This is a genomic window from Alcaligenes faecalis, from assembly GCF_005311025.1.
GTDB classification, from domain to species: domain Bacteria; phylum Pseudomonadota; class Gammaproteobacteria; order Burkholderiales; family Burkholderiaceae_B; genus Alcaligenes; species Alcaligenes phenolicus.
In genome coordinates this window covers 1,148,096-1,205,766 of record NZ_CP031747.1, presented here as the reverse complement: position 1 = coordinate 1,205,766, position 57,671 = coordinate 1,148,096, and the positions used below count along the sequence as shown (strand labels likewise).

37 protein-coding genes and 1 tRNA gene (2 of these 38 running past the window's edge) are annotated in these 57,671 nt (G+C 54.6%); 17 read left to right on the top strand and 21 right to left on the bottom strand.

Going from position 1 to position 57,671, the window contains the following annotated elements:
- Positions 1-1,054, top strand: the 3' portion of a protein-coding gene (gene selB / locus D0C27_RS05500) for a selenocysteine-specific translation elongation factor (protein ID WP_137430583.1). Its footprint begins 866 nt before the window's first position; only the last 1,054 of its 1,920 coding nucleotides appear in the window; its start codon lies beyond the left edge, outside the window; it ends in the stop codon at positions 1,052-1,054.
- Between the two features lie 87 nt (positions 1,055-1,141).
- Positions 1,142-1,237 (top strand) — tRNA-Sec (locus D0C27_RS05495).
- A gap of 60 nt (positions 1,238-1,297) precedes the next feature.
- Here D0C27_RS05495 and D0C27_RS05490 read toward each other — a convergent pair.
- On the bottom strand, positions 1,298-2,080 hold the full coding sequence (locus D0C27_RS05490) for an aldolase (RefSeq protein WP_137430582.1): 783 nt from the start codon (positions 2,078-2,080) through the stop codon (positions 1,298-1,300).
- 276 nt (positions 2,081-2,356) lie between these two features.
- Between D0C27_RS05490 and D0C27_RS05485 the strand changes: the two genes are divergently transcribed.
- The 12 genes from D0C27_RS05485 to pgi all read left to right on the top strand — a co-directional run bounded on the left by D0C27_RS05485 (position 2,357) and on the right by pgi (position 18,798).
- Complete coding sequence (locus tag D0C27_RS05485) at positions 2,357-4,615, top strand: FepA family TonB-dependent siderophore receptor (protein ID WP_060185420.1); 2,259 nt, start codon at positions 2,357-2,359, stop codon at positions 4,613-4,615.
- A gap of 206 nt (positions 4,616-4,821) precedes the next feature.
- Positions 4,822-5,910 (top strand): hypothetical protein, encoded by a 1,089-nt coding sequence (locus D0C27_RS05480; RefSeq protein ID WP_137430581.1) that lies wholly within the window; start codon positions 4,822-4,824, stop codon positions 5,908-5,910.
- Positions 5,911-5,979: 69 nt separating this feature from the next.
- On the top strand, positions 5,980-7,014 hold the full coding sequence (gene selD / locus D0C27_RS05475) for a selenide, water dikinase SelD (RefSeq protein ID WP_060185422.1): 1,035 nt from the start codon (positions 5,980-5,982) through the stop codon (positions 7,012-7,014).
- The gene (gene mnmH, locus D0C27_RS05470) at positions 7,014-8,108 is read left to right on the top strand and encodes a tRNA 2-selenouridine(34) synthase MnmH (RefSeq protein WP_137430580.1); all 1,095 of its coding nucleotides are present in this window, start codon (positions 7,014-7,016) and stop codon (positions 8,106-8,108) included. Before selD ends, mnmH begins: the two co-directional genes overlap by 1 nt.
- Before the next feature lie 171 nt (positions 8,109-8,279).
- On the top strand, positions 8,280-10,541 hold the full coding sequence (locus tag D0C27_RS05465; protein ID WP_137430579.1) for a NosR/NirI family protein: 2,262 nt from the start codon (positions 8,280-8,282) through the stop codon (positions 10,539-10,541).
- Between the two features lie 62 nt (positions 10,542-10,603).
- Positions 10,604-12,508, top strand: a complete 1,905-nt coding sequence (gene nosZ / locus D0C27_RS05460; RefSeq protein WP_137430578.1) for a TAT-dependent nitrous-oxide reductase — start codon at positions 10,604-10,606, stop codon at positions 12,506-12,508.
- A 7-nt stretch (positions 12,509-12,515) separates the two neighbouring features.
- Complete coding sequence (locus D0C27_RS05455; protein ID WP_240688319.1) at positions 12,516-13,856, top strand: nitrous oxide reductase family maturation protein NosD; 1,341 nt, start codon at positions 12,516-12,518, stop codon at positions 13,854-13,856.
- Positions 13,840-14,751: an ABC transporter ATP-binding protein gene (locus D0C27_RS05450; RefSeq protein ID WP_137430577.1), complete on the top strand. Its 912-nt coding sequence runs from the start codon at positions 13,840-13,842 to the stop codon at positions 14,749-14,751. Before D0C27_RS05455 ends, D0C27_RS05450 begins: the two co-directional genes overlap by 17 nt.
- Positions 14,752-14,754: 3 nt before the next feature.
- Positions 14,755-15,585, top strand: coding sequence for an ABC transporter permease (locus D0C27_RS05445; protein ID WP_137430576.1), 831 nt, complete (start codon positions 14,755-14,757; stop codon positions 15,583-15,585).
- On the top strand, positions 15,582-16,097 hold the full coding sequence (locus tag D0C27_RS05440) for a nitrous oxide reductase accessory protein NosL (RefSeq protein ID WP_137430575.1): 516 nt from the start codon (positions 15,582-15,584) through the stop codon (positions 16,095-16,097). The genes D0C27_RS05445 and D0C27_RS05440 overlap by 4 nt, the downstream gene beginning before the upstream one ends.
- Positions 16,098-16,129: 32 nt before the next feature.
- Positions 16,130-17,137 (top strand): FAD:protein FMN transferase, encoded by a 1,008-nt coding sequence (locus D0C27_RS05435; protein ID WP_060185427.1) that lies wholly within the window; start codon positions 16,130-16,132, stop codon positions 17,135-17,137.
- An 89-nt stretch (positions 17,138-17,226) separates the two neighbouring features.
- Positions 17,227-18,798: a glucose-6-phosphate isomerase gene (gene pgi, locus D0C27_RS05430; RefSeq protein ID WP_137430574.1), complete on the top strand. Its 1,572-nt coding sequence runs from the start codon at positions 17,227-17,229 to the stop codon at positions 18,796-18,798.
- Positions 18,799-18,946: 148 nt separating this feature from the next.
- On the opposite strand, the gene D0C27_RS05425 is transcribed toward pgi, so the two are convergent.
- From D0C27_RS05425 to D0C27_RS05335, 19 genes are all read right to left on the bottom strand, one after another.
- Positions 18,947-20,179 (bottom strand): hypothetical protein, encoded by a 1,233-nt coding sequence (locus D0C27_RS05425; RefSeq protein WP_137430573.1) that lies wholly within the window; start codon positions 20,177-20,179, stop codon positions 18,947-18,949.
- A gap of 118 nt (positions 20,180-20,297) precedes the next feature.
- Positions 20,298-21,845: an LTA synthase family protein gene (locus D0C27_RS05420; protein ID WP_137430572.1), complete on the bottom strand. Its 1,548-nt coding sequence runs from the start codon at positions 21,843-21,845 to the stop codon at positions 20,298-20,300.
- Positions 21,835-22,608: an SDR family NAD(P)-dependent oxidoreductase gene (locus D0C27_RS05415; protein ID WP_137430571.1), complete on the bottom strand. Its 774-nt coding sequence runs from the start codon at positions 22,606-22,608 to the stop codon at positions 21,835-21,837. Before D0C27_RS05415 ends, D0C27_RS05420 begins: the two co-directional genes overlap by 11 nt.
- The gene (locus D0C27_RS05410) at positions 22,595-24,073 is read right to left on the bottom strand and encodes a glycosyltransferase (protein ID WP_137430570.1); all 1,479 of its coding nucleotides are present in this window, start codon (positions 24,071-24,073) and stop codon (positions 22,595-22,597) included. The genes D0C27_RS05415 and D0C27_RS05410 overlap by 14 nt, the downstream gene beginning before the upstream one ends.
- 15 nt (positions 24,074-24,088) lie before the next feature.
- A complete protein-coding gene (locus D0C27_RS05405; protein ID WP_021447224.1) occupies positions 24,089-25,174 on the bottom strand; it encodes a CgeB family protein in 1,086 nt (361 codons plus the stop codon).
- Positions 25,171-26,487, bottom strand: coding sequence for a glycosyltransferase (locus tag D0C27_RS05400; RefSeq protein ID WP_137430569.1), 1,317 nt, complete (start codon positions 26,485-26,487; stop codon positions 25,171-25,173). Before D0C27_RS05400 ends, D0C27_RS05405 begins: the two co-directional genes overlap by 4 nt.
- Positions 26,488-26,492: 5 nt before the next feature.
- The gene (locus D0C27_RS05395) at positions 26,493-27,455 is read right to left on the bottom strand and encodes a polysaccharide deacetylase (protein WP_240688318.1); all 963 of its coding nucleotides are present in this window, start codon (positions 27,453-27,455) and stop codon (positions 26,493-26,495) included.
- A 14-nt stretch (positions 27,456-27,469) separates the two neighbouring features.
- The gene (locus D0C27_RS05390; RefSeq protein WP_240688317.1) at positions 27,470-28,366 is read right to left on the bottom strand and encodes a polysaccharide deacetylase; all 897 of its coding nucleotides are present in this window, start codon (positions 28,364-28,366) and stop codon (positions 27,470-27,472) included.
- Between the two features lie 404 nt (positions 28,367-28,770).
- Entirely contained in the window at positions 28,771-30,336 is a 1,566-nt protein-coding gene (locus D0C27_RS05385) for a heparinase II/III domain-containing protein (RefSeq protein ID WP_137430568.1), read from the bottom strand.
- Positions 30,337-30,466: 130 nt separating this feature from the next.
- Entirely contained in the window at positions 30,467-33,841 is a 3,375-nt protein-coding gene (locus tag D0C27_RS05380) for a glycosyltransferase (protein WP_137430567.1), read from the bottom strand.
- Positions 33,842-33,867: 26 nt separating this feature from the next.
- Positions 33,868-35,133 (bottom strand): UDP-N-acetyl-D-mannosamine dehydrogenase, encoded by a 1,266-nt coding sequence (gene wecC, locus D0C27_RS05375; RefSeq protein ID WP_137430566.1) that lies wholly within the window; start codon positions 35,131-35,133, stop codon positions 33,868-33,870.
- Between the two features lie 14 nt (positions 35,134-35,147).
- Positions 35,148-36,269 carry a non-hydrolyzing UDP-N-acetylglucosamine 2-epimerase gene (gene wecB, locus D0C27_RS05370; protein WP_137430565.1) on the bottom strand — a complete coding sequence of 374 codons (1,122 nt, stop codon included), beginning with the start codon at positions 36,267-36,269 and terminating at the stop codon, positions 35,148-35,150.
- A 4-nt stretch (positions 36,270-36,273) separates the two neighbouring features.
- The gene (locus D0C27_RS05365; protein WP_137430564.1) at positions 36,274-38,991 is read right to left on the bottom strand and encodes a hypothetical protein; all 2,718 of its coding nucleotides are present in this window, start codon (positions 38,989-38,991) and stop codon (positions 36,274-36,276) included.
- A 24-nt stretch (positions 38,992-39,015) separates the two neighbouring features.
- The gene (locus D0C27_RS05360; protein ID WP_137430563.1) at positions 39,016-40,206 is read right to left on the bottom strand and encodes a chain-length determining protein; all 1,191 of its coding nucleotides are present in this window, start codon (positions 40,204-40,206) and stop codon (positions 39,016-39,018) included.
- Positions 40,203-40,865, bottom strand: a complete 663-nt coding sequence (locus tag D0C27_RS05355; protein WP_137430562.1) for an ABC transporter ATP-binding protein — start codon at positions 40,863-40,865, stop codon at positions 40,203-40,205. Before D0C27_RS05355 ends, D0C27_RS05360 begins: the two co-directional genes overlap by 4 nt.
- A complete protein-coding gene (locus tag D0C27_RS05350) occupies positions 40,862-41,626 on the bottom strand; it encodes an ABC transporter permease (protein ID WP_240688316.1) in 765 nt (254 codons plus the stop codon). Before D0C27_RS05350 ends, D0C27_RS05355 begins: the two co-directional genes overlap by 4 nt.
- Positions 41,627-41,692: 66 nt before the next feature.
- A complete protein-coding gene (locus D0C27_RS05345) occupies positions 41,693-42,892 on the bottom strand; it encodes a polysaccharide biosynthesis/export family protein (RefSeq protein WP_240688315.1) in 1,200 nt (399 codons plus the stop codon).
- 2 nt (positions 42,893-42,894) lie between these two features.
- Positions 42,895-44,235 carry an aminotransferase class I/II-fold pyridoxal phosphate-dependent enzyme gene (locus D0C27_RS05340; protein WP_137430560.1) on the bottom strand — a complete coding sequence of 447 codons (1,341 nt, stop codon included), beginning with the start codon at positions 44,233-44,235 and terminating at the stop codon, positions 42,895-42,897.
- Positions 44,228-51,802 carry a type I polyketide synthase gene (locus D0C27_RS05335; RefSeq protein ID WP_240688314.1) on the bottom strand — a complete coding sequence of 2,525 codons (7,575 nt, stop codon included), beginning with the start codon at positions 51,800-51,802 and terminating at the stop codon, positions 44,228-44,230. Before D0C27_RS05335 ends, D0C27_RS05340 begins: the two co-directional genes overlap by 8 nt.
- A gap of 1,002 nt (positions 51,803-52,804) precedes the next feature.
- Here D0C27_RS05335 and D0C27_RS05330 point away from each other — a divergent pair.
- Positions 52,805-54,295 carry a nucleobase:cation symporter-2 family protein gene (locus D0C27_RS05330; RefSeq protein ID WP_035270114.1) on the top strand — a complete coding sequence of 497 codons (1,491 nt, stop codon included), beginning with the start codon at positions 52,805-52,807 and terminating at the stop codon, positions 54,293-54,295.
- A 78-nt stretch (positions 54,296-54,373) separates the two neighbouring features.
- Here D0C27_RS05330 and D0C27_RS05325 read toward each other — a convergent pair whose 3' ends face one another.
- Entirely contained in the window at positions 54,374-55,237 is an 864-nt protein-coding gene (locus tag D0C27_RS05325; protein ID WP_083055064.1) for a DMT family transporter, read from the bottom strand.
- Between the two features lie 128 nt (positions 55,238-55,365).
- Between D0C27_RS05325 and D0C27_RS05320 the strand changes: the two genes are divergently transcribed.
- Together D0C27_RS05320 and D0C27_RS05315 are read left to right on the top strand one after the other, a co-directional pair.
- Positions 55,366-56,757, top strand: a complete 1,392-nt coding sequence (locus D0C27_RS05320; RefSeq protein ID WP_137430559.1) for a PLP-dependent aminotransferase family protein — start codon at positions 55,366-55,368, stop codon at positions 56,755-56,757.
- Positions 56,758-56,841: 84 nt separating this feature from the next.
- On the top strand, positions 56,842-57,671 hold the 5' portion of the coding sequence (locus D0C27_RS05315; protein WP_083054887.1) for a DMT family transporter. Its footprint extends 85 nt past the window's final position; only the first 830 of its 915 coding nucleotides appear in the window; it begins with the start codon at positions 56,842-56,844; its stop codon lies beyond the right edge, outside the window.

The following is a 57,671-nucleotide window of genomic DNA, read 5'->3' as shown; positions in this document are numbered from 1 at the left end:
TACCTGGTCGCCCTGGCATGTCCACATGGGGGCTGCTCACCTGACGGCCCATGCCGTGCCTTTGGATGGCGAGTCCTTGCAGCCCGGCCAGACCGGCAAGGTCCAGTTGGTCTTTGACCGCCCGATCTGCACCATGACGGGCGAGCGCTTTATCTTGCGCAACGCCCAGGCCAGCGAGACCGTCGGCGGCGGGATTGTGCTGGACCCAAATGCGCCGGACCGCAAACGACGCTCTACGACACGTCTGGCCTGGCTGGACGCCTTGGCGCAATGGACACGCGGCGGACCGTTGGAGGGCCTGCTGGCCCAAGCGCCTTACGGTCTGGACGAAGCAACGCTGCTGCGTCTGTCAGGAGGATCTCAACAAGGCTTGAGCGCCCCCGCCAATGCCCGCTGGCACACCGGATCTCGCCCACAAAGTCAGCCCATCTTGCTCAGCGATGCGCGCCTGGAAGCGCTGTGTCAGCACATAGAAAGCGTGATGCTGCAGTTTCACGAGCGCAATCCGGACGAGCCTGGCCTGTCCAACAGCCGCTTGCGACGCATGGCCGCCCCCACCATGCCCGACGCAATCTGGCAGCTCCTGACCGAATATCTGCTGGCAGAACAGCGCCTGGCCCGACAAGGAGTCTGGCTGCATACACCAGGCCACCGCGTCACTCTGAGCGCCGAAGACCAAGCTTTAGCCACCGCCCTGCTGCCCCTGATCGAGGCAGGCCGCTTCGACCCTCCATGGACACGCGATCTGGCCAAAGAAACCGAAGCCCCGGAAGACCAGACCCGCAACGTACTGCGCCGACTGGTACGCCAGGGCGAGCTGTTTCAGATCGTGCATGATCTGTTCTATCACCGCCGCCAGATCGCGGTGCTAGCCAATATCGTCAAGGAGCTGCACAGCGGCCAAGGCGTCAGCGCCGCGCAGTTCCGAGACGCGACAGGGCTGGGCCGCAAACGGGCCATTCAGATTCTGGAGTTCTTTGATCGCGTCGGCTATACACGACGTGTGCGTGATCGCCATGTATTACGAGGTGAAGCCTGGGCAGCGGCGGACTGAGCCCCGAGCTTCATGCGGGAACCAGAGCAGGCAAGGCCCTGATCGTTGAAGCGTCATCGGCCCTAACGTATGATAGGGCCTCTTGAAGGAAAGCATCCGTGCCCGGTGGCACGGCCGGGCTTCAAACCCGGTTGGGGGCGTCAGACGTTCCCAGGTAGGTTCGACTCCTGCTGCTTTCCGCCACCGACCTCTGGGCCAAAGCACTGCTCCAAGCTGACTCGCCCCCAAACAGCCCCCATCTTTTTACTCGAGCGCATCGACATGATGCTTCAACGCCTTGCGCACGTAATATTCAAACCCGATCTCGGACCGGCGAGGGCGCAAAATCCAGTCGTGTGCCTCGCGCCCCAACTCCGGCAATATGGGTTTGATCTTTCCGGCTGACATGGCCAGCAACTGCATCCGCGCGGCACGCTCGAACTGCAGGGCAAGCACACAGGCCTCCTCAACAGAGCTGGCCGCAATCAACAGGCCATGATGCGCCAGCAAGATCGCCCGCTTATCACCCAGGGCCCGGGAAATAATCTGCCCTTCCTCATTGCCTACAGGCACACCAGGCCAGTCCTTCAGAAAAGCGCAATCCTCGTACAGCGTGCAGTTATCCATATGGGACACCTCCAGGGGCACGCCCAGCATGGATAAGGACGCGACATGCAGAGGATGGGTATGAATAATGCAATTGACATCAGGACGCGCACGATACACCCAGGAATGAAAACGGTTGGCAGGGTTGGGCATGCCCTGACCTTCCAGAACCGTCAGATCTTCATCCACCAGCAAGATATTGGACACGCTGATTTCATCAAACCCTAGCCCTAACTGCTGGGTGAAATACGTGCCTTCCTGCTCGCCCCGCGCCGTAATCTGCCCCGCCAAGCCCGAATCATGACCACCATCAAACAGGATGCGACAGGTCAGAGCCAGCTTTTCTCTAACACTACGTTTCGGAACCTGAAACTGAGCCTGCATCTGCTCCTGGGCGCGGGCGATCAAAGTGGGCTTGGAGAGGTTTAGAGTACTTGTCACAAGAATTCCTTTAAATGCGTGTGATCTTTTATCAAGCAACAGCCTCAAAACGCGCTGTCTGGGGACCACACCGACCAGGACATGGAAATGCCAAAAAACACCCATGTTTTCTTGGCAGGAAGCTAAGTGTCAATTCAGAAAAATAATTCCCCTTTACTTTGACCGTGTTTTACACACCACAAACCCGTCAGCTTTCTCGACAGCCGTCACATTTTTAAACACAATCCTGATCGCGAACAATTCTCATTCTGTTTATCGTTTACTAGGAAAGTGATTATGAATTTATTGGCGCCTCCGGCTCGCCGCCCGATCTTTGCATTGGGCCTGCTCGCCACGGCTTTGGCAGCCAGTTTCAGTGCTCAGGCACAAACTTCCAACGTCCGTGGTGGGGTCACCTCGCTGGAAGAAATTCGTGTCTTGCCTTCGGCAGAAGAAGCCGTCAAACAGGCTCCTGGCGTGTCCACAATTACTGCCAAGGATATTGAAAAACGCCCTCCCGCCAACGACCTGTCCGAACTGATCCGCACCATGCCCGGCGTGAACCTGACCGGTAACAGCCCATCCGGTTCCTACGGCAATAGCCGCCAGATCGACTTGCGCGGCATGGGCCCTGAAAACACCCTGATCCTGATTGACGGCAAACCTGTTAGCTCGCGCGACTCCATTCGCATGGGGCGCGACGGTGAACGTAATACCCGTGGTGACAGCAACTGGGTGCCCGTCAACGCCATCGAACGCATTGAAGTGCTGCGTGGCCCGGCTGCTGCTCGCTATGGCTCTGGTGCTGCCGGTGGTGTCGTGAACATCATCACAAAAGCGCCTACCGATACTTTCTCCGGCTCGGTAACCGCCTACGGTCTGATTCCTGAAGACAGCGACTACGGCTCCACACGCCGTACCGGCTTTAACTTGTCCGGCCCCATTGCCGACAAGCTGTCTTTCCGCGTCTACGGCAATATCGCCAAGACAGATGCCGACAAACCCGCGTTGAACGCCCAGGCTTCCGGCATGGAGGTGAACGAAACCACCGTGCCACCCGCGGGCCGCGAGGGGGTACGCAATAAAGACGTTAACGGCTTGCTGCGCCTGGATATCAACCGGGACCACCGTCTGGAGCTGGAAGGCTCATTCAGCCGCCAAGGCAATATCTACTCAGGAGAGCGCCTATTTAGCCGCAGCACGCAAACCATTGCATCACTTGCCGAAGATGGGGCTGAAACGAACATCATGTATCGTCGCGCCGGCTCGCTCAGCCACTATGGTGACTACGGCCAGGGCCGCCGCTCCCGCCTGACCTTTGCATATGAAGGCACGACCAACTCACGTTTGAATGAGGGCCTGGCCGGTGCCGTTGAGGGCAGCATCTCCAACCCCGGTGCCGGCTCGGTTTCCGAACTGCGTTCACTGAACATCTCGGGCGAATACAACACACCCCTGCAGATCGCTAGCAAGCACGTCTTGATGACGGTCGGGTTCGAGCACCGCGATCAAAGCCTGGATGATGACTACGCCACTCGCTCTGGCCAAACCATCAACAAAAACACGGATTCCAAAAGCAAGGCCCGTACAACAGCCGCCTATGTGGAAGGCAATATCGAGCTGACCGACGCCTTGACCGTGACACCAGGAGTGCGGTTCGACCATCACAGCAAGTTCGGTGACAACTGGAGCCCCAGCCTGAACGCCTCCTACTTCATCACCGACAGCATCACTCTGAAAGGCGGTATCGCCCGCGCTTTCAAAGCACCTAACCTGTATCAATCCAACCCCAACTACCTGTATCAGACACGCGGCAACGGTTGCCCGTACGACCCGGTAACTGGTCAACGCGTAAGCGGTCCTTGCTACATCTTCGGTAACGACAATCTGTCGCCCGAACGCAGTATCAACAAGGAAATCGGTCTGGCCTACGACAACGCAGGCTGGGCAGCAGGTCTGACTTACTTCCAGAACGACTACAGCAACAAGATTGTGGCCGATATGGGCGACCAGACCATTCCGGATGCGGTGTACATTGGCGGCTCCCTGGTCCGCCCATTCCAGTGGGTGAACTCCGGCAAGGCCGTGATCCGTGGTCTGGAAGGCAACCTGACTATCCCGATCCTGGGAGAGAACGGCGACACACTGAGCCTGAGCAACAACCTGACTTACATGATCACCAACAAGTCCAAGGAAACCAATCAGCCTTTGACTGTCATCCCCCGCTACACCCTGAACAGCACGCTGGACTGGCGCGTCAACGACAAGCTGTCCTTGCTGGCTACCGCCACGCTGTATGGAAAACAAAAGCCACGCTCGCACAACCTGTCCAATAACTCGGAAGTGAAAGGTGATGGTCTGCGTGAACGTGGTTCATATGCCATCTTCGGTCTGAGCGGCGCTTACCAGGTCACCAAGTCCACCAACATCCGTCTGGGCGTGAACAACCTGTTCGACAAACGCTTGTACCGTGAAGACTCGGGTAGCGGCCAAGGTGCCAACACCTATAACGAACCTGGTCGCCAATACTACGCAACGTTGACTGCCAGCTTCTAATACTCCACGCTTTACTTCGGACTCCAGCAGGAGTCCGGATGCTTGATCGCTATGCCCGCCCGTGCTGCCCCGTCTGGAGCAGCACGGGCGGTATCTTATCCCACCTCAATCCAAGAGAGCCCTCCCGACCTCACTCCAACAGCGCTAGACTAAAGCCTGGTTAGCCAGCTTTCTGGCTACAGAATCACCACATTCGGGAGCTGATCTTGTCGTCCACCGAGTCTGATCTCGCGATCTACGCCGGGCCTCGTGCTTATCGTCATATTCAAAGCAATGGCTTGCATGCCAAGGACATCAGCACGCTGATTGGCAGCGCGGGTGGGCCCAAGGCTTTGGCGCTAACCGGGCTGGATCAGTATTTGTTTGGCGACTGGCTCAACACACATGATGAGCCGCTATGGCTATTTGGCAGTTCCATCGCTTCCTGGCGCTTTGCCTGTGCGGCCCAGAGCGATCCGTACAAAGCCTTTGCGGACTTTGCGCAGCTTTATATACACAGCCCCTTTCTGCCCAAATCCACGGTAGCGGACATTACCCGGTCGACCCAGACCATGCTGAAAACCTTGCTGGGGGACGCCGACTCACAGGCTGCGATTCTGAACCATCCACGCTATCGCTTCGCCATTACCGTGGCACGCAGCAAGGGCTGGGCGGGTTCCCGCAATCCCAAACAGCTTGGCGCAGCCCTGCTCAGCTGCATGGTCGGCAATTATGTGCACCCTGCTATCCCGCACTGGTTCTTTGAGCGGGTCATCGTGCACGACACTCGTAGCCGCCTGCCCATTCACGGCAGACATCAAGACCTGGCTCGCTACGCCGCACTGGATCAGCACAATCTGTTCGAGACCCTGGCCGCCAGCACCGCTATTCCACTCGTGATTGACGGTGTGAATGCCGCCCATAACTGGCCTGCCGGTCTATACCGGGATGGAGGCCTAGTCGACTACAACTTCTGCGCTCTGGATCTGGATAGCCCAGGCTTGACCTTGTTTCCCCATTTCACTCAAAAGATCAGCGCCAGCTGGTTCGACAAATACCTGCCCCGTTGGCAAAAGGCTCGCCGCCGTCACAGCCTGGACAATCTGATTTTGCTGTGCCCGACCGAACGTTTCTATCGGCGTCTAAAAGACCGCAAAATCCCCGATCGTTCCGACTACAAGCGTCTGCCCGACGCAGACCGGCGTATTGCCTGGCAAAACTCCGTCGAACAAAGCCAGCGACTGGGCGAGCAATTTGCACAGTGGGTGGCCGCCGACCAACTGGCCCAGCGTGTTCGACCTCTGCCTTTTCCGTAGCAAAAGCCTGCAGGGCATAGGGGCAATTTAGTATCATTTCATCTTCAACCTCTTTCTTGGTACGCGCTCATGGATACTCCCATTCGTCTGACCCAATACAGTCATGGAGCCGGTTGCGGCTGCAAGATTTCCCCCAAAGTATTGGACATTATCCTGGCGGGAAGCGGAGCCCAGAACGTGGACCCGAACCTGTGGGTAGGCAATACATCACGTGATGATGCGGCTGTGTACGGCTTGAATGAGGAAACAGGCGTCGTCTCGACCACCGACTTTTTCATGCCCATCGTGGACGATCCGTATGACTTTGGGCGCATTGCTGCGACCAACGCCATCAGCGATATCTACGCCATGGGTGGTAAACCGATCATGGCCATCGCCATTTTGGGCTGGCCCATCAATGTCCTGTCCCCTGAAGTTGCCCGCGAGGTCGTGCGTGGTGGGCGTGCGGCTTGCGATGCCGCTGGCATCACCCTGGCCGGTGGTCACTCCATTGATGCCCCCGAGCCTATTTTTGGTCTGGCTGTAACTGGCGTAGTTGATAAAGGCCAGTTAAAACGCAACGACACCGCAACTGAAGGCTGCCAGCTCTATCTGACCAAGCCTTTGGGTATTGGCGTGCTGACCACGGCCGAAAAAAAAGCCAAGCTTCGTCCTGAAGATCAAAACCTGGCACGCGACTGGATGTGCACGCTCAACAAGCCCGGCAACCGCTTTGCACAACTGCCCGGTGTTAAAGCCATGACCGATGTGACTGGCTTTGGTCTGCTGGGCCACCTGATCGAAATGGCTGATGGCAGCGGCCTGACCGCCCGTCTGAATCTGGATCGTGTGCCCCTGTTGCCCGGCATTGAATACTACCTGCAAGAAGGCTGTGTGCCCGGCGGCACGCAACGCAACTTCGACAGCTACGGCCATCGCATCGCTCCTATCAGCCAGGATCAGATCAACATTCTGTGCGACCCACAAACCAGCGGCGGTTTGCTGATCGCCGTAGAGCCTGCTGCCACTGCCGAGTTTCTGGCAACAGCACAAGAACTGGGCCTGACCCTGGAAGCCATCGGGGAATTCATCCCCGCCAAAACCCACGCCGTCGAAATCGCTTGATGCGTCCTGATACCCACCACTACCGCGAGCTGTTCCTGAACGATGTGCCTTTGATGGACGCTCGCGCTCCCATCGAATTCAGTAAAGGCGCCTTTCCCGGCGCATTGAACCTGCCACTGATGAACGACGAGGAGCGTCACCTGGTGGGGATCTGCTACAAGCAACATGGCCAGGATGCCGCCATTGCCTTGGGTAACAAGCTGGTCAGTGGCCAGCTCAAGCAAGCTCGCCTGCAGGCCTGGGCACAATTTACGCAAGACCATCCCGACGGCTACCTGTATTGCTTTCGAGGCGGTCTGCGCAGCCAGATCACACAAACCTGGCTGCGCGAAGAGGCAGGCATTCCCTATCCCCGCGTAGTGGGCGGCTACAAGGCTATGCGTGGCTTTTTGCTGAATAATCTGGAACAAACCGTCGGCAGCGCCCGTTTTCAGGTTCTGGGCGGCATGACAGGCACGGGCAAAACCGATGTCCTGCAGCAGCTTGATAACAGTCTGGACCTGGAAGGATACGCACATCATCGTGGTTCCAGCTTTGGCAAACACGCCACCAGCCAACCCAGCCAGATCGACTTCGAGCACAGGCTATCGATCGCCATGCTCAAAAAAACGGCCCAAGGGCACCAGCGCTTCGTCCTGGAAGATGAAAGCCAAACCATAGGCCGTTGCAGCCTGCCACTGGGCCTGTACCGGGGGATGCAGCAGTGGTCCATCATCTGGCTGGAAGATAGCCTGGAAAACCGCATTACGCGCATCGTGCGCGATTATGTCCAGAACCTGCACGCGGAGTACATTGCCCAGCACGACCCGCAAACAGGCTTTGCCCTCTTTGCCGAACAACTGCGTCAAAGCCTGGCCCGCATTACCAAGCGCCTGGGCCATCAACGCTACCAGCAACTGGCCGCCATCATGGATGAGGCCTTGCAGGAGCAGGAGCGCAGCGGCGCGCTGGAGGGTCACCGGGACTGGATCGGTGGTTTGCTGACGCAATACTACGACCCCATGTACGCCTATCAACGCGAACAAAAAGCGGAACGGATCATTTTTCAGGGTGATGCCGACGCGGTCCTGAATTATTTGCGTCAACAAGACTGAACCTCATCTAAAGCCCGGCCAGCAAAGCCCGCCATCATTCCTCACAGATCAAGGACCGGCTGACGCCGACCCACATCCACTCTTGTCAGAATCTGTCCTTGCTCTGACACAAAGAATAAACAAAGGGTAACCCCTACCATCTCGCAAGAATCTTGTTGCAGGTGGTAAGAAATGACGTCCCTCAATCGCGTTGCCCGGCATGTTCAGTTCCGTATTATCTGGCTCCTGCTTTTTGTACTGGCAGCCTGTCTGAGCAGTCCTCCGGCACACTCCAGTTCACGCATTGCCCATTTCTTGCCGGACATTGCCCTTAACGAGATCTTTCCCACCGCCACCCACACCAGCGAGCCCGCAGGCACTTTGCCTGTTGCCAAGGTCTTTAAGGATCAGGAACAGCTAGGGTATGTGTATGTGACGACCGACATCGTCAACACCCGTGGTTACTCCAGCTTCCCCATCGACACCCTGGTCGCAATGAGCATGGATGGCAGCATCGTCGCTGCCAAACTGTTGGAACACCATGAACCCATCGTCTTGATCGGCATCCCCGAATCGCGGGTAGAAGCCTTCATTCAAGGCTATGTGGGTCAGAACTACATCAAGAACCGTCCCAAACCCGGCGCACCACCGCCTGTCGACATTATCAGTGGCGCTACCGTGACCTTGATGGTGGTCGGTGACAGCATCATGCGTTCCTCACAATTGGTGGCCCGGCAAGAAGGCATAGGCCAGCCTGCCGCCCCCGCCACGGCACCCGTCGCCGTCAAGCGCAGCATAGATACCAGCAACCACACCATTTCCAGCTGGGACGAACTGCTCCAAAGCGGTGCCATCCAACGCCTGCATGTCAGCGTGGCCGACATCAACCAGGCCTTTATTGATAATGGCCGTACAGAGGCCGCCGCCCATCCTCAGGAAGGCGATCCACAAGACACGTTTATCGACCTGTACGCCGCCCTGGTCAGCGTGCCCAGCATTGGACAAAGCCTGTTAGGCGAGGCCGATTACAACTACCTGCAACAAGAACTGAAACCCGGCCAGCAGGCCATGCTGGTCGTGGGCAATGGGCTGTATTCCTTCAAGGGATCGGGCTATGTGCGAGGCGGGATTTTTGACCGCATCGAAATCATCCAGGACCTGGACAGCTTTCACTTCACCGACCTGGATCACCAACGTCTGCCCGGCGTGAAAGCCGCAGGTGCTCCGGATTTCAAAGAAGCCGCCCTGTTCAAGATCCCTGCTACCGCCACCTTTGATCCTGTTTTGCCCTGGCGACTGCAACTGTTGGTACAGCGTGTGCTTAGCGTCAAAGACAAAGCCTTTGTCACGCTGAACCTGAATTACCAGCTTCCTGACTCCTATTTGACGGCGCCCCCTCCAGCAGCCGCTGCAGCAGCCCCCGAAGCCGCAGAGCACGATGACCTGGAAACCGCCAGCGAGCCTTTGTACAAGCAAATCTGGGCTGGCAAGAAGGTACAAATTGCCGTGCTGCTGGTGTCTTTGCTGACCTTGGGCGGAGTCTTCTTCTTCCAGGACACGCTGACAAAACACGAGGTGTTCTACCGACGCTTTCGTATTGGCTTTCTGCTGTTCTCCCTGGTCTGGATTGGCTGGTACGCCTCGGCCCAATTGTCCGTGGTGAATGTACTGACGTTCTCCCACGCCCTGCGCACCGATTTCCGCTGGGAATACTTCCTGATGGATCCACTGGTCTTCATTCTGTGGATTGCTACCGCCATTTCCCTGATTTTCTGGAACCGGGGCGCCTTCTGTGGCTGGCTCTGTCCTTTCGGAGCACTGCAAGAGCTGGCCAACAAGCTGGCCCGCTTCCTGCGCATTCCCCAGATCAAGGTGGCCTACAGCGCCCATAAACGGCTGGTAGCCATCAAGTACGTGATCTTCATTCTGCTGTTTGGCTTTGCCCTGTACGACATGGCCGTGGCCGAAAAGATGGCCGAAGTCGAACCCTTCAAGACCGCCATCATCCTGAAATTCATCCGCGACTGGCCCTTCACGATCTTTGCCGTACTGCTGCTGATTGCCAGCCTGTTCATCGAGCGTTTTTACTGCCGCTATCTCTGTGCCCTGGGCGCTGCCCTGGCCATCCCCGCCCGCCTGCGCATTTTTGACTGGCTGCGTCGCTACCCCATGTGTGGCAACCCCTGTCAGCGCTGTGCGACCGACTGTCCCGTACAAGCCATCGAACCCGAAGGCCCCATCAACCCCAACGAATGTATCCAGTGTCTGAATTGCCAGATGCTGTATCACCACGAGAAAAAATGCCCGCACCTGATTCAAAAGATCGCCAAGCGCAAGCGAGATAAACCGGCCCCCGTCGCCGTTGCCAGCTCGCTGCAAGACGATGCTGCTGCCCGCCCTACCGTGCGTCCGCGCAGCGTAGACAGTACCGATTCCACCCCCGCCACGCCGTGAGACGCCTGGGCGCGCCCCAGCGCCAAGTCGGTCACGTCATCACACACAAGGAAAATCACACCATGTCCGAGAACAAGCAGGATAAACAGGGTTTGAGCCGCCGCGCCTTTTTGGGCACTGCCGCCTTATCCGGCGCTGCTGTGGTCAGCGCCACCCACATTGGCAATGCCTTGGCCGATACCAAAAAGGCGCCGAACGGGCAAAACGCCCATATTGAGCCGGGCGAGCTGGACCAGTACTACGCCTTTAACTCCGGTGGTCAATCCGGCGAGATCCGCATCATGGGTCTGCCCTCCATGCGCGAACTGATGCGCATCCCGATCTTCAATATTTGTAGTGCCACCGGCTGGGGGATTACCAACGAAAGCCGCCAGATCATGCGCGCCAATCTGACGCCTGAAACCCTGGCGTTTGCAGACTCCCTGGGCGGCATTTTGCCCAATGGCGATGCTCACCACCCCCATATGTCCTTTACCGACGGGACCTATGACGGGCGCTTCATCTACATCAACGACAAGGCCAATAACCGCGTGGCTCGCGTGCGCTGCGATGTCATGAAGTGCGACAAGATCATTGAGATTCCCAATGCCGACGGTATCCACGGCCTGCGCCCGCAACGCTACCCACGCACCGGCTATGTGTTCTGCAACGGCGAGCACATCGTCCCCCTGCCCAATAACGGCACAATCTTTGGCAACCCCAAGGAAAACTATTTCTCGGTGTTTACCGCCATTGATGGCGACACCATGGAAATCGCCTGGCAGGTGATCGTGGACGGCAACCTGGACAATTGCGACGCCGACTACCAGGGCAAGTACGCGTTCTCCACCTGCTACAACTCCGAAAAGGGAATAGATGTAGGCGAGATGAGCGCCAACGAGCAGGACTGGGCCGTGGTGTTCAACCTGAAAGCCATTGAAGACGGCGTCAAGAAAGGCGACTTCAAAGAAATGCAGGGCGTCAAAGTGCTGGATGGCCGCAAAGGCTCGCGCTACACCCGCTACATCCCCGTACCCAACTCCCCCCACGGTTGCAATGCCTCCCCCGATGGCATCCACGTGGTCTTTAACGGCAAGCTCTCGCCCACCGTCACCATGATCGACGTGCGCCGCCTGGATGACTTGTTTGCCGACAAGATCAAACCACGCGACTGCGTAGTGGCAGAACCTCAACTGGGCCTAGGCCCACTGCACACGGCCTATGACGGCCGCGGTAATGCCTACACCACGCTGTTTATCGACAGCCAGATCGTGAAGTGGAACATTGCCAAGGCCATCGAGGCGTATCAGGGCAAGGACGTAGACCCCATCATCCAGAAACTGGACGTGCACTACCAGCCCGGCCACAACCACACCACCATGGGCGAGACCAAAGAGGCCGATGGCAAATGGCTGGTGTCGCTGAACAAGTTCTCCAAAGACCGCTTCCTGAACGTAGGCCCGCTCAAACCCGAGAACGATCAGTTGATCGACATTTCAGGCGATGTGATGAAGCTGGTCCACGATGGCCCAAGTTTTGCCGAACCGCACGACATGCTGCTGGTTGCCGCCGAAAAAGTACGACCCAAGCGCGTCTGGACTCGCGACGATCCATGGTGGGACAGCGCACGGAAGATGGCCGAGAAAGATGGCGTCACCCTGGAAGGTGCCTCCAAGGTGATCCGGGATGGCAACAAGGTTCGGGTCTACATGACTGCCGTGGCACCCGTGTTCTCCGTGCCCAGCTTTGAGGTCAATCAGGGCGATGAAGTCACCGTCGTAGTCACCAATATGGAAATGATCGAAGACTTGACCCACGGCTTCACCCTGTCTGGCTATGGCGTGGCCATGGAAATTGGACCGCAGCAAACCAGCTCGGTCACCTTCACGGCCTCTCGCCCCGGTGTGCATTGGTACTACTGCCAGTGGTTCTGCCACGCCTTGCACATGGAAATGTCCGGTCAGATGAATGTGAAACCCAAAGCCTGACGGTGACATGAAGCCTTTCCGCCTGCTCCCCGCCCGTGCACGATGCCTCAGCCCAACCCTGGTGCTGAGGCTGGCCTTCAAGCCGCTTACGATCCTGGCCCTTGCGGCCAGTGGTCTGGCTGCTCAAGCGGCCACCATTGAGGTGCCTGCCGATACCGCGCTGCAAGCCGTTATCGATGCCGCCCAAGCCGGCGACATCCTGATGCTGGCTCCCGGCACGTATCAGGGCAATATCATCGTGAACAAACCTTTGACGCTTCAAGGCCCCAGCAACCGGCAAGCCGTGTTGATGGGCGAACGTGAAGGTCGCACGGTGTGGGTCCAGGCGGAAGATGTGCAGATACGTCAGATCACCGTGCGCAATTCCGGCTTGAGCCTGCCGGATATGGATGCGGGCATCTTCCTGGACAAGCCCGCCCATAACGCCCTGATCGAAAACAACGACATCCTCGACAATCTGGTGGGGGTGTATGTCTGGGGGCCCCATAACGCGCTGGTGCAACACAACACCATAGTGGGCAATAAAGAGCTGCGTCTGAATGAGCGCGGCAATGGCGTGACCGTCTGGAACTCCCCCGGCTCACGCATCTTGTACAACGATATTTCCTGGGGTCGCGACGGGATTTTTTCCAATACCAGCCGCGACAATGTTTTCAGCCACAACCGCTTTACCCAGCTGCGCTATGCGGTGCACTACATGTACACCAATAACAGCGAGGTCAGCAGCAATGTTTCCATAGGCAATGACATTGCCTATGCCCTGATGTTTTCGCAGTTCCTGACAGTACGTGAAAACATCAGCATCAACAGCACGCATCAAGGCTTGATGCTCAATGCCGCTCAGCAATCGACCATTACTGACAATATCGTGGACGGTGCCGAAAAAGGCGTCTTTCTCTACAACGCCAACTTCAACACGATCTCCGGCAACCTGATTCAGAACACCCAGATCGGGGTGCACTACACCGCCGGTTCCGAGGGCAATGAAATCACGGAAAACGCCTTCATCCAGAACCAGAATCAGGTGAAGTATGTGGGTACCCGCTACCTGGAGTGGTCCAGCAAGGACCGGGGCAATTACTGGAGCGATCACAGCGCCTTTGACCTGAACGGTGACGGCATTGGTGACACCGCTTATCGCCCCAATGGCCTGATTGAACAACTGGTGTGGCGAGCCCCTTCGGCCCGCGTGCTCTTGAACAGCCCCGCCGTTTCCATTGTGCGCTGGGCGCAAACCCAATTTCCTGCCATTTTGCCCGGCGGCATCATCGATAGCGCACCGCTGATGCGTGCGCCCGACAATCCCGTCTGGGAGCGCTACAAGGCCAATCATGACTCCAAGCAATAACTGTACAGCCCCCGTGGCGCTGTCCAACGTCAGCAAACTGTATGGTCAGCAGCGTGCCGCCAACGCGGTGAACTTCGAACTTTACCCCGGCCAATGTACGGTGCTGGCTGGCCACAATGGCGCAGGCAAAAGTACTGTCATCAAGCTGATTCTGGGCCTGATCCGCGCCGACGAAGGCAAGGTCACGTTGCTGGATCATGACGCTGGTTCCTCCCAGGCTGCCCGACTACGGGCCCATATCGGTTACTTGCCCGAAACCGTCGCCCTGCACCCCGCCTTGACCGGCACCGAAACACTGGCCTTTTACGCTCGTCTGAAAGGGCTGCCGACCCGTGACAACCAGGCCTTGCTGGCACGTGTCGGCATTGCACAAGCGGCTCACAAGCGCGTGGGCACCTATTCCAAAGGCATGCGCCAACGCTTGGCACTGGCTCAAACCCTATTGGGCAAACCTCGTGTGCTGTTACTGGATGAGCCCACCACTGGACTGGACCCAGCCTCCCGTCTGCTGTTCTACGAAATCGTCCAAGAACTGCGCGATGCCGGGGCCACCATCCTGCTCAGTACCCACGCTCTGGCGGAGATGGAACGTCTGGCAGACCGCATCATCGTGATGCAACAAGGACGCAAGATTGCCGATGGCACCTTGTCCGAACTGCGACAACACGCTGGCTTGCCGGTACGTATTCGCCTGACCGTGGAACAAATCCCCGATTCTATTCCACAGCACTGGAATGCCATCGGTGCAAATCGCCTGGAACGTCATTGCACCGAAGCCGAAAAAATCCAGATTCTGCGCGAAGCGCATGCCATTCAAGGATTAACCGACCTGGAGCTGGAATCCCCCGGTCTGGACGAGTTATATGCGCATTTTTTGAAGCGCGAGGATTACTAAGCCATGAACCCTGTCCTGATCATCATCCAAAAGGAAGTGCGCGACGGATTGCGCAATCGTTGGGTACTGGCCGTCACCCTCTTGCTGGCCGCACTGGCTTTGTCCTTGGGTTTTCTGGGCAGCGCCCCCACCGGCAGCGTCAAGGTAGATCCTTTGACAGTCACGGTTGTCAGCCTGTCCAGCCTGTCTATTTTCCTGATCCCGCTCATAGCCATGCTGCTGTCCTACGACGCCATTGTGGGTGAAATAGAGCGCGGCACCATGTCCTTGCTGCTCAGTTACCCCGTCCATCGCTGGCAAGTTCTGGTTGGTAAGTTCCTGGGCCATGCCCTGATCCTGAGCTTATCTACCGTGGTGGGCTACGGCTTGGCAGGCGTTACCTTGCAAATGGCACATGGCGGCCTGGACTTCAGCGTCTGGACGCCCTTTCTGGCCATGATGGGTGCCAGCGTTCTGCTCGGCGCCAGCTTCCTGTCCATGGGCTATTTCATTAGCACCCTGGTCAGAGAGCGTGCCACTGCGGCCGGACTAGCCATCGGTATCTGGCTGTTTTTCGTGGTGATTTATGACATGGCTCTGCTGGGTATTCTGGTCGCTGACCAAGGTGCCATGATCACCGCTTCCTGGCTGAACATCATCCTGCTGTTCAACCCCACCGACGTGTACCGCCTGCTGAATCTGACCGGCTACGAGAATGTCGCCATGTTTGCTGGTATGGCCGGTTTAAGCGAACAGGCTCGTCTGCCCGCCAGTGTGTTGATGAGCGTTCTGCTGATGTGGATCGCCGTGCCTTTTGGTCTGGCAAGCCTGGTATTCAAAAGAAAAGCACTATGAAAAAACTGCGCACTTTTCTGTTGCTGTGCCTGGGTCTGATACTGGCTGCCTGCGGCCAACCAGAACAGGTGCAAGCCCCACCGCCTCCCGTCGTCCAGATCCCACAAACGGCTGTAGGCCACTACTGCGGCATGTACCTGTTCGAGCATCAAGGCCCCAAAGGGCAAATCCTTCTGCGCGAACGCGAAGCGCCGCTCTGGTTCACCACCATACGCGAGGTCTTTGCCTACACCATGCTGCCTGAAGAATCCAAGGCCATTGCCGCCACCTATGTGCAAGACATGGCCCAACGCAATCAGGACGGCCAGTTCCCCGAAAAAGCCTGGATACCGGCACAAGATGCCTGGTATCTGATCTACAGCCGCTACACCGGTGGCATGGGCACCATCGATGCCCTGCCCTTTAGCCAGGAGCAGGCCGCCAAGGACTTCCAGCAACAGCATGGCGGCCAAGTGGTTCGCTTTGCCGAGATGCCGGAGAACTACATCTTTGGTGCGGTCGCGCTGCCTTGAAACGCTTATCTTCCTGATCCCAGGTATTTGCCATGACTTCTACTCCTGTTTCCCGCCGTCGTTTTATCGGTATCGTGGCCGCGACCAGCGCCCTGACTTGCGTGCCCTGGGCCGTCAAAGCGATGCAAGCAGCCACTACCCCACTCAGCTCCTGGCAAGGGGTGGCTTTAGGTGCGGACGCACAACTGCATATTCACCATCCCGACCCGGTTTTCGCACAAACCCTGATCGATCAGGCCCTGTCCGAAGTGCGACGGCTGGAGCGAATATTCAGTCTGTATGAACAAGACAGCGCCTTGCGACGCCTGAATCGCGATGGCTATCTGAAGCAAGCCCCCGGCGATCTGACGCGGCTGCTGCTGGAATCACAGCGCCTGAGTGAATTAACGAACGGGGCCTTTGATCCAACCGTGCAGGTGCTCTGGGAGCTGTATAGCCAGGCAGCCCAACGCAGCGCTAAAGCTTCCATCCCTGATGCCGCCGAGATTAGCCAAACACTGCAGCAAGTCGGCTACCAGGCCATCCACATTCAAGGTGACACAGTCCTGCTACAACACCCCGGCATGGCCCTGACCCTGAACGGGATTGCTCAGGGCTACATCACCGATCGCATCACTGAACAGCTGAAACAGGCAGGCCTGGAGCACGCTTTGGTCGATATGGGCGAGATACGCAGCCTGGGCACGGCTCCGGGAAATCGTCCCTGGCGCGTCGGTCTGGCAGGCGATCAAGCAGAGCCAGCCAGCTTGTTGAATCTGGATGTACACAATCAGGCAGTCAGCACCTCGTCAGGAGCAGGCACAGCACTTAGCCGGGATGGCTCCGTCACCCATCTGTTCAACCCCGCCAATGGTCAGGCCCGTCCTTTGTATCGCAGTGTCTCTGTCGTGGCCGGAAATGCCACCATTGCCGACGCCCTGTCCACAGCCTTTTCCTGGATGTCGCCACCAGAGATAGCTCGGGTACTGGCTGGCGATCCTGGTTTGCAGGCATGGGTGCTGCCCTACGATGGTGATCAGCTAGTACGGATGCACTCGTAAACACCAAGACAAACCCGCTTACCGGCAGACGCTCAAGCCCGATAAAGCCTCGTACAATGGCGGTTTCGTCTACTGCAGGCCAAAACCCCATGCCCCTGAACGCTGAAACCCTTCCCTCTGCCGCCCCTTTACCCGGTCTGCCAGAATGGACCGGGTTTTGCGAGGCAGCTCACCAGTCTGATCGATACGCGTTGGACCTGCATTGCCTGAAAGCCGCAGGCTTGCAAGTGGACTTGAGTGGACAGCGGCATTCGCCGGAACTTCAAGCAGCCGGAGCCGCTCTTTTAGCAGCCCGCCATTTCGACACGGCACGCAAGCAGTTGCTAAACGGCGGCATCGTCAACGGCACCGAACAACGCGCCGCCTGGCACAGCGCCCTGCGCGCCCCCGCCCCCACGGCGGAAGTTGCCAAGGAACGCGAGCGTATGAACGAATTCGTACGCGTCGCCGACTCCGAGCGCCGCTGGCGCAACATAATCCATATTGGTATTGGTGGCAGCGACTGGGGCGTGCGCCTGTCCCTGGCGGCCTTTGGCTATCGCCACAGCTGGCGCAACGTACGCTTTCTGGCCAATATCGACGGCCATGCGCTGGAACATGCCTTGTCGGGCATGGACCCTCACGACACTCTGATCGTGATCGCCTCCAAATCCTTCACCACGACCGAAACTCTCAAGAACGGACAGCGGGCCCTGGAATGGTTGCAAGCCGCTGGTGTTGCCAACCCCTACGAACAAATCGTTGCGGTCACCGCGCGCCCTGAAACGGCCTCCAACTGGGGGATTCCACAAAAAAATGTCTTCCAGTTCTGGGATTGGGTAGGTGGCCGCTTCTCACTGTGGTCGGCAGTCAGCTTAACAACGGCTTTAGCGGTTAGCAGTGACGTGGTGGCCGGGATGTTGTCAGGCGCTGCAGCCATGGACCAGCATTTTCAGGAAGCCCCCATCGCCTCCAACGTGCCCGTGCAAATGGCACTGGCTGGCGTGGTCAACCGCAGTGTGCTGGGTTATGGCTCACTGAACATTTCCCCCTACGACTTCCGCCTGGGCAATCTGGTGCCCTACATTCAGCAACTGGATATGGAGTCGTTGGGCAAGTCCGTCACCACCAGCGGCGAACCGGTTGGAATCGCTACCGGCGCAGCCGTCTGGGGACTGGCCGGAACAGACGCACAACACACCTTCTATCAGTGGCTACACCAGGGCAGCGATGGCGCTCCTGTGGACTTTATTGTGTGCCAGCAGGCGGATCACAATCAGGTCGAGCACCATAACCTGCTGCTGGCGAACTGTCTGGCACAGCGCGAAGCCTTGATGCGCGGCAAAACCTACGAGCAGGCCCTGGCCGAGTGCGAACAACAAGGTCTGGGCGAGCAGGCTGCCGAACTGGCCCACCATCGCGTGCACTCGGGCGGCCGCCCTAACACCCTGATTGTGTTACCTCGCCTGAACCCCTTCTCGCTAGGCGCCCTGCTGGCCTTGTACGAGCACAAGATATTTGTGCAGGCCTTGATCTGGGGGATCAACCCCTTCGATCAATGGGGGGTGGAATACGGGAAAGTATTGGCGAACGGGATTTTGCAGGAACTGTCGGGAGAGAAAAAAGTCTCTGCTGAGCATGATGCGTCTACTCGGCATTGGATAAAGATATTCCAAGGCTAAGCGGGTACCAAAACTCGTCTATTAACTTGCCAGCATTAACACGCTAGCCCAATAATCCACACTAGGAAAACTGGGCTAGACTCTCCACCCTGAATCGTTAACGCAACTCAGGAAAACATCGTTCCCCAATCGCCCACTGTACCTGCACTTACAAAGGCTGGTCTTTAGTCGCCAGGTGATTTCTCTCGAGCTCCAAGGCCACATCCAAGGGGCCTTTCCCTGCAAGCAACAGAGTTAGTCCCGCCGCAATCATGTCTTTTGATGGGGGTACATGTCCATCGCCCCAATCACCTTCCCAATAAGCAACTTTTTGGTTGAATGACAGAACATCCTCTGATGCTTTCTCACCAACCCCAAATTTTTCCAAAAAGGGTTTGGCATGGGACTCTACATGCCAATCACTCTTATTCTGCAAATACAAAATAGAATGTTTATCAGCCATCACAGAGGCACGCGAGTCCAGATTATAAATTATTCCTGCCGAATCTAACGCGCTTTGTATATCATCAGAATCCGCAATCGACGGAAACGCCACGTCTAAATAGCGCCGTACAGGCTTAGGTAAATAACGTGCCAGCGAGGTTTGTGGATTCCACACAAAAGCTGATACTTTTGTAGTTCGAATTAAGCTTAATAAGAGCAAAGATGCGAACCCTCCCCCCGAGCCACCCATAAGTATCAGATGTGCGCCAGTACGCTCGACAAATGCATCCAGCAAGTTAGCAATGCGACTAGGAAGATTAACTAACCCTTCATGGCCCGCATACCAGCCTAAAAAGAGGCGATGTGATCGGGACAATGTAGGATCCGAAACTGATATCACTGGAGCACCAAGTTTTTTCGCAATTTCTACACCAGAGAAAAATGGAGCCGAAGTACCTTCTCGAGAGGTAAGAGCCCCACTGCAGCAAACCAGCACTGCCGGACTAGTTAAAAGCTTATCCATACCACTAAGAAGGAGATCGATATGACTCTCTCCTTCCGTGAAGTGATACAAGCCATCAACAAAGGCTTCCTCCCCCCAAGAAGCGCCTAAATCACGCTCAAACAACGGCCTTTGCCCCCAACGCCTTAGATCATAAGGGAGGCCGTTTTGGACGACTCGCTCTGAGTCCAAGGTCTTAGTTGAAGCGTCTGCACTTTCAGTAGCCGCCCTTTTAATAAACACTCGGGCCTGATAACGTCCTGCAACTCCATCGTTGACAAATTTCGCTGTCAGGCCCTTCTCATACCAGCGATGAGCAACCCGAACCCCGTTTCTAAGCAGATAAAAAGCGTAGGTCACGCCCTCGGTAGATCCTATAGATCCCTTAAATTGGGCAACCCAATTTTGACCATCCAAGGTTAAGCAGACCTCGGGGGTTTCGACAAACTCAACCATCAAATCCATCCTCTCTTATGTGGCATGCTCCATGCCAAGGCGTTAAGAAACTGACCACGAGATCACGTTTTCAGTCGTCTATGATGCCACTCAAACTCATAACATTTTTTTTACTGCATTAGCACAAAGGTACTCCACTGAGACACATCCACTCCCGTGCCAGATCATGAATCGCCGCATCCCGATGCGGCGTTCTTGTCTGCCCCTGAGTAGAGTTCCAGATAAAGTAATCCACATCCCCACAAGGAGTACCTAGCGCCGCGTAGACCGAAGGCATGATGGGAACGTGGTCGCCATACCAGCACAGGCTGGCAGGCCTGTCCGACGAGATCAAGGCTCCGCGCAGACGTGTAAGCATGGCATCGGCATTGCGAATATGGCGCAAGTAAATCGTCAAATCGTCGCAACCTGGTGGAGGTGGCTGATGGTACAAGGCCTCGATATCCCCCGCTGCAACCTTTTCCAGGTGCAAAGGCCCGTGATTCTCCATCGTAATCACATGAATGAATACCGGCCCTGTAGCCTGCTCCAGCACACTGGCGACTTTATCCACCACCGCCAGATCGCCAACATAAGGGCCTGTACGTTCCACATCCGCAAAGGCCTTGATGTCCAGAAACTCGTCAAACCCAAACAGCGGAAAAACACGGTTGCGCTGGTAAAAACTGGCGGGATAAGGGTGAATGCAAATCGTGTGGTAACCCTGCTGCTTCAACCAGGAAGCCAAAGTCGCCACAGACCATCCCGCACATACTGCACGATAGGGGTTGAAGCGGTGCACGCCCAAAGCGCTGTTTTCAATACCGCTTAAGAAGGAAAACTCCGAGCGCACGGTGTTCGCCCCCCAAGCCGGGACCTGCAAGTATCCGCTGGCAACTGCTTCGGCTTTGAAGCGGTCAAACTCCGCCAGAATCTCTGGCCGAATTCCATCAGAAATTCGCCGGGCATCAAAGAAGGACTCGCTTTGCACGGAAACCAGATGAGGCAGATCCCCGGAGGAATCCGCACCGGACAAAACAGACGCAGACGTTGGGGCAGCACTTTCAAAAGGGGAGGACAAGCTGGGGCGCTCCCGCCCTTGCTGCCAGTAACGCCAGAAGCTGGCTAACAGCCCCAAGGCCTGCACATCCTGCTCCGGTGCAATCTGCACCATCAAACGCGCACTATTGCCCCAAAGCAGCAAGCCCAGACTCAGCACAGCCAGCAGAGCCAAGGCTCCCCATTGCGCTGTCCAGGCAGCCCGCAAGGCAGGCACGGCCTCCAGCCACAAGCCAATCGTCAACGCGGCAATAAAACCCGCTGCTGCCAGAAAGAACTTCCCCCACCCCAGAAAAGGAATGTAGAGCCGAGGGTGACGAATCGCATCCGTGAAATACTCGTAGTCCTGAAATACAAAAGCTTCACGCAAAGCCTTGAACTTGGCATTGCTGACCACGACTAGCAACAGGAAAAAAGCGCACAGCAAGGCCGTGGCAAAGATAGGCCGTCCAAGCAAAAAAACCAGGGCGACATATGCCAAACCGTACAGGCCTATGTGCAAGGCCCAGGCCGCTGCAGGACGACGCAAGCTGGCTGCTGTTTGCAGGAAACGCTCCAGACCGACTGTCAGGGCCAGTCCCGACACGGCAGCCAGGATTGCAGTCCAGAATCCGGGCTCAAGCGTCATAGCCAATCTTGCTCAGAATAAAGACAGACACTCGGGCGGGCAGCACGGCGAGAAACCAGCAACCCAGGTTCAAAGGAAACGGAAAGCTGATACGCGCTTTGTTGGCTTTCAGGCCACGGGCAATACGCTTGGCTGCTCTTTGCGGGGTCCACAGAAACGGTTTGGGGCCCGGCATGGCATCGCACATGGGCGAGCTAACGTAGCCTGGCATCACCACATTAACCTTGATTCCTTCCGGAGCCAGCCAACCACGCAGACCTTCACCATAAGCTTTGACCGCCGCCTTGCTGGCGCTATAGGACGGCGTGGTGGGCAGACCAAAGTAAGCGGCCAAGGAGCTCATCAAGACGATCTGACCGCGCCCTTTCGCCCGCATGGCGGGCAGCACAGATTGCACGACTCGCAGTGAAGCCTTCACATTGATATCCAGCAGCAGCTCGGTATCTTCCCAGGCCTCGGGCTCGCCATTGGGACCTACATGGATATTCATACCCGCATTCACGATGACCAAATCAAAGGCTGCGCATTGCGACAACCAGTCATGCAAGGCATCCAGATCACGCAAATCCAGCTGATGAGTCTGTACCTGCGCACCCGCCTGTCGGCAGCGCTCGGCCAGAGGTTCCAGAATCGCAGCATTGCGACCATGCAAAGTCAGCTCTGTACCGGGCTTGGCGTAGTAAAGCGCCAGCTCGCCACCAATGGCACTGGTGGCACCGGTAATCAGAATCCGTTCCTGCTCTGCTGGTTCAGCTACGCCCACGCGCTCTCCTTTCTTGGAAGGACCAGTACAAAACCATGCCAAAGCCTACACAAACCGTCGCATTCAGAGGAATCAACAAATAGTTGCCCATGCGTATGGCCACATACAGGGCCAATGCCGAATACAGGAAAGTGAACACTTCACCAATCAGCAAATACAGATTGATGCGAGGCTGTCTTGCCACCTTCTCGCCCTCACCTTTTGGCGTACGGTTAAATTCCCCGTAGACCTTGAAGGCGGCTCGCACACCACCGACAAAATAATACCAAGCCATGGGCGGGAACATGGCGACATACAAGTAGGTATGCCACAAGGTGCCCAACACCCCCGGCCTGTCATCAAAACGTGCTCCCTTGCGGGCACCAAAAGCATTATTCAACGCCCAGACAGCGACCAGCAAAAAGAATAGCGGCGCGCCCCACTGCAAGACGACATGATCAAAATTCAGCAAATAATTCAGCGGCAGGCTTAGCAAGACCAGGGCATAAATCGACGCCAGCATGACCGATGAAAACATCATGGAAAACGCATGCATGCGCTTCATCAAGGGCATGTCCTGCTGCCACATCTGCCCCAGGTGCTTGAAGGCACTATGAATCAGACCCCGCCCCCAGCGCTCCCGCTGCACACGGAACGCACTGATGTTCTCGGGCAAAGTGGACATGGACACCACATCGCGCAAATAAGCGTATTTCCAGTCACCAAACTGAGCTCGATAGCCCAGGTCCACGTCCTCGGTAATGGTAGAGGCATTCCAGCCCCCCAGGGCTTCCACGCAAGCGCGTCGCCAGACACAGGAACTGCCACTTAGCGAGGCCATGTCCCCATCTTCACTCAGCCCCACCGTCACATACTGCTGGTGGCCCATTTCCATGGCCTGAAAACGGGTCAGAAAAGAATGGTCGCGGTTCTCATAGCCAATACCCGTTTGCAAAAACCCCAGCTTCTCGTCCTTGAAAGGAGGGATCGTTTTCTGCAGAAAATCGGCAGGCGGCAAGAAGTCCGCATCGAAGATCGCAAAAAACTCGCCCTGGGAATGCTGAATGCCATGCACCAGATTCCCGGCCTTGTAGCCTGCACGATCAGCACGCTGAATGCGGCGAATGGGCACACCTTGCCGAGCACACTGATCCACCTTGTTCTGGGCCAACAGCGCAGTCTTGTCTGTTGAGTCGTCCAGCACCAGAATTTCCAGCGCGGACACCGGATAATCCAGACGACAAGCCGCATCGATCAAACGCTCGACAACAGCGGCCTCGTTATAAATCGGTAATAAAACGCTGACCTTGGGATACCAATCCTGCTGCAAGGCGGCAGACGTCTGCACCAACTCGCTTAGCTTGCGACGCTCCACCCGTCGCGAGATCAGCAGTACCCGCAGTTCCAGAACCACGTATAGGGCAAAGGCCCCAACAACCAACAAGAACAGCGCCTGAATCAGGTACGCAAAAATGCTCACAATCATGGAAACAAGCGCACCCTAGAAGCCGACCACATCAGCCAGCTCCTGGAGGCGATGCTCCCAGGTGTGGAACTGACGCACATACGCCGCCCCCGCCGCCGCACGCTCGCAATCCTGCGCGGTGGGGCCCTGGCGCAGACGTGCAAACAACTCAGTGGCCTGCTCACGGGAATGCACCACGTGGCAGAAATCGCGGAAATAACGATCCACCGCACGACCGGGATTAGTCACCGCAATGCCCCCACTGGCCAGAATCTCCAGCAAGCGGCGCGAGCACATGGTGTCAGAATCCGTGACCGAGTTCACGTTCAGGCACATCACATGTTCTTTGTAGATACGCCCCGTCTCGCGGTGCGGAACCTGACCATGAACCTGCACATGCGTCGAGCGCGGAAAGCGGAATTCGATATGCCGGGACAATCTGTCATGATTTCTGTCGTAGGCATTAAGCTGCATCTGCGCATCCTCACAGGCCCCGAAAATCATGTCCAGAAAACGCCTACGTTCACTCAGGATGCGACGGTAATAACTGCCCGTAAAGCACCCTTCCTTGCGTGTGAAATCAAAGCCCGTGAAGTTATGAAACGCAGGCTGATACGGCATGCTCAGGGTGTTCACAGGCACATCAGGATTCAATCGAGCGCGATAGCGCGGCAGGCAATCACTGTCCGTGGTGAACACATAATCAAAGGCCTTGGCCACATCAATGAAGTGCTCGAAATACGCGCCATCGTCCTTGTTCCAGAACACCGTGGGCACACCCTGATCTTTAGCGAACTGCACCAGCTTGTAAATCGTGCGAGGCGTACGCAAACGGATCAGTCGCGACTGCTTGGCCAGCTCGTAGCGCCACGCGCCACCCAGCCCATGGAACACGGACTCCACAAAAAGCAGATCAGGCTTCCAAGAGGAGATGACCTCCTCGTAATTGCGCGGGTTCAGAATACGGATAGAGCATTCGGCTGACAGGCAGTCTGCCGTGAAATAGTCCGACACCAAGGCTACTTTCAATTGCCCAAACTGCCCCGCGGGCTTGCCGTCTTCACTGACGGTTGGGTGCGTGTAGATGCGCGCCCCTAAAGCCCGGATTGCACGACCGATCATGAGTTAGCCCCGGCCGGCAAAGCATGCACCACAAAGTCAGCCCAACTGCGACGCTGCGTGGCCTCTTCACGTGCCAAGGCACCATCCTGGGCCAACACCTCCGGACCAGCCTGAAACGTTTCCTCCAGCACACGAGCCAAGTCCTGCACATCCCCTGCTTTAAAAAAGCGCACCGAACGGCAGGGACCCACTTCATCCTGAAACACCGGCAAATCCGGCACCAGAACAGGCTTGCCCATCGCCATCGCCTCAACCAGCTTGATGGGGGGCACAATACGGCACACCTCAAAGGGACGGCGAGGAATACATACCAGCGCGGCCTTGGCCTGCAAGGCGCGAGCCTCCTCAGGCGAGACCCGACCAGCAAACAGCACGTGCTTTTCCATACCCAGACTTTGCACCTGAGCCTGCAACTGAGCGCGCGCCTCCCCATCTCCAATAATGGTCAGGGTCACATCCTTGCCACGGCCAGCCAGATCCGCCACGGCGTCGATCAAGACATCCAGCCCTTCATAAACAATCAGGGAGCCAGCATAAACAATCGTGTTGGGCTGCACATCCTGGGCAGCGCCAGGGGTAAAGCGCGAGGGGTCGACACAATTGGGCATCAGGCCCATGCGTGCAGGATCTACATTCCAGTGCTCGCGAGCGTACTGCCCCAACTGCTCGGAAATCACAAACAGCCGGTCTGCCTGACTGGCAACCAGACCTTCCAGCTCCAAACCCTGCTTGAAGCCCTGCGAGTCACGGAACTCCGGCATGCGGGAGGCTCGGCTCAGCTCCCACAAGCCACGCATTTCATATTGGAACGGAATACCTAACTGGCGCGCGGCGATCAAGGCAGGCAAGGCATTGACGTGGTTGGAGGCAGCATGAATGACAGCAACGCGCTGTTTGATGGCTTCCTGAGCAATGGAGGCGGCGGCTTCTATGGCGAACTGCATGACGGGGCGCTTGTTGGAAGGATTGCGAGCATGTGCGTAACGCACCCCATCCACCAAGGTTTCATCCTGCTCGGCCTCCACCAGTCTGTCTTTACGATCCCATGGATAGCCGGGACGGGTCAGCACGCAGATATCCCCGCCTGCCGCTTGCATGGCACGGATAATCTCATGGGTTCGGGTAGTGTAGCCACTGATGTGATACGGCAAGGCACTAGCCGGCACATACAGCAAACGTCCTGGCACGGGCTCGTAAGGTGTCTGGCGGTGCTGACCGCGTCGGGTTTGCCGACGCACAGTAAACAAGGTCAAACGCCGGCTCAAAGCCATCCAAGGCTCGCGCACCAGCCCACGCCATAACTTAAAGAACATGTTCCTCAGGCCTTTTTCTGAATTTTATTGTCCGGTTCTGCCTTCAGCTCTGCCAATGACAAGTCCACCGTATCAGGCACAACAATTTTCCCGCGAGCCTTCAAATCCAGAAACTCTGCCGTCGTAATCACGTCATAGTCCTTAGTCAGACGGGCCAGCAATTTGCGATACCCCTCCATACGGCTATCATCACGATACTCACCCAGACCATTCTCGTCCCAGAACAACAAGGACCAGGAATGCAGCAAGAAAACCGCAAATGAAGGGTTGCCGCTAAGCGTATTCAACAACAACTGCCCCCACCAGGGGCGGAAGCGGAAATAGCTGGACTCTGGGTAAGTAAGGCGAGCCCACCATTCAGGCTTGCCTACCTTACCTAAAATCCGCTTCTCGGTCGTAGGCACTTCGATCACGCCGTTAGACCAAACAAAAGGATTATTTGTGGGTTTGCTGTAAACGCACTGATTATTGTGGACAGCGCATACAGAGTTATTGAAGGACAGAGGAATGCCCACTGCCTTCAAAGCACGAATCGTATCCGCATTCCAGCGGAATGAACCCGCCCGATGAGCCAGAACCGGCTTGCCTGTTACCTCGGACATCACACCTGCAAAGTGCCTGAACACAAACTCTGCACGAGCCTGCTCGGTGTACTGGTTCATATACTGCGGACGGTTCGACAAACCATGCTCTTTCCAGAAGCTGTCGGGCAAGTACTCCGGGTGGGTATGCAGTTGTACATCTTGGCCTTGCTCATCCAGCCAACGCACCACTTCTTTCAGCTCGTCAAGGCGGGAGTAAGCCCCGCACAAGTCCGTAAAGAACACATGCTTGACGCCGAACTCGTCACCGATCTTGCACATTTCGGCCACCCCGGCCGTACCCTTTGGAAATCGCCCCCAGATCAGACGATTAACATGGTCGTCAGAGGCCCGCTTTGGCAGCGCCTCTGTGTCGACCGTAATCATTGCGTAGCGATCCCTCATACCTGTGTTTCTACCTGCTCTAAGTTAACTGTTCGCGAAAGACGGATTTTACCCCGCGCCTGCAGATCTAAAAAATCAGCTGTGGTGATCACGTCGTAATCCTTAACAACTCGTTGCAAGAACAGGCGGTAACCCTCCAGCAAGCGGTCATTCGTGTACTGGAAATGGCCGTTTTCATCCAAATCCAACAAGGACCAGGAGTGCATCAATACCACCGAGACCTTGGGCAAGGACCACAAGGGATCCTTCCAGAAAGTCGTAGGCCGCGAACCATATTGAAAATAAGAAGATTCCGGATAAGTCAGGCTGGACCAGCGATCTGGTTTGCCCCCCGGTTCACCGGGCTTAAAACGCTCTGTGACCGGAACTTCAATCGTTCCGTTCGACCAGGCATAAGGCAAACAATCAGGCTGGCCTGTTGGGCAACGCTTTAACAAGGCGGCCCGCATGGACTGGTTGAAGGACAAAGGAATACCGACGGCCTGCAAAGCACGGATCGTCAGGGCATTCCAGCGGAACGAGCCTGCGCGGTGGGCGAGGATGGGTTTGCCGGTAACGTCCGAGATCAGCTTGCCAAAGTGTCGAAAGACGAACTCGGCACGAGCTTGGTCCTTGTATTGGTTCATCAAACCGGGACTGGGAGGCAAACGATGTTTAGCCCAAAAAGACTTGGGTAAAGTTTCAGGATGGGCATGTAGTTGCACATCCTGACCTTGCTGATCCAACCAGCGAACCGCTTCCAACATCTGAGGCTGCTGCGCAATCGTGGCACACAGGTCTACAAAGAACACATGCTTGGCACCGAACTCGTCACCAATGGAGCTCATTTCACGGATACCAGCAGTTCCGGTGGGGTGCTCACCCCAGACCAGGCGTTGGATATGGCTATCCATAGCACGCCTGGGCAAAGCCTCAGTATCTACTGTCAATAGCGCGTAGCGCTTGGCCAAATCAAATTCTCCTGTATAAACCAAACCTGCTTTCTACGAGCTTGCAGGGCGGCCAACAGAATCGGCCCTCATATCCGTCAAACATACGCGCTATTTCATCCACATCTCTCTAAGCGATACACAATATCATTCTCCCCAAAACCAAAGTCCATCCTATGTCAATAAAATGTAACAGAACTCTTTAAGTCCAACTCGTAAGACATGTGACCTACAACCGGCCCTCTGTTTAAGGCCCTATACAAACCATGGGGAAAGCTATGGCGTGCAGGTCATAAAAGAACAAAATGCCTAAGAAAATCACTAATTCTTAACTTAAAATTACTGCGTCTCTTTAAGCTCACAAAGCATTATTTTACAAAAAATATATCGGTTTTCACTGAAGTAACTTTTGCCTCATACTCTATGACCAAAACATCAATTTTAAATTTTTTATTATAAACCTTGCTCGCCCATCCAAACCCTACCCCACCACCACGTCTTATAGAAATAGATTTATAACCAGGACCAGGCCTAAGTTTCGCCAAAAGGACATTATCCTTTTTCAAAGAAACAAAATCATCTTCAAAACTAGCACTAACACCTTGCCCAAAGTGAAACCTCATTTCAGAACAAGACCCAGACTGATTATCAATAAAATCCTCTAAAAACAAACCAAAATCAGGTTTATAAACTATCTTTCGACTAAACATGAAGTCATCGCTCTTCCTAACCGAGCCAGATAGCTCATAAAAATCTAAACCAACTTTAACTGGGTTTAAATGAGCAGATCCTAATTTCACATCTGAAGGCAGGAACGCCCTCCCTGACAAACCAATAACATTATGTGCCTTGTCAGATACAAAATAATCCCGCCATTCACCATATTCGTAAGTAAATTTACCTGGATCAGTAATGATTTCATGACCACTACGAAAAAAAATAAATGACAAATGATCTGAATGCGAGTGAATATAACTTTTGTTGGTTGCATGAAACAAAAGAGAAAAATTCCCTAATGTCGGAGCCCGAGGATGAGTACGAACAACAACATATCCTGACCGACTAAGATCCTTATGCACATGTTTAATCTTAGCGGCCACCTCATCAAATGGCCCTGCACTCTTAATCTCTTTACCCACACCCTCAGAATCGCCTACAGAATAATAATTACCATCAACTCCTGTAAGCCAACCAGAAATAGCTGAACCTTCCCTAAGAATCTTATTTATTTTTTCATCCAAGCTCGGGAATACACCGCACCTCATCCTTGAGAGCAAGTCAAGATTATATCCATGATAAAACGGCGAGTTCTCTGTATTCACGGAATAATCATCAAAACTAAGGCGTAAAAGACCTTCTAAAATTGAAGTGCAATATCCCTCAAGCTGAGGACCCTGCCCTGCGGAAATTGATAGTATCCTAAGCCCTATGACTTGATACAAAGCATGGTTTCCGCCAGTAATATTCCCCCTGTCCGAGAGATTTTTCAGATGATCATCGACGAGAGATTTTAATAATGAAAAATCATCTGCTGAAAGCGATACAATTTTTTGATTATGCAGATCAAAAAACAAACCCAAAATAATCGAACGAAGACCAACAGCCATGTCATACCAAACAAACTGGCTCTTTTTCCCTTCCGAATCTCTGTAACGCTTCCAGTCTTTGATATATTCAAAGGCCTCTTTTAAATAAACCTCATTAAAATCAGAAAAGAACTTCCCAAGAAATGAATTAATAAATCTCCACGAATGAAGATTAAACTCCACATTTCTGTCTGGGTGCCTCCAAGGGAAAGGCAATGATAGCTGGATAGGAGTGACGCCTGCACGAGGCGAAAAACCATTACTCTTTAATGCCTCATACCCCCCACCCAATACCAGTCGGTATTTCAACTTAGCATTTTTTACAAACTCTTCGTCAAAAACCATCATCTAAACCACCCCAAAAACCCAATTTTCTCTTTACATAATAAAGCTTTCTTGAAAAATAATGACTTAAAAATTACTCAACTAAAATAACGCACTTCAATTAAGCCACTTTCCAAATCACGCTATCAAACCTCTAATTTTCACTGCTCATATGTTTAACGAACAACGAAAGCTCCTGTTTCGCAATCAACTCTGCAGCACATTGTCCTCTTACTCGCCTTGCCGCCTCCATTGATTTCTCCAAAAACTCCTCCGGATTTTCATACATGCGAACGATTGCATCAGCCAATCCAGTTGCACTTTCAGGCTTCACGAGAAACCCACTGCGGTTATCAACGAACTCTGGAATAGCAGTTACTGCCGTCGTCACAGGAACTAAGCCCGACGCCATTGCCTCATCTCTAGATACGCCTTGGGAATCCATGCGAGTAGGCGTTAAGAACACCCCATACTCCTTATGTATCTGAGCAATTTCACGGTGCGTAATAAACTTACGCTCAATATCTACGTTAGAAAATTGACGAAGTGGCGCGACGGTTTCTTCGAACAAAACACCATCCCCAATCAACTTAAACTCAAGATCATTAAAGATTGGTTTCTTCGATAGTTCCAATATCGCCTGAACACTCAAATCATTTGCATATTTTTTTGAAGCATAGGGGCGAATAGAAAGAACCTTCTTCCTTTGCTCTACATTCTTTTCTTTATAATCAAATAACTCAGCATCAATTGGATTATGAACAATACTGTACTTCTCTTTTGGAAGCCTTACCTTCAAATCCTCAAATACCTCTTCAGCGAAATAAGAAGACACAAAAACCACGTGGAGATTTTCAGGCGGGTTACTGAACAACCTCTTCCAAAAACCAACCCTATTATCACTAAGCTTTTTCTGACGAGTTATTTCAGAATCATCCATTAACTCAAACTCAAACTCTCGCCGCCACCAAGCCTGAATTTCTGACCCATGCGCCCACACAGTAACTTGAATTTTATCTACGTACTTCTCTAAAGCCTTCCACATGTTCTGATCCATGATATGGACTAAAACATGTTTCACCTGTCCGGTAGCAAGTGTTGCCTCCAACAAACGCGCATCACCTGTTGCAACATCAACATTCGCGAACTCTCTGTATTCCGCCGGCCCGTTGTGAATCTTATACATATCCACCAACTGCCCTGCCTCTTTATAAGCACGGATACGGCTATGCACAAATCCATAACGATATAGATCGTCATATGCTGGGTACTGTTTAGCAAGCACTAAATAAGGTGATTTCGTAATGACTGCGGCAGGTCTTTCCGCTGTACTACCTAGCACCAACTTTTCTATTGTTATTTCACCAGGCCCCTCAATGCGAAGACCAAAGCGAACCTTTGTACAATGTGCAGGTATCGCAAGTGCATGTTTATCCCCTGCCGGATTCATTTGGTAGGAGATTTTTTTTCCTCGTTTGTCCTGAAACTCAAAGACGGTTTTTATATTTATTAATTGCTCACAATGTAGATGAAACTGGCTATTAAGCACCAAATTCAGGTCCTGACGAACTCGTGCATTTCTGGAGTACAGATAAAGGTGCTGACCGGGTTCAAGTGTAGACACTAACCGTATCTGTCCATCAACAATAGAAAGCGTCACGCCCTCCTTAGACGGGATCCACTCCAGTAGTTCTTTCGCACCCAACTGAGGCAGGCTACTGCTATCGTCTGCATCCTCCTGCGAAAATGCTGGCAACCCCTCCGCAACAGCAGCCAGATGATTGCAGAAAGACACACCTTGATCTAGTAGCATTAGATCCATGGCTACAGCCCTGCTTTGATCAGAAAGGGCTGACCCATGAGCGATGTAATTGAACTCGTCAATCGCCAGCATTCCAGGAACCTGGATATTGGCCTGCCCTGGATTCAGCCAGGAACGTGCCACTTGGTGATGTTTCCACGCTGAACCTCGCACCAGTGCAGCACGTAAAGGCAATATGTCTACTTCTCGGTACTGATGCGAATCCCCTAGCAGGACGGGGACACCATCACGGGCACAATAATGAGCTGATTTCCCGAAAGCCGAGGCTGTAGTATAGGTACTTGCCAAGGCTAAATCCGTCAGATAGTGCTCTCCATAATAGTCATCAGCATGCATTTCACCTATCAAATCATCTTTCGACAATGACATAGTGGCCTGGAAGGCATCCTCGAGAACGGAGTAACAAGTAACACCCTCAACATTCGCCACACCCTCTGGCGTAACGAGGTACAACTGCTTGTTCTTATAATTTTGGCGCTGAAAAGAGTCCAGAATCTGCTGCTGCTCCGGCCCATTTTTTACTTCAGCAAGTAGAACAACTAAAGGCTGATGAATAGCAAATTTTTTCCCCGTCAGTTTAGCTTGGATATAGGCTAAACGCTGAGCATAAGTATGCTCAGTCATCACCTTGCGTAAACCTAGAAGACGCAGCTTACGATAATACAACTCATCACTAATGATTGGCCGCATACGTTCAGCAATTTGCTCTTGATTATCTGAAGATACAACGAGATCCCCAAAAAGCAGGCGAGTGCCACGAGAGAAATTTGAAACAACAACAGTATTGGAAGCCAACAACTCAAATACCCGTCGAGCAAACATCGTCTGTGACTGCTTGATGGTATTCATGTTTATGCCATATCGGTAGCCTTTATACGCCCGATCAATCTCAGAAAATGGCAATTTACCCAAAATCATGGGCTTGTATTCGTCAGGGAAAGTGTAATGCGGGTGAGGGTTGTCAGCATTGCGATCATATATATCAACCGACCTCAAACCCTTGACAGCACCGATCAGAGCCGCAAAGTCGCGCTGACGCTCCGGATAACGGAGATAGTACGAACCCGCAAAATTAAAAGCATCTTTTCGATCAAAAATCTCCAGAGGGTTATGCGTTTTGGGTTGGGCGGCAAAAGGCAAGAAGTAGACATGATCGTGACCAACACGGGCTTTATATTTAGGCACGCAATCAATATCTGTAGTAAAGACGTAGTCCACTTGCTTAGCCAAAGGGATAAATGTGCCAAAGTGCACAGGATCCTCTTTATTCCAAAACAAGGTAGGCACGCCATTACGCTTGCACCAATCGATGCAAGCGTTAATTTCAGGCCCATTTGTACTAATCTTCAGTTTCCAGAGCTGTTCAAATCCCTGCCAGGCTGACTCAATAAAAAGTATATGGGGTTTGAACTTTTCTAACTGCTCAATGCAGTGCTCGGGGTGCAACTGCAACAGCTCACACTCCGGGTCGTAAGAGTGAAAAGTAAACTCATCCATCACCCCCGCCACACGTAGCTGCCTAGCTGGCAGGCTGGCCAATTCGCCTTGGCCTACCGAAGCACCTAAGCGTGACTGACATAAAGCCAAATTCGCAGCAAAGAACTGGTGTCCCAACTGCTCCCCCAGCTCTTTATAAAGGGTCATCGCCTTCGCGTAATCCTTATCGCGGAATGCCCGCGCAGCACTACTTACTTTTGATTGCAACATATCAGCCTTTTCTGCTTTCCTAGCGCTTATTCCGCAAACAAACCTACAACGTCGATGCACTGAGCATGCTTGCGAATCTCAGCAACTTGCTCGATGAATGGACGGTGTTTAACAAGAACGCAGACAACATCGGCATCAGCCATGGCGCTACCCAAAGCAGACAACTCAATACCCGTACCTTGTAGCTTGGCTGGCAATTCGCTGATATTGGGTTCTACGGCTTGCACCTTGCAGCCCAGGCTGGCAATTTTCTTGGCAACACCAACAGCAGGACTTTCACGCAAGTCATCGATATCGGGTTTGAACGCCAGACCCAGGCAAGCCACTTTGATATCGGCCATACGCGCATCAGGACGCAACGACAAAACACCTGCAATAGCGGCTTTAACTTTCTCTACAACCCATTCAGGCTTGTAGTCGTTAATCTCACGAGCCAAGCGCACAATGCGAGCCTCTTCAGGCGTCTTGTCCACGATGAACCAAGGATCTACGGCGATGCAGTGACCACCCACCCCGGCACCAGGCTGCAAAATATTAACGCGTGGGTGACGGTTAGCCAGGCTGATCAGTTCCCACACATTAATATTCAAGCGATCGCAAATCAGGGACAGCTCGTTGGCAAATGCGATATTCACGTCGCGGAAGCTGTTCTCTGTCAGTTTGCACATTTCAGCAGTGCGAGCATTAGTTGGTACCAAGGCACCTTCCACAAAAATTCGGTACAGCTCAATTGCCATCTCGGTAGCTTTTTGAGTCATGCCACCAATAACACGGTCATTGCTAACCAGCTCATGCACTACGCGACCGGGCAAAACACGTTCTGGGCAGTAGGCCACCTGAATATCAGCCTCCTCACCTGCCTGCTGAGGAAAGCTCAGATCAGGACGAGCTTCAGCCAGCCACTGCGCCAATTGCTCGGTCGTACCAACAGGGGACGTCGACTCCAGAATAACCAGATTGCCTTTGGCCAGCACTGGCGCAATGGCTTTAGCGGCGTCGGCGATATAGCTCAGGTCAGGCTTGTTGCCTTCCAGGAAGGGGGTCGGGACGGCGATCAGAAACGCGTCAGCAGGTTCTGGGGTCAGCGTAGCGCGCAAGTAACCACCGTGCACGGCGGCCTGCACCAGCATATCCAGTTCAGGTTCAACAATATGAATACGGCCTTGATTGATCGTGTCGACCGCGTAAGCGTTCACATCAACGCCAATGACCTTTTTGCGGCGTGAGGCAAATAATGTTGCAGTAGGCAGGCCGATATAGCCCAAGCCGATCATGGAGAGAGTTTCAAACATGCTGGTCTTCCGAATCAAGAGATCAAGGTTTTTAAAATTTCACTAATGCGGGTGGCGGCTTTGCCGTCCCCATAAGGGTTGTGCGCCCGTGCCATACGCTCATATTCAGCAGCGTCATCCAGCAGCTGCGTGGCAGCGCTGACAATGGCTTGTGTTTCTGTTCCCACCAAACGCACAGTTCCTGCATCCACGGCTTCAGGGCGCTCGGTCGTGTCACGCATCACCAATACCGGTTTGCCCAAAGAAGGCGCTTCTTCCTGAATGCCCCCGGAGTCGGTGACCAAAAGGTCACAACGATCCATTAGGTAAACAAAGGGCAAATAATCCAGTGGTTCGATCAAATGAACATCGGAAACGTCGGATAAGATACGACGTACTGGTTCCTGAACATTTGGATTCAAGTGCACTGGATACACCACCTGCACATCGCCACGGGAGGCAATCTGGCGCAAGGCCAGGCAGATGTTTTCAAAGCCAGAGCCAAAGTTTTCGCGACGATGCCCCGTCACTAAAACCAAGCGTTTGGCTGGATTGATAAAAGAGAACTGAGCCTCAAAACGGCTGCGCAGTTCCGAGTCCTGACGTACGCGTGCTGCCACATCCAGCAGCGCATCGATGACGGTATTGCCCGTAATGTGTACCGTCTTGGGATCTACACCTTCACGCAACAAATGCGATTGTGATTGCTCGGTTGGAGCAAAGTGCACATCAGCCAGTACGCCTGCTTGGCGGCGGTTCATTTCCTCTGGCCACGGCGAGTACTTATTATGAGTACGCAAGCCAGCCTCTACGTGACCGACCTTGATCTTGGCGTAATAGGCCGACAAAGCTGCGGCCATGGTGGTAGTCGTATCACCATGCACCAGGATCATGTCTGGTTGCCATTGTTTGTACACATCCCGCATACCCAACAGCACGTTGCTGGTGATGTCATACAGATCCTGGCCTGGCTTCATCAGGTTCAAGTCAAAATCAGGTTTGATGGAAAAAATATCCAGAACCTGATCCAGCATCTGGCGGTGCTGACCAGTGACGCAAACGCGCGCTTCAAATGCAGAGTCAGCAGCCAAAGCCTTAACCACCGGAGCCATTTTGATGGCTTCAGGTCGTGTGCCAAATACAGTCAAAATTTTCATAAACTTACTTTGAGTCTTTAGGGTGAACAGTTATTAAACAGGCGTCTTTTTCAAGCTTGTATTCAGTAGATGTACCCGCAAGTCCTTGAGCTTCTATATCGGCTAACCAACGTTGAGCGACTTGCTTTTCATCCTCACGGATATAGTCATCCATCAAGAAATCAATCTGCGCATTTGGGAAGTACTCCACGAACAAAGGACCTGCAGGATAGCGAGCTTGTGGACCAGTAGCAGCCGGTGGGCCATCTACAATCACCAAAATGCGCTTTCGAGACATTTGTCTTTGCTTGGCAAGTTTGGCCAGGGTGCTTTGACAGCTGTAATACGGATAGACTTGACCGTCAGCTGCTTGCCAATCCTCCAACGGTGCTAACGTCAGTTGAACCGCCTTTTCTAATCCTGCCTGTTGAAGGTGGGCTAAAGTTTGTTGATAGTACGATTCCAAATGTTCGAACGAAACGAACGGAATCAGGCGAGAGCCATTACGCTCCGACATTAAGGCCAGCGTCTTGGCAACAATAACCGTAGACATACCAGAGCCAAGCTCAACCACAAGGTCATATGGCTTCAGCGTCAAACACCGCATCAAACACAGTGCGAAATCAGCAGACACCGGCCAACTGTGGGCTTCACTATTGAAGGCAGGTAATACACCTGTAGCGAAATACTCTTGCATTCCCACGAAAGACTGTATCTGCCGTACAGCATTAGCACTATTGTTCTTAACCGTTGTTTCAATATGGCGACGAACCCGGAGCAGTTCTTCAGATTGTTTCCTAAACAACTCCTCTTGCATTCTCGGAGCTGTCTCGTCACGAGCAACCAAGGACTGCACTTGGGCGCTCAGCCGCTCTAGCAGATCTGTTTCACGCGCAGTCTGCGCCGCCAAGGATTGCTGTAACTCCAGCTGACGGGCCTCCAGCGCTGCTTTACTCTTTTCCAAGTTCAGTTGCTCTTTAGCTTGCTGCAGCAATTCTCCCTGACGCTGTGCGGCTAAAGCAATATGCTCATCACGCATTTGAACAACTTGATTCAGCTGAGCCTGCAAAGACTTATAGTCTGTTCGCTCCACACGGATCTGCTGTCTTGCCTCATCCAGTTGCTGGGCTAATGCCTGAGCTTGAGACTGCAAGGAATGCACTTCATCCAAGCGCTGGGCAGCAAGTCCAGCCAGCTCATCACGAGCACCTACCAACTCTTGCACTTGTGACGCTAAAGAGTTCTTCTCTGCCTGCGTCTCCCGCAATTGCCCCCGAAGCTCCTCAGACTCAACAACTGACTCTTCCAACTGAACTAATAGGGACCCAACTTCCTCCAGGCGTTGATCTGCTATGACAAGCAATTCATCGTGAGCGATCGTCAAAGTTTGAAGTTGTGACAGAGCTGCCTCTTTGTCCTGATGATGCGTATGCAACTGCGCCTTCAGGCCCTCATATTGCTGAGCCATCTCCGCTAAGCCGCCCTGCACAGTGACGCACTGCTCAAACCATTGCCCCGCTTGAGCTTCTTTCTCTAGAAGCGTTTGTTTAAGCCGCTTCAGATCAGCTTGCAAACCCATGCTCTCACGCTGCAACTGTGATCTCAACAGTCCTTCTTGCTCAAGTTCACGCTTCAAGTCCGCCACTTGCTTAAGCGCAGCCTGCGTATTGTCTTGCTCTTGAAGCACAAGTTGTCGCTGTTGATCCGCTTCAAGCTTTCGCTCTTGGAGCCTTTCCTGGTACGCCTCTTCTAACTGCTGGATCTGTGCGCGCAACTCTTCAGCTATTACAAGTTGCTCTTGTTTCTCTTGCCTTAAATGCTGCACCTCATCTCGCGCATTCGACAGCTGTATACCTTGTTGCTCAACTACACCGGCCAAGGTATTGCGCGACTGGGCCAGCTCATCCCATTGGCGCCGCACATCCTCATACTGCGCCTCAACCCCAGACAAAGAACGGGCTTGAGCCAAACGCACTTCTTTTGCTTGCTTCAACAAACGATCACGTTGACGCGCCTCAGAATCAGTAAAAGTCACATCTTCCGGCAAGAGCGCCAAGAGTGCTTCTGCCTCCAGCAAATCCCCCGACTCATGTAATCGGAATGCCAGCCACTTTTGACGAAACCCTCGTGGCTCCAGAGCAAACGCACGGCGCGCCATCGTTGCGACCAGGGTAGGCTCAGTCGTCATGTAAGTACGGGCGACAGCCGTCCAAGCACTGGCTTGCACATTTTTTGAAACAGAAGCTTGATTCAGCAAGGCCTCGACCTGTTGGTCCCCACCTTGCTGATAAGCCTGAATAACTTTGTCGAAAGACTTTCCACCCAACACAGCAGGGGGCTGCGTACGACGACTTTGACGCCAAGCTTGGCGTAAACGCCCAGGTACCGAAATTAACGAGCCAGTGGACTGCACACCCTCAATCAAAATATCGCCTAGCTGAGCGGCTAGGGCGTGTTGAGTCTTTAAATCATGTAGTTGGGTTTGCACCTTGAGCATGCACTCCAACCGGGCAGCTTCCGCCTGAGACTCTACAAGTCGCAAATCTACAGGCGCCACATTAATGACTGTCTGCGTCAAACCTCTCCCAACACCTTGGGGGCTCTCGTACAAACGACACAACTCTTCCTGCACGACCTGCAACTGGTCTAACAACAAGCAGTTTTCCTTCTCGATATGCTGCATCTGCTTGGACTCAGAGCACTCCTGACCTAACTCAGACGACACAACAGGTGACATAGACATTAAATGAATTTCCTATCTTTCTTTTTAGTCGACATGGTCAAGCACAATACTCTTGAGCAGCTTCAATATCCCAGCCAGGATCAACGCCAACAGCAAGGTCACCAAGGTGTTATAGAGACGACGCGGCTCCATTGGATACTCAGGCAAAGTCGCCGATTGCAACACTGACACTTTCTCCAACATGCGAGTTGCATCAATACGCCCTTTCTCCAGAGCACTCAAAGAGGACTTGTAAAGCTCTTGGGTGAACTGCACGTTCATTTCAAGGCGATAAAACTCTTCTACATATTTATTCAATGTCCCACCCGATGGCGTCGCCAACTTCAGCTTTTCCTCTTTAATTTGCGCATCCACAGCTCTCAAGGATTGCTTCAACATCAATATATTGGGATGGTCTCGATCCAAAGTTTTGGGCAACGAGGCGAGTTGCGTCTGCAATTGAGCGCGCTGCCCTTCTAAAGCAGCCACAATGGCATTAATGCTTTCTGCTGTAGCCTGGGGCGACAGCAAACCGGCCTTGTTTTGATAGTTCAACAGGTCCTGACTGGCTTTCTGAAAGCGGTCCTGAGCTTGATCAACTTGAGTAACCAAGAAATTCACTTGCACCTGGGCCATTTCATGGCCAAGCACGTTCATGTAACGCTCGCCTTCCTGGACCAACTGCTGGGTAATAGCCTGTGCCATTTCGGGGTTGTAAGCTTGGACCTTGATACGTAACACACCAGAGAAGTCATCAAACTCCACCTCTACACGACGCAGATAATGACGATGGAACCACTCTAGCGAGGCGTCCTGAAACCACATCCGCGACACCAAATCATGGTCCGAGGAGCTGTAATGCGTACGTAAGTCCAAAGACTCATCAAGCTTCTTGAGCATGTCCACGGACAACAAGTAATCACGTAACAACAGCTGATTCGCGCGATCAACAGTAGCTACACCCGATACCAACATCCCTAGGTCAAAAGACGGCGCCCCTACCGAGTCTGTCTTTCGAATAATTACGTTAGCCTCGGATACATAGCGGTTCGAGGCAAAAACTAACCAGTACGCCGAAGCCAAAACAGCCAAAATCAGAATCGCACTAACGGCGTGATCAAATAAACGCAATGAAAACCATGATCGGAGGCGAGCCCCAAAAGATGGTTTCTTTGAAACAGCCTTATCGGGAGCGGCACTAGCAGCCTGCGTAGTGACTTGAGGTGTATCTGTCATTTTGGAAGTGAATCCTTGTAGGCATTGAGCGCATCGTCAATCTGGTCAAACCAGTGCGCTCGCCCTTGATGCAGCCAGACACCAGCCTGGCAAAATTGTTTTAAGGTTTTATTGTCGTGAGCCACCATGATCAGGCCTGCACGATTTGTCATGGTTTTGAAAGCATCGGCTGCTTTCTTACGGAATGCTGCATCACCTGCCGCCGTCACCTCGTCCGAAATATACACATCGAAATTAAAAGCAAACGACAAGGCAAACTGGAGGCGGGAGCGCATTCCAGAGGAATAGGTATAGACCGGCTCCTCAAACGCTCGGCCCAATTCAGAAAAATCTTTAATAAAAGCGAGCCGGTCTGCCAAATCGTCTTGATGCCCATGTACTCGGCACACAAACTTCGCGTTTTGACGGCCCGTCAAGGTACCCTCCAGCCCACCATTCCCCATAGGCCAAGAAACCCTGCACAACCGCTGCACAGTCCCCTTATTGGGATGGTCCACCCCGCCGATCAAGCGTAGCAAGGTAGATTTACCGGCACCGTTAGCGCCGATCAAACCCACATTCACCTTGGGTGGAATTGTCAGGTTTACTCCTTCCAATACCCAACGGCCCACGCCATGGGCGGTCTTGTAGCGCTTATAAACATCATTGACGACGATCATTTCATCACCAACTGTTGTGTGAAGCGTCTATACAAAATCAGGCCTAAAAACAGACTGACTATCCCCCACAGATACAGGTATCCCATGCTGATGCCCGGCACCATGTGGTAGTAATTCGAAAAGCCTTTGCGCACTAACTCCAATCCATGCACTAAAGGATTAAACAAAAGCAGATCCCGATAAGGTTGAGGAACAGCAGAAATAGGCATGATGACCCCTGAAATCAAATACAAAGGCATCATCATGATTTTCAGTATGTGCTCAGTTTCGCGAACCAAGGCCATCAACACAGAGGCAACCAAGCCATAGCCTATGCCAAAGAGCCATAATCCAAACATCGTCACTAAAACCTGCAGAGGATCATCAGGCCGTACGTCATGCCCAAGCAATGCTGCACCGGTCAAGATAATTGCAGACACCAAAGTCATCAAAAACGCTTCCAGGACGCCACGAGCAACAGAGGTATCAAACGGCTGCACCTGCCTATAAGCAAACAAAGGCTTATTGCTATCGACTGCATGCATCACCTGCATCGCAGTACGGCGAAACATAAAAAACGCCAGCATCCCCACCACAATCCAGACAGTGACATCAATGCCACCGACTGTACGCAAACGAATCACTGTGAAGATGAACGTGATGAAACTGATATGCAGCACTGGCTCCATCAGCAACCAGAACCAGGCAGCCCGCATATCAAACAAGCGATCCAGGGACTCTCGCAAAACTAACGCCCGCCAGACCGCCCAAGTGACGGCCATGGGGCTGCGCACCTGCTTACTCATCTCGGCCTCTGTTGAAGGAGTTGTTCTTAAACATGCGCACGATCACTTCATCATGTTGTTCAACGTCGTACTAGGCACAGCCACCGACACCACTAAACGCAGGAATTTCTGGAACTCCGCCGCTGGCGAGTTCGAAACATAAATCACGTCCTTATCCTGCACCGGGAAGTTCTGTGTAACAAAGAAAGAAGCCGGGTCACGCAGGTCGATTTCATACACCACGGGCACGACGCCCTTCTTGTCCAGCAGTGTCGATTCAGGTGCACCGTCCACCAACGCAGCATCCTCAAAGCGGAAGACAAACACACCGCGGGCATCAGCTCGTGACGTATCCAGACCACCCGAACGGGCCAGGGCCTGTACCAGGGAAATGCCCTGAGCTTCAAATGGAATTTCTTCGTTCTTGCCGGTGGCACCCAAAATGGAGAAGCTCTGGTTCTGATACAGCGCCGTAATCACATCACCCGGTTTCAACATGATGTTCTGGTTTGGATTACGGATGATCGTATCCAGCGCCATGGTGGATGTGTTCAGCTCTCGCGAGAGCTGAATGGCGATGCGGTTGACTGCTTGCTTGACGCCACCGCCTGCGGCCAGGGCATCCAGCAAACGCTCACCTTTAGGCGTCAAGGGCATCAAGACGCTTTGATTGACCTCACCCACGACCGTCACGTTCGAGGTGTTGTTCTGAATGACGCGCACCAGAACCTGCGGATTATTGGCCTTGCCTTGCAGACGCTTGGCAATGCTTTCTTCAATCTGTTGGGTGTTGCGGCCTTTGACGGCAATACGGCCAGCGAAAGGCATGCTGATCATGCCGTCGGGCGTGACCATCTGCTGAGGGAAAGCGACGGCATTGGTGGTTGCTGCCGTTGCCTTGGGATCCAGAGAAATGCTGCCAAACAGCATGGCCGGCGGCGCTTCCCAAACCGACACTTCCAGCACATCGCCGGGGCCAATCAGGTAGTTGTTCGAACCTGTGCTGGGGAACTGGGCGGCAAAGTCACCCATGCGCTTTTTAGCGGCCAACTTCTTGGTCAACTCGTCTGTCACGTTGACCAGGGTGATGCCTTCGATACGGCCTTCACGTCGTTCCTGTACTTGCTGGCGGCTGGGGCCGTCTGCAGGCATCCAGTCGGGCATCGTGGCACATCCGGCCAGTACGGCGACCAGGGTGCTGGCCAGTACTGGCCGTCCCATTGCTGCAATCTTGCTTACTGCTGTGTGTAGTAATTGAGCCATGCTTATTTCTTCATGAGCGTGTGAACGATTTCACACGCCAGGTCTATGTCATCCTGGCTATGTGTGGAGGACAGGAAAAAGCGCAAACGCGCTGCTTTTTCTTCCACCGCAGGATGGATAATGGGTTGCACATTCAGGCCGGCATCAAACAACTGGCCGGACAGTTTGACTGCTTTAAGAGAACTGCCTGTAATCGCGGGAATCACGGCATAGCCTTCGGCAAAACCGGTATTGATTCCCATCGAGCGCATCGAATTCAGAAACTGACTGCCCCGCTCTTGCAGGGTATGCACACGCTCGGGTTCCCGGCGCATGATCTGCAAGGCTTTAAGCGAAGCAGCCGCCAGCACGGGAGAAATCCCCACGCTGTAGACAAAGCCGGAGGCAGCGTACTTGAGCAGCTCCACCAGCGCGCGGTCGCCAGCGATATAGCCGCCGCAACTTGCCAGGGTCTTACTCAAGGTGCCCATCCAGATGTCGACATCGCGGCCTGCCACACCAAAATGCTCGTGCGAGCCGCGGCCTGTCTTGCCCAGCACGCCCAGGGCGTGGGCTTCATCGACCATCAAAAACGCTTTATACCGCCGTTTTATGTCAATAAATGCAGGCAGGTTCGGAATGTCGCCATCCATGCTGTACAAGCCTTCGATCACAATCAGCACACGTTCAAACTGGCCACGAATCTCGGCAAGAATGCGCTCCAGAGCGGCGCTGTCGTTGTGAGGGAAGGAACGGCGGGCGGCACCCGACAACTGGATGCCTTGCAAAATACTGTTGTGGATCAGGCTATCGTGAATCACCAGATCCTTGGGACCGAACAAGTAACCAATGGTGCTGACGTTAGTGGCATGTCCACTGACAAAAACCACGCAATCATCCACCTCATAGTTCTGCGCCAGCTCTTCTTCCAGCTCACGCTGGACGCGGCGCTCGCCTGCTACCAAACGGCTGGCCGAAGCCGATGTGCCGTACTGGTCCATCGCGGCTTTGGCGGCCGCATTCACTTCCGGGTGTGCAGAAAGACCCAGATAGTTGTAATTGGCAAAGTTCAGATAGTCACGCCCGTCGATACGGGTGTGCGCAGCGGCCACACCATCGTGGCTGCGGAAAAAGGGGTTACGCACGCCCATACGATCAGCCATGGCCTTGGGCACCAGCATTTTCTCGTAACCGGGATGGCGGTCAAAGCGGGTGAAGGACTCCGGAATATGGCTGTCCGCCCCCAGATGAGTGGCGGACTGCTCGGCCATGCGGCCATTGCTGGCCGCTTGTCCGGTTTTACGTCCCAGAATGCGCTGTATCAGTTGTGCTTTACTGCCTGGCGCTAGATCGTTCTTACTCATTGATCAGTGATGTTCCTGTTTCTGCCAATCGCCGTACATCTTTTGCCAAGCCTTGCAAGTCAGCCTCGGACATATCATCTCCGTGCTGACGTACGACATCGGCTACCAAATGCCCAGCGTCCTGCTCTGCCGAGTCCTCGCTACCGGCCGTCAACTTGTCCACAATGCGGGCCGCGACGTTCCAGACGGTGGGAGAATCGTTCAGCACCATGGCGGGCAACTGCACGCCAAAGCGTTGCTCCAACCCCAGGGCCAGTTCCACAGCCATCAAGGAGTCCATGCCCAGATCATGCAAGGAGCGCTGGGTTTCAATACGGTCTACTTCGGTGCGCAGAATGTTAGCAACTTCCTGCGCCACCCACTCGGCCACCAAAGCGTGAATTTGCTCGGGCGTTTTACCCGCGATCAAGGTGTGAATATCCTGGCCATCACTACCTGAGTCGTGATCCTTGCGGGCACGGTTCAAGATGGCAAAGCGTTCGCTCTGAGCCGAAGCCAGCAAGCGGGCCAAGGCATTCCAGTCGAAGTTGGCCACAATGGACACTTCGCCATTGACGGCCAGGACGCGATCCAGTTGATCCAATGCCTGATCCGACTGTAGCGGTGCCTTGCCCAGACGTTTACCCAAGCTGTCCTTCACGGTTTCATTGCGGGTCAGGTAACCTGCATCGCCAATCGGTCCCCAGGCAATGCAGGACGCCGCCAGCCCCAGGTTCTGGCGCAAGCGCGTCAAACCTTCCAGGCCTGCATTGGCGGCCACATAGTTCGCCTGTCCGGGGTTACCAATAGAGGTCGTCACAGACGAATACAGCACGAAGTGGGACAGCTTCAAATCCTGAGTAGCCAGGTGCAGATTCCATGCACCCACCAACTTGGTCTGCAGCACCTTGTTCAAGCTGTCCTGATCCATATTGGCGATCAGGCGGTCATCAAACACGGCGGCAGCATGCAGCACGCCAGTCAGTGGGCTATCACCCGTCTGAATCTGCGCAACAACAGCTTGCACTGCTGCGAAATCCGTGACGTCACACGCCACAATTTGCACGCGACAGCCTTGTGCCTGGAACTGCTTCAGCAGCTCTTGTGCACCAGGAGTATCGGCACCGCGGCGACCAGCCAGGATCAGAGAGCGCACGCCACGCTTGACCAGCCATTGGGCGGAAGCCAAACCGAAGCCAGACAAGCCACCCGTAACCAACCACGTGCCCTGTTCGGACAAGTCGAGAGGGGCAGCGATTTGTGTTGCAGGCAAACGGGGTTGGGCATCCTTCAGCGAAACCACCAGCTTGCCGATGTGACGAGCCTGCTGCATGGCGCGGAATGCATCAACCACATGCTCGGCACCGAAGCTGCGGTAAGGCAGTGGGAACAGCGCGCCATCATGGAACAGCTCCATGACTTCCTTGAACAAACGTCCCGCCAAAGCTGGGCGTCCCGTCAGCAGTTGGTCGGCATCAATACCGAAGTAGCTGATATTGCTCTTGAAGGGACGTAGACCAATCGGCGTGTTCTCGAAGAAGTCACGCTTGCCCAACTCCAGGAAACGGCCAAAAGGACTCAGGACGTCCAGGCTGCGGCGCATGGCCTCACCCGCCAGCGAGTTCAGCACTACGTCCACACCTTCACCGCCAGTGGCGTCCATCACGTCTTGAGCAAAGCTCAGGCTGCGCGAATCGAACACATGGTCAGCGCCCAGCAAGGAGGCGAATACGCGTTTCTCGTCCGTGCCAGCAGTGGCATAAATCTCTGCGCCCAAATGACGGGCCAGCTGGATTGCAGCAATCCCCACACCACCTGCGGCACCGTGTATCAACACTTTTTCACCGGGCTGGATATGAGCCAGATGCGTCAGGGCGTAGTAGACCGTGAAGAACACCGTTGGAACGGTGGCGGCAGCTTCAAAATCCCAGCCTTCAGGCATGGAAGCGATAGCATCCGCACGTGTCACCACATGGCTGGCAAAGCAGGAGGAACCAAAACCCATCACCGGCTGGCCTACCGTCAAATTGGTGACATCAGCACCAACGCGTGTGACCACACCCGAGAACTCCAGGCCCAGGCTGGCACCGGCAAAACCGTTTTCTACAGCTTCGTCCGGCAACAAGCCCATCAAATACATCACGTCACGGAAGTTCAGGCCTGCGGCCATGGTACGGACTTCAACCTGATCCGCAGCCAGGCTCGACGCTTGAACAGCTTGCCATTCCAGATTGCGCAGTTGTCCGGGCACCTGAAAGTCCAGCTTGAAGCGGGCGTCCTGGCTTAGCTGGGCAGTCGCTGCCGCAGTAGCCTCTTCCAGCACCAAGGTATGGCGTGCGTCTTGAGACAAGACAATTTCTGTTGCTTCATCCGGCCACAGCAACTCCAGTTCCAGACGCTGAGCGATATCGCTGGCATTCACATCACCGGCCAGATCAATCAAGGTGCAGGACAAGGCGGGCAGCTCATTCATCACGACGCGACCAAAGCCCCACAAGGCCGACTGGGCGGGATTCACCGCCCAATCCAATTCCTCTGCCATCGCCGGCAAGGCACCGCCTTGCGTCACCAGGAACAGGCGACTTGCAGCGGTACGGGCGGACAAGTCCTGCGTCAGGCTCAGCAGTTGCGCGCTGGTCTGACTGACCGCAGCAGCAGTATCGGCCCACCCCAGCATCTGCACTACATTCAGAGGACTCTCATCAGCCAAAATGTCGGCACTGAGCGGCCAGACTTGAGCGTTAACTGTTTGGCCAGCTGCTTCCAAACGGGCTTGCAACGAATGGGCTTGAACTTGAGAAGCCTCATCAAACAACAAGACCCATTTCGCTGCAGCGACGGCTTCCTGGTTTGGAATCGCCTGCGTTGTGGCGGCCTTGGCCAGCAACAAATAGGCACCTTCACTCAATTCCTGTGCGGCAGGCTCTTGCGCAGTTTGCACCTGCTCAAAACCTGCTTGCTCCAACGCCTTGTGCCAGCCTTCGGGCGACAACAAGGAGGAGGATTGCGACTCGCCGGCGGCGTGCCACCAGCTTTGGTCCAGACCGGACAAGAAGTCTGCATGCCAGTCAGGGTGACACTCAGCCACCAGCAGGCCCCCACCCGTCGCCAGCCATTGTTTGCTACGCATCAGGGCGGGAGGAACATGCACGGTACGGTGCAGGCTGTGGCGCAAAATCACGACATCAAACTGGGGCTTATCGACCTGCTCCAGTTGCCAGTCTTGCAGATCAAAACCGAGCACCTGCACGTTGGCCAAAGCATGGTGCTGCGTCGCCTGACGAGCCTGCAAATCAGCATCTGGCAAAGCCAATACGTATTCAAACTGGTCTTCGGACAGGCAAGCAGCCAGAGTCTTGGGCAAATCGCTTGGGCCTACGGCGACTTCCAGCACGCGCAGTCGCTGGGAGGCAGGCAAGTTCGCAGCCAGTTCTCGCAACTGGGTTTCCAGTGCCAGACGCACACCCAGATACATGGGGTCATCGTCATACAGCACTTCAACCACGGGGGAACGGCGCAAGGAAGCCAGCAGTTTTTCGCCTGAAATATCGCCACGCAACAAGGCCGGCAATTGGCGTCCGACCGAACCAATCTGGGTCAGTTGCGGCAAGCTGCTAGGCGAATCCTGCAAAATTGTGCGCCACAAGTCCTGGGCGGCAGGCATATCGGCCTGCTCCACCACACGATAGCCTTCGTCATCTTGCAGCAGCTCTTCAGCGCGCAACAGCTCGCTTAGCCAGCGGCCATACGGGCTATTCAATACTTCGGTGCTGAGTTCGGAAGGCTTTACGTTCTGGAAGGCTTCATAAATAAAGGACAGGCTCAAGGCATCCAGCAAAGGCAAAGTCTGCTGGAACCAGGTTTCTCGCTCTTGCTGCTGGTCAGCCAGTGCTGCCCAGCCGCTTTGGGCCAGTTGCTCAGGCGAGAGCGTAACGGCAACTCGCTCATCGCGAGGATGAGGACGCAGATACGGGGTAATTTGCCAGTTCGACACCGCGTGGCGATCCTGGCGCAAGAAATACGCAGCGCGGAAACGGCAGGCCTGGGCGCTGGCCAGCAAACGGCCATCAGCTCCATACAACTCGAAATCCGCCAGTACCGAACGGGCACTGCTACGACGCAGGTGTGCACGGAAATGCGTTACCTGCCCTTCTGTAGACAGGGTGAAACGGCCTACTTTCACAGGCAGCAAGGCCACGCCTTGGCCTGCTTCAATATCTTGTGCGAAGAAATCCACCAGAGACTGGTAGCACACGTCCATCAAGGCCGGGTGCAACAGATAGCCATCTTGCTCCAGGCTGACGGGCATCTCCAGTTCGGCACTCAGATAAGTACCTTGCACCTGCGAGGCTTTCAACCCCTGGAAGGCCGGACCGTAATCCAGACCCAGGGAATGCGCCAAGCGATAGTGTCGATCGCGATCAATATGCAGTTCAGCCGAGGCCAGGGGCGAGAGTTCCGCCACGGGCATGCGTTCATCCGAAGCCAGAATACGACCGCTGGCGTGTACCACCCACTCGTCCTGGCTCAAGCGTTGGCGACTCTTGATATGGAAGCTACCATCACGCGGGCTCAGCACAAAACGCAGGCTGCGGGCATGTTCACCATCAAAAACCAGCGGAGCCAGAATATCCAGCTCGTCCACCAGGATCAGTGCTTCGCCCAGCCACTCACAAGCTGCAGCCAAAGCCATTTCCAGATAAGCGGCACCTGGGTACACCATGGCACCACCCACTTTGTGATCCGCCAGCCAAGGCAAAATCACCGGGTCCAGCACGTTTTCCCAGCTGATATCGCTATCCGGCAAACGCCAACCCAGCAAATCATGCACACGACGACGCTCGATGGAGCGCATCCCTTCTGTGCTGTTCTTGTACCAATGACGCTCGCGCTGCCATGGGTAAACGGGCAGCTCCACTGGATTGCCAGCCACAGGGAAACGGGCTTTCAATTGGGTCGGCAATAAAGCCAGGGTATGCAAGGCCGTATCAGTCAGCCGCTGCGGGCCATCGTCATGCTTGCGCAAGCTGGACAACACCACACCCTGAACCTCACACTGAGCCAGGGTTTCACGAATGTAGCGCTGCAAAATGGCGTGCGGGCCAATTTCCAGAAATACGCGGCAGCCCTGGTTCGCCAGACAGGCAATAGCCTGCTCGAACTGCACGGGTTCGCGAATATTGCGCCACCAGTAATCCACGCCCAGCTCTTGCGGGGACAGTTCTTCACCCGTAACGGTCGAGACAAAACGGGCTTGTGGAGACTGCTGACCGGGCTGCAAATCGCCCAGGCTCTTTTCCAGATGCGGCAGCAAGCCATCCATATAGGGACTGTGAAAGGCGTAATCCAAATCCAGCAGGCGGAAGAAAACGCTTTGTCCTTCCAGAGCAGACTGAATACGCTGCAAGCCTTCCAGACTGCCGGACAGAGTGATATTGGAAGGGCTGTTTACCCCCGCCACATTCACGCCCAAGTCCGCACCCAAGCCTTCCAGCAAGGTGTTCACCGCTTCGTGCGACAGACCGATAACGGCCATCCGGCCTTGGCCACGAGTCAGACCTTGAGCCTGACTACGGGCACAAATAACGCGTATGGCTTGTTCCAGATCCAAGGCACCAGCGGCCCAGGCAGCAGCGATTTCGCCCACACTGTGGCCAGCCACGGCATCAGGTTCAATGCCATCTTCGCGCAGCATGCGCGTCACAATAACTTGCACCGCAAACAACAAGGGCTGAGCGACTGTTGTGTCGTCCATGCGAGAAGCGGCAGGCTCGGCTTGCAATTGTTCCAGCAGCGAAAAGCCCGCCAAGGGCTTCATCATGGCGTCCAGCTCGGACAGCAAAGCCGCGAAACGAGGGGACTCGCGCAACAAGGTCACGCCCATGCCCAGCCACTGCGCTCCATTACCGGCGTAGACAAAAGCCAATTGGCCTTCTTTGCTCGGGGCGTCTACGGTTTGCAAACCTTGTGGGGCTTGACCTTGCGCGTAAGCACGCAATTGCGCCACGCCTTCTTCAACCGTTTCGGGCTGCATGATCAAACAACGAGCCAAAGTCTGACGACGGTGAGTGACCGCGTAGCTGACATCGTAAAAATCTTGTGCCGTCTTGCCGTCCAGCAGGTCCGCATAATTACCCGCTTGCTCACGCAGAGCGGCTTCTGTCTTGCCCGACAAGACCAAAGGCGGCAAACCCGAGTTCAGCACCGTTGCCGATTGGGCAGTTGGCGCTACAGGAGCCTGCAACAAGACGTGGGCGTTGGCACCACCAAAGCCAAACGAGTTAAGTCCTGCGACCAAAGGCTTGCCATCGGTACGTTGCAACTCGCGGCCCTGGGGCAGCAGCTCCAGATTCAAACCATCAAAATCAATGGCGGGATTGGGGGTATTCAAGTGCAAAGCAGGCGGCAAGGCTTGGTGCTGCAATGCCAGCACTGTCTTGACTAGGCCAGCCATGCCGGAGGCCGATTCCATATGGCCCAAGTTCGCTTTGACTGAACCAATAGGCAAACGCTGCTCGCGCGACTTGCCATACACCGCGCTGATGGCGGTGGTTTCAACAGGATCGCCTACGGCTGTACCGGTACCGTGGGCTTCTACAAAGTCCACATCAGCCGCTGTCAGGCCACTGCGCTCCAGCACGGAGCGCATCAACTCGATTTGTCCCTGGCAGCTAGGAATAGTAATGCCGGTCTTGCGAGCACCATCGGCATTCACACCCGTTGCCAAAATAACGGCCTGTACCTGATCGCCGTCGGCCAGTGCCTGCTCCAGGGGCTTGAGCATCAGTACCGCGCCACCTTCGGAACGCACGTAACCATTACCAGCTTCATCAAACGCCTTGCAACGGCCATCTGCCGACAGCATCGACGCTTTGGTAAAGCCAACAAAGGGATAAGGGTGCAGCAACAGATTGACGCCACCGACCAAGGCTGTAGAAGCCTCGCCACTGCGCAAACTTGAGCAGGCTTGATGCAAAGCGACCAAAGAAGACGAGCAGGCGGTATCCACCGCCATGGACGGACCGTGCAGGTCGTAGATATAAGACAGACGGTTGGCGGCGATACTCATGGTATTGCCGGTCATCATATGGGCTGTCAGGCTGGCCAAATCGTCCAGACCGCGCATGCCGTAATCCAGGCCGGAAATACCAACATAAACCGCACAGTCACTACCGGCCATGCTGGAGGGCAAGACGCCCGCATTCTCCATGGCTTCCCAGGACAGCTCCAGCAACAAGCGTTGTTGGGGGTCCAGCCAGGCGGCTTCGCGAGGGGAAATGCCAAAAAAGTCTGCATCGAACTCGTCAATGCGCGACAAGACACCGGCCGAAAAAGTAATGCTACGCCCCGGCTCGGACCTTTTATCGTGTTGCAACTCGGCCGTCGCCCAGCGGTCCGCGGGGATTTCCGTAACCAGATCGCGCTTTTCAATTAAGGCATTCCAGAACTGGTCGGGCTGCGACAGGTCACCCGGAAAGCGAAACGCCATACCAATAATGGCGATTGCTCCAGACGCAGTATTGCTTTTATTAATATCCGTACGGGATGCTTCTAACTCCTTAGCACCCTTGCCTGTATTTTGAGACACGCACCCTACCCTTTCGATCTTTACTGACTTGCCCTGTCACCGCGGAGCACGGAATAGTCATATTTGATAAAACGCTATTTCGGACAACGACTTCTGACATAGCCGTGTCGCAGGCAGCACACCAGTAAACAATGGCGAAACTTACGTCCCGTTACTATGATTTACAAACCCTAATTACATGGAATATATATAAATTCCATGTAATCCGATAATATTTATTTTCGATTTTTATTTAAGCAATCATGCCAAAAATAAAACATCCAAATTAAATATTCACTGACGATATTATTCTATTTATTGTTAAGCACAAAAAACGAGTGTTTGAAAAATAACAAAGCCTTGGGTATATTTACCAAGGCTGTCTAATCAAGACACTAGGCAAAATATCAAAGGTTTTTTTATTTCGTCGCCACCTTTAGCGAAATAAAAACTTCAACTCGACATTAAGCAAAGACTGTTCCTCGCCAAAAAACCCTGCCTACTTGGCGGTAGCCTGCTGCACTGCAAAAAGATTAGCAGCTGCGAATGTTACCATTACGCAGTTATTCTAATCTATAAAGAATTGAAATCGAGCAGGGCCGCACTGTAACAATCCGATGCTGTGCTAAAGCCGCCAGACGAGCTTTTTCAGGACTATCAGGCAGCTTACAAGGCAGCCATGACTGACACTTGCTGACGTTCCAGTAGGTCTGACACAACCATCAAGTCGTAGTGAAAAACTCATTTTTGATACAAACACGACATACGCGCGACGAGCGCAAACCCGTTACTGGTGCCGGTATACAACGACCTTCCCTCATGGCCTGACCATGTGTCACCAAAGCAGTGTTTTCCCTTAGCCGCATCAAAAACGCCCAAATCAGGGCGTTTTTTTTGGGGGTTATCCCTCATCTATAGCTAGGTCCACCTAGGCTCTATACGAATTGTCTTATGACAGGGCTGTCGCACGCCGTTACATTGAAATGGCTTCATCTAATAATTAATCCACTCTGGAGACATTTCATGGGTACGAACGCGACCACCGCACCCGTCGACGAACGATTACCGAACGGCAGGCTGGCTGCACTGGGCTTGCAGCACGTTCTGGTAATGTACGCCGGTGCCGTCGCGGTTCCACTAATTGTGGGCCGGGCATTAAACCTGACGTCTGAAGAAGTATCAATCCTGATTGCTGCTGACCTGTTTGTCTGCGGCATCGTGTCCATCATCCAATCGATGGGCTTTACGCAGTATTTTGGTATCAAGCTGCCCGTCATGATGGGCGTGACCTTCGCCGCTGTCGGCCCCATGGTCTCCATGGCACAGGCCAACCCCGGCCAGGAAGGAGCCCAGTTACTCTTTGGCACGGTCATCGGGGCGGGGATCATCACCATGATCATCGCCCCTGCCGTCAGCCGCATGCTGCGCTTTTTCCCGCCTGTGGTCACCGGCACCATTATTGCCATGATCGGCATTACGCTGATGCGAGTGGGGATCAACTGGATTTTCGGTAACCCTGTTGGCCCTACCGCCCCCACAGTCATCAACCCCGACCACCTGGCCTGGATTCAGCACGCACAATCGGCCGCAGCCATGCCCGGCTCGGCCTTGCCCCCACCTCCAGAAGGTCTGGCCTTGAAAGCAACGGTACCGAACCCGCGCTACGCCAACCTGACTGGCCTGGGCATTGCCGCCATCGTGCTGACCTCGATCCTGCTGATCGCCAAATTTGCCAAAGGCTTTCTGGCTAACGTGGCCGTCTTGCTGGGTATTGTTATTGGCGCCATTGTGGCCTCGGCCATGGGCATCATGACCTACGAGAAAGTCGCCAATGCAGCTTGGGTTGATCTGGTTCTGCCCTTCCACTTCGGGATGCCCAAGTTCAATATCCTGCACATTGCGACCATGACACTGGTCATGATTGTGGTGCTGATTGAGTCTACCGGCATGTTCCTGGCTCTTAGCGACATGACAGGCAAGAAAGTGGATCAGAAAGATCTGGCACGCGGCCTGCGCACCGACGGTCTGGGCACCTTGCTGGGCGGCATTTTCAACACCTTCCCCTACTCCAGCTTCTCGCAAAACGTGGGCCTGGTTGCCGTGACAGGCGTGCGCAGCCGCTTTGTCTGCGTGGCCGGGGGTGTGATTTTGATCATTCTGGGCCTGCTGCCCAAAATGGCTGCCCTGGTTGAGTCCCTGCCCACAGTGGTGCTGGGCGGCGCCGGGATTGTGATGTTCGGTATGGTGACGGCCACCGGTATTCGCATCCTGTCCAACGTGGATTACAAAACCAACCGCAACAACTCCATGATCGTGGCCATCTCCATTGGCGTCGGCATGATTCCGCTGGTTGCGCCCAACTACATGCAGTGGATGCCTCACGCCATTCACCCGCTGATCGAATCGGGCATCTTGCTGACCTCGATTGCTGCCGTTCTGCTTAACTTGTTCTTTAATGGTGCTAAAGAAGATACGCATGCAGCGGTAGAAGCAGCCAAGCACGCGGAAGCCTAAAACGCTTGCTCAGCTTGTCTTGAAACCGGCCTGTCCATGAATGGGACAGGCCGGTTTTTTATCGTCCGGCTTCTGCCATCAGGAGGCAAAGCGCCGCGCACCGGCTACGCATAAGGCAGCGCCTAAAGTCACCCAGATCATGCTGGCATTGACGGACTCACCCAGCAAGGCGGCAGCCAATCCCAGGCCCATAAAAGGCTGCAACAACTGCAGTTGCCCCACTGCGGCAATCCCGCCCTGCGCCAACCCCCGATACCAGAACACAAACCCCAGGAACATGCTGAACACTGACACATAGCCGAAACCTAACCAAGCTGCTGTATTCACATTGCTGAATGTTTGCGGCCAGAACCACAGCATCATGACGAACATGAAAGGCGAGGAGAGCACCAGGGCCCAGCAAATAACTTGCCAGCCACCCAAACGACGCGACAGACGTCCACCTTCGGCATAACCCAAGCCACACACCACCACGGCGGCCAGCATATACAGGTCCCCTTGCCAGGCCGCATCCAGACCTTCTCGCGCGGCATAGGCCATCACCAGCAAGCAGCCTAAAACAGAGCACAGCCAGAACACGGGCTTATGCCGCTCTCCGGCAAAGACCACCCCGAAGAGGGCTGTGCACAAAGGCAGCAAGGCGACATACACAATAGAATGCGCCGAAGTGATGTACTGCAAGGCCAGCGCCGTCAACAAGGGGAATCCCAGCACGACACCAAAACCGACCACGGCCAGGGGTAACAAGTCTGATCGCTTTGGCCGTGCCACACGCCCGATCAGCAACCAGACAGCTGCCAACAAGGCAGCGACTACCGCTCGCGCGCCAGTCAGAAAAAAAGGATCCATGCCCAGCACAGCAACACGTGTAGCCGGCAGAGATCCGGCAAAGATTGCTACGCCTATAAAGCCATTTAGCCAGCTGACTGCCTTGCTATCCATCATTCACTCTCCAACAAAGATGCTTGTCAGTACAACACAGCTATGCCAGCATACACAGGCACAGTCCAGTACAGTTTTAAAAAACTGTACTGCTTACCAGACCCGTACACCGTGCCCGAGCCCGCCCCATGTCTGCTTTGACCCGTATCGACCACATCATGCAATCCGTACGTGAACGCATCGCGGCACGGACCTACCCGCCCGGCACCCGCCTGCCATCCGTACGCGCACAAGCAAAATCGGCGGGCGTGTCGGTGTCCACGATTGTCGAAGCCTATGGCAGGCTGGCCGCCGAAGGTCTGATCGAGGCTCGCGCAGGTTCCGGCTTTTATGTGACGGCTCCTTTGGCTCCACTCAGCTTGGCCGCCCTGGAACCAGCTCTGGAAAAGGATATCGATCCTTTATGGATCTCGCGCCAATCTCTGGAAGCCGAGGCCGATGTCCTGATGCCCGGCTGCGGGTGGCTGCCCTCGGATTGGATGTATGACCAAGGAGTGCGCCGCGGTTTACGTAAGGCCGCCCGTAGCCCCAGCGCGGACTTGACGGACTACGGCTCGCCTCTGGGCCTGGAGCCCTTGCGACAAATGCTGGCCCGTCGTCTCGTGCAGTCCGAAATAGATGCTGCCCCGCATCACATCATGCTGACCGACTCGGGCACTCAAGCTATTGACCTGCTTTGTCGCTTCTTTCTGGAGCCAGGCGATACGGTCCTGGTGGACGACCCCTGCTACTTCAATTTCCATGCGCTGCTGCGAGCGCATCGGGCCAAAATCGCCAGCGTGCCCTATACCCATCAGGGCCCTGATCTGGCGGCCTTTGAGGCTGCCCTTAAAGAACACAAACCCCGCCTGTACATCACCAATTCAGGCATACACAATCCAACCGGCGCACGTCTTTCGGCCATGACGGCCCATAGCGTGCTGGCCATGGCGCAACGTGCCGACCTCTACATTATTGAGGACGATATTTTCGGAGATCTGGAGACCCGACCCGCTACCCGACTGGCGGCACTGGATGGGCTGTCCCGCGTAGTACAGATAGGCAGTTTTTCCAAAACACTGTCGGCCGCCTTGCGCTGCGGTTATATCGCAGCCCAGACTCCATGGATCGAGAGCCTGGTCGACTTGCGTACCGCCACCAGTTTCAGCAGCAACCGCCTGGCCTCGCATATTCTGAACAGCGCGCTTGGCGACAGCGGCTATCGCAAACATCTGGAACGAGTTCGATACCGGCTCTCCAAAGCCATGGATCACGCCGTGACACAGCTGCAGCAACTTGGCCTGACGCCATGGCTGCGCCCCCGCGAGGGCATGTTTCTCTGGGTGCGCCTGCCCGCCGGGCATGATGCCCTGACGTTGACACGCGCCTGTCTACCCCATGGCATCGTGCTGGCCCCTGGCCCTGTTTTCAGCCAAGCTCCTGATGCTGCCCAGTTTCTGCGCTTCAACGTCGCTCAATGCGGGGACAAACGCGTCTTCAACGTCCTGAAACGGGCTTTGAACAACGAGCTGTCTGTTTAAAGCATCAAGGGATTTCAGACCTTCCACTTGAACGTCCCGCATCGGTGTCCTGGTCGCGGCCAGAGGATTACAATCGGCTCTGTTATGCGGCCCATGCGGACCGCCGCCACCAATCTGACTCCCATGTCCCCCAAAGACTTACGCGATTTATTCCTGCTGGCCGCCATCTGGGGCGGCTCGTTTTTATTTACGCTGCAAGCGGTCCCCGACTTTGGCCCCTTTCCCCTGACCGCCATACGGGTCGGTGTCAGCGCCCTGGCCTTGATGAGCTACATCACCGCCACGGGACGCTTGCCCATCTTTCTGGCGAACTGGAAACCCATCTTTGCGCTGGGCATTCTAAATGCCGCCGTGCCCTTCTCCTTATACGCCTTCGCAGCCTTGCGACTGGAGTCGGGCTTGCTGGCCGTCTTGAATGCCATGGCTCCCTTGTTCGGCGCACTGGTGGCACGAGTCTGGTTGAAAGAGCGCCTGACACCCAGCCGCATTCTGGGCCTGTGTCTGGGCTTCCTGGGCATTCTGATTCTGGTGTACGACAAGCTCAGCTTCAATAAAGGCGCCGAAGGCTGGGCTGTGCTGGCATCTTTGCTGGCCACAGTGTTTTACGGTATTGCCGCCAACTTTACCGCCCGCTATCTGCGCGGCGTGCAGCCACAGGCAGTAGCAGCAGGCAGCATGGTCAGCGCAACATTGGTTCTATTGCCCGCAGCCATTTACTGGTGGCCCGCACAGTTTCCGGGCCTGCATGCCTGGGGGGCTGCGCTGTCCTTATCCCTGCTGTGCACGGCCGTCGCCTATCTGATTTTTTACCGCCTTCTGTCCAATGTCGGCCCCTCCAAAACCATTACGGTGACCTTTTTGGTGCCACCTTTTGGGGTGTTGTGGGGTGCCTTGTTGCTGGACGAGGCCCTGAC

Bases quoted from the DNA above. Each gene is read 5' to 3' on its own strand.
- wecB (WP_137430565.1), bottom strand. From the start codon at position 36,269: ATGAAAATTTTGACTGTATTTGGCACACGACCTGAAGCCATCAAAATG.
- pgi (WP_137430574.1), top strand. From the start codon at position 17,227: ATGCCCCTGAACGCTGAAACCCTTCCCTCTGCCGCCCCTTTACCCGGT.
- D0C27_RS05360 (WP_137430563.1), bottom strand. From the start codon at position 40,206: ATGACAGATACACCTCAAGTCACTACGCAGGCTGCTAGTGCCGCTCCC.
- D0C27_RS05325 (WP_083055064.1), bottom strand. From the start codon at position 55,237: ATGGATAGCAAGGCAGTCAGCTGGCTAAATGGCTTTATAGGCGTAGCA.
- D0C27_RS05420 (WP_137430572.1), bottom strand. From the start codon at position 21,845: ATGACGCTTGAGCCCGGATTCTGGACTGCAATCCTGGCTGCCGTGTCG.
- D0C27_RS05445 (WP_137430576.1), top strand. From the start codon at position 14,755: ATGAACCCTGTCCTGATCATCATCCAAAAGGAAGTGCGCGACGGATTG.
- selD (WP_060185422.1), top strand. From the start codon at position 5,980: ATGGATACTCCCATTCGTCTGACCCAATACAGTCATGGAGCCGGTTGC.
- D0C27_RS05435 (WP_060185427.1), top strand. From the start codon at position 16,130: ATGACTTCTACTCCTGTTTCCCGCCGTCGTTTTATCGGTATCGTGGCC.
- mnmH (WP_137430580.1), top strand. From the start codon at position 7,014: ATGCGTCCTGATACCCACCACTACCGCGAGCTGTTCCTGAACGATGTG.
- D0C27_RS05400 (WP_137430569.1), bottom strand. From the start codon at position 26,487: ATGTTCTTTAAGTTATGGCGTGGGCTGGTGCGCGAGCCTTGGATGGCT.
- D0C27_RS05345 (WP_240688315.1), bottom strand. From the start codon at position 42,892: ATGGCTCAATTACTACACACAGCAGTAAGCAAGATTGCAGCAATGGGA.
- D0C27_RS05405 (WP_021447224.1), bottom strand. From the start codon at position 25,174: ATGATCGGTCGTGCAATCCGGGCTTTAGGGGCGCGCATCTACACGCAC.
- D0C27_RS05385 (WP_137430568.1), bottom strand. From the start codon at position 30,336: ATGATGGTTTTTGACGAAGAGTTTGTAAAAAATGCTAAGTTGAAATAC.
- D0C27_RS05380 (WP_137430567.1), bottom strand. From the start codon at position 33,841: ATGTTGCAATCAAAAGTAAGTAGTGCTGCGCGGGCATTCCGCGATAAG.
- D0C27_RS05440 (WP_137430575.1), top strand. From the start codon at position 15,582: ATGAAAAAACTGCGCACTTTTCTGTTGCTGTGCCTGGGTCTGATACTG.
- D0C27_RS05485 (WP_060185420.1), top strand. From the start codon at position 2,357: ATGAATTTATTGGCGCCTCCGGCTCGCCGCCCGATCTTTGCATTGGGC.
- D0C27_RS05350 (WP_240688316.1), bottom strand. From the start codon at position 41,626: ATGGCCGTCACTTGGGCGGTCTGGCGGGCGTTAGTTTTGCGAGAGTCC.
- D0C27_RS05395 (WP_240688318.1), bottom strand. From the start codon at position 27,455: ATGATTACGGTCGACACAGAGGCGCTGCCAAAGCGGGCCTCTGACGAC.
- nosZ (WP_137430578.1), top strand. From the start codon at position 10,604: ATGTCCGAGAACAAGCAGGATAAACAGGGTTTGAGCCGCCGCGCCTTT.
- D0C27_RS05340 (WP_137430560.1), bottom strand. From the start codon at position 44,235: ATGAGTAAGAACGATCTAGCGCCAGGCAGTAAAGCACAACTGATACAG.
- D0C27_RS05425 (WP_137430573.1), bottom strand. From the start codon at position 20,179: ATGGTTGAGTTTGTCGAAACCCCCGAGGTCTGCTTAACCTTGGATGGT.
- D0C27_RS05450 (WP_137430577.1), top strand. From the start codon at position 13,840: ATGACTCCAAGCAATAACTGTACAGCCCCCGTGGCGCTGTCCAACGTC.
- D0C27_RS05410 (WP_137430570.1), bottom strand. From the start codon at position 24,073: ATGATTGTGAGCATTTTTGCGTACCTGATTCAGGCGCTGTTCTTGTTG.
- D0C27_RS05365 (WP_137430564.1), bottom strand. From the start codon at position 38,991: ATGTCTATGTCACCTGTTGTGTCGTCTGAGTTAGGTCAGGAGTGCTCT.
- D0C27_RS05330 (WP_035270114.1), top strand. From the start codon at position 52,805: ATGGGTACGAACGCGACCACCGCACCCGTCGACGAACGATTACCGAAC.
- D0C27_RS05320 (WP_137430559.1), top strand. From the start codon at position 55,366: ATGTCTGCTTTGACCCGTATCGACCACATCATGCAATCCGTACGTGAA.
- D0C27_RS05455 (WP_240688319.1), top strand. From the start codon at position 12,516: ATGAAGCCTTTCCGCCTGCTCCCCGCCCGTGCACGATGCCTCAGCCCA.
- D0C27_RS05390 (WP_240688317.1), bottom strand. From the start codon at position 28,366: ATGGATAGCCATATCCAACGCCTGGTCTGGGGTGAGCACCCCACCGGA.
- D0C27_RS05355 (WP_137430562.1), bottom strand. From the start codon at position 40,865: ATGATCGTCGTCAATGATGTTTATAAGCGCTACAAGACCGCCCATGGC.
- wecC (WP_137430566.1), bottom strand. From the start codon at position 35,133: ATGTTTGAAACTCTCTCCATGATCGGCTTGGGCTATATCGGCCTGCCT.
- D0C27_RS05465 (WP_137430579.1), top strand. From the start codon at position 8,280: ATGACGTCCCTCAATCGCGTTGCCCGGCATGTTCAGTTCCGTATTATC.